Below are 50,501 nucleotides of genomic sequence, written 5' to 3' on the forward strand. Positions count from 1 at the left end.
GTGGCTTGGTTACGTATAACCCCACCGCTTTTAGGAACGCCCGCCCCCACCCCGGAAGGGGCCCGCCCGCCGGGGCCGATGGGCACCCTACCGCACACTTTTGACAGGAAGGTTCCCATGCTCCACGTCAGGGCGATCGCAACGTCAGGCGAACCAGCCCATCACGCGATCCCAGAAAGACGCAGTCTGCTCAGGAGTGTGGGCGTCGTGATGGTGCGTGGTGGCTGAAGTCGTGGCCGCAGGCCGCTGCGCCTCAAGGGCGCTGGTCTGGGCGGTTCCCTGCTGGCCGAAGACCACGTCGGAGCAGGAGTAGAAGGCCTCGGGGCTGTCAGTGCGCTGCCAGATCGTGTGGAGCACGTGCTGACCTGTCTTGCCCTCGGGGATCTTCGCGGCGATCGAGTACCCTTCCGCGGTTTCCGGCGGGTTGTCGACATCGGCGACCTTCACCAGATCGCCCCAAGCCATCGGCTTCGACGAATCCCAGCCGTCCTTGGTGATGAAGACCTGGAACCCGCCCTGGTGCTTGGCAGTGGCCTTGAAGTTGAGGTCGACGTCGCCGGTCTGCAGCTGAGTGGTCGGCCATGCCGTGGCCGGGGCGTCGAAACCCGAGTACATCGGATTGTTGGCGCTGCAGAGCTTCCCATCCGGGATCAGTTCCTGGTGCCGGCCGTTGGCGTCGCCGATCCGGTTGCTCATCCAGTCGTAGATCGGGGCGGAACCGTTCTCGGCAACGACTCCCTTACATCCCTCCGAGTCGGGGCTCTCGGCTCCTTCTAGAAAGCAGGTGTAGGCGCGGCCGGCAGGTGCCTGCATGTCGCCGTGGGCAAAGGCGGCCTGCGGGGCAAGCAGGGAGCCGATGACGGACACGCCACCAAGAGCAGTGGCTGCGGCTAGCTTGGGGCACACGTTCACGTCGAGTCTCCTCGTTGTCCGCCGGTGCCGACGTCGGCCGTGAACGGCGCGCATCGATCACCGGTGCATCGTTTCGGGGCGAACAGATGCTGACTCGGCAGACGAGGGGACGTCCACTGTGAAAATTCTATTCGTGCTTATTGAAAACTATTGGTTCGCCGATCGTTTTTGCAGGTGGGGGGTAGTGTACTGCCGTCTGAAATGAATGCGTAAAGGAATCTGACGCGGGCGATAAACGAGTCTTAATCGGGACTTCGGGGAATCTGTTGGTCGAATTTTTGATATTGACCTTTTTTGATTCTTAATTTCCCTGAAGTGAAACGGTGCCGCGAGTCGCCCGATGGCGGCAAGTGTGCCTGCCGGGGGTTGCGGCAGAAAGGTTCCCATGCAGCGGCCTGTTAGCTCGTTGGCTCCAGGGGGCCTGGGGGTTGGAGCATGGGAACCTTCCTGTCACTGACGCGGCAGTCCTCGGGTCGCTTCAGTGCGGGATCGGGATCTCGAAGTGGACGGACTGGCTGTGCTGCTCGTCGCCACGCGCGTCGTAGATCTCCTTCGCCACCGCGCGCCAGAAAGGCTCGGCGCCTTCGATCTCCGGGTTGGTGTGCAGGTAGATCGCGGAGTAACCCGCCGTGTCGGCGACGAAGTCGCAAGCCATTGCCACCAAAGCGCGTGCAAGACCGTGCCGGCGGTGTGCCCTGGCAACGTAAACCCTGAACAGCTGAGCGGTCTCGCCGCTCGGGTAGCGGTCGGCGATCCACTGTGGATGCGGCGGACTGCTGGGGCCGTTGGCTCGCACCGCCGTTGTTGCCGCGACCTCGCCGTCGCGGACCGCGACGAACAGGGCGTGCCGAGGATTCTGCAGATACGTGGGCTCGATGTTGACGACGTCCGAGTGCCATTTCGAGTCGTAACCGTGCCCGAACTCGTTGTAGAAGGTGTCGAGCATGACCTTCCGTGCGCCATCAACGTCGGATGGCCTGGCGGCGCGGACGGTGTACTCGCTGATGCGGTGTTCGATGTTGTGCTGCATCGCGTCCTCTCCGGGCGATCGGTGATGCATGTTCGTTCCTGGGCGGCAGGAAGGCTCCCTTGCTGTGGATCTGGGTCACTCAGGGCTGCGCCAGTAGAGCAATGATAATCATTTTCAATCTGACCGCAGGTGGTAGCCCTCGTTTGAGCTGGGATGTCGGGGTCGAATGACAGGAAAGTTCCCATGCTCTCGCCCGTCACGGCGGGTTGACGGTGGGTGGGGGCGAGATTACGTTGGACGGCTGTTGTGGTCAGACCGTATGTCCAGTGAGGGGTTTGATGAATCTCCACGCGTTGCTGGGCGAACGAACGCGGGATCGTGGGCCGGTCCGAGTCGGCGTGATCGGGGCGGGGAAGTTCGCCTCGATGTTTCTCACCCAGGCGTTGAGCCTCGAAACCATGCACGTCGTCGGCATCGCAGACCTCTCGCCGGAGCGAGCTCGGGCCGCGTTGCAGCGCACCGGCTGGCCCGCCGAGCGTTACGCGGCCGCTAGCTTCGGCGAGGCATTGCGCAGCGGTAGCACGCATGTCACCGACGATGCCGATACGTTGATCGATGCTCCGGGGCTGGAGGTGGTCCTGGAGATCACCGGCGACCCCATGGCAGGTGTGCGCCACGCGGTTCGCGCGATCGACGCCGGCCGGCACGTCGTCATGGTCAACGTCGAGGCCGACTGCATGGTGGGGCCGCTGCTCGCGGAGCGGGCTCGCGCGGCAGGGGTGGTCTACTCGATGGCCTACGGCGACCAGCCCGCCCTGATCTGCGAGCTCGTCGATTGGGCTCGCACAGCGGGTTTCGACGTGGTGGCCGCTGGCAAGGGAACGAAGTACCTGCCCGAGTACCACGCATCCACTCCGGACACGGTGTGGGAGCACTACGGCTTCACGCGGGAACAGCTGGATCGCGGGGACTTCAACCCGAAGATGTTCAACTCGTTCCTGGACGGGACGAAATCGGCCATCGAGATGGCGGCCGTCGCCAACGGCACCGGATTGGTGCCGCAGGACGAAGGTCTGCTCTTCCCGCCCTGCGGAGCCGACGACCTGTCAACGGTGTTCCGGCCCGCCGAGATCGGGGGCCGGCTGACCCGCCGGGGCACCGTCGAGATCGCCTCCAGCCTCCACCGCGACGGCACCGACGTCGCGCGAGACCTGCGCTGGGGCGTCTACGTCAGCTTCGAAGCGCGCACCGACTATGCGGTCCAGTGCTTCGCCGAATACGGCGTGCGCACGGATGAGACCGGGCGCTACGGCTCGCTCTACCGGCCGTACCACATGATCGGACTGGAACTGGGCATCAGCATCGCTTCGGCCCCGTGCGCGGAGAGGCGACCGGGTGCCCGACGGCCTTCCGCGGAGACGTCGTCTCCGTTGCAAAACGTGCGCTGAAGGCCGGGGAAGTCCTCGACGGCGAGGGTGGCTACATGGTTCACGGCAAGCTCGCCCCGGCAGAGATGTCGATGAAGCTTGGTGCGTTGCCGATGGGATTGGCCAGCGGCGTCAAGCTGCGCAACGACATTCCCCAGGGCGGTGTCGTCGGCTGGGAGGACGTCGAAGTGGATGACTCGGCGCTGGCGGTGCAGTTGCGGCGTGAGCTGGAACGAACGATGCGCGGATGACGGCGGGCAGGGGCGAGCTACGCCCGTAGAGTGGGGCGGTCTCCGGGAGCATCGCAGGAGAATCGAGGAGGAGCGTGAGTTCCGCAAGCCAGAGCTCGTGGGAACCGGTGCGCAAGGTGCGCACCTACGAGCAGGTCATGGCGCAGATCGAGCAGCGCATGCTGGACGGGTTGCTCGCACCCGGTGACAGGCTGCCCAGCGAACGCGAACTTTCGCAGCTCCTCGGCGTCAGCCGCCCGTCGCTGCGTGAGGCGCTGCGCGTGCTTGAGGCGCTAGGCATCGTCGAAGTTCGGCCCGGCCGCGGGCCCGAAGGCGGGACAGTGTTCGTCGGGCACCCCGGTGAAGGCTTCGCCATCCTGCTGAAGATGCAGTTGGCGCTCGGGCACTTCGGCGGCACCGATGTGCTCCGGACTCGACTGATGCTGGAGGAGTGGGCGGTCGCCGACGCGGCGCGCAACGCCACCGGCGAGGACTACGACGCGCTGCGGAGCATCCTGGACCAGATGGACGCGGCCGATCTGACCGCCCGCGACTTCAACCGCCTGGACACCGAGTTCCACGTGCGGATCGCCGAATCGACCGGAAACTCGCTGGCTTCCTACCTGATGAGTTCGCTGCGCACCGCGATCCAGCGCCAGATGATCGACGCTTACGAGCAGCTGGCCGATTGGCGAGCGACTGCGAAGACGGTGCGCAGCGAGCACCGGAACATCTTGCGGGCCATTGAGGAGCACGACGCCCCGCGGGCCGTCGAACTCGTTCGCGATCACATCAACGACTTCTACGAGACCGGATCTTTTACCGGCGGTCGCTGATCGCCAGCTTGAACCTGCTGAAGCGGGCGACGTCTCTCAATCCGTGAACTTCGGTGTCACTTGCCGCAGCAGCAGCGCGTCGGCGTTCATCGTCGCCAGCAGCAGCTCGGTCTCGGAGATCTCGGGAAGCGGTTCGCGGTCGGCGAGGTCGCTGGAGGTGCTGGAGCATGGGAACCTTCCTGTCACTTCTGGCAGGAAAGTTCCCATGCTGCCGTCGTCGAGCAGGCGAAGCGTGTCGTCGATGGCGGTTGCGGTCGACTTGTCAGGCGGGAGCATGACCAGGGCCGTTGCCTGGTGGAACAGGCCTCGCAGGCTGTCGTAGGCGGTGTCGAGCGCTTCCTGCTGGTCGGGCTGCGGTTGCCTGCTGCCGGGCGTGGCCGTGACCAGCTCCTGCTGGGTTCGGACGGCTGTGTGGAAGCTCCGGGCGAGATCGTGCGGGTTGGGACCAGCCCCTCGGTGGACATCCGCCACCTGGCCCAGCAGGTTCCGGATCGCGCCGCAGGCGTTGGCGAAGCGCTCGTTGATGCCGGGCTTGGGCACACCTGGTATCGCGGCGAACCCGAAGACCAATCCGATCAACAGGGCGAGCAGGATCAGCACCACGTACTCCACGAGGACCGACACCGGGTCCAGGTGGCGCGTGGTGGCGTTCAGCCCAACGCTCATCAGCACGATGCACCCGTTGAACACCACGGGCTGCGTTCGCATGAACCAGAAGCCGATCAGCAGCGCGATCAACGCCACCGGTGCCAGCGCGGCCTGCGGAAGCAGCCAGATCACCAGCGCCAGCACCACGGATCCGGCCAGCGCACCGATGACCCTTTCGCGGGCTTTTGCCAGGCTGTCGTGCCACTCCGGCTGCATGATCGCGAAGATCGTCATCAGGAACGCGACGGTGAGCGGATCTCCGGGCCGGAAGCTCGCGATCACGAGCGCGATCAGCACGCCCAGCGCGCACCGCACCGCATGCCGGAGTTGGGGCGATCGCCAGGACAGCGTGCCGCGCGAGGTCTTCACCAGCACCTGGCGGACCGTCGCGGGGACCGTGACCCGAGTGGCGTCCCGGACCGCAGCCGCAGCGCGGATCTCGGCTAGCTCCTCCCACAAGCGGGAGACCAGGCGGCTGGTGCCGCCGGGAAGTTCGGGGACTGCCGGTCTGTCTTTGTCAGGCAGCTCGGGTGAGGCGGGAGCGCGCACGGCGTCGGCCAGCCTGGTTGCTTCTTCGCGTGCGGCGTCCAGCGCGGCATCCAGTTCTTCGGCGTCGTGGGACGGCAGATACCGACGACGGTCGCCGAGGACACCGAGGATGGTGCGGTAGCGCATGGTCGTGAACAGCACTTGCCCGGTCCAGCGCGTCGGCCGGTCGGAGTGCCATTTGCGCAGTGCTTCCCCCGGGTCGGGTGGCTGCGCGTCGGCCAATGCACTGGCCAGGACGGCTCTCGTCGGCCCGCTCGGGTCCCTGGCGCCGAGCCACAGGCGGAGCAGGAAGACCCAGATCACGGCCAGCATCGGAGCCGCGACGATCTGGATGTGCGTGGCGGTCCCGGTGAGCTGGAATCCGTAGCTGAACAGGGCCGCCATGCCCAAACCGAGCCCAACCTGGACGAAGCGTTGGCCCAACGCCGGCAGGAGACCGGCGACGAACACGACGACCACGACCAGTGCGATCGAGACCCAGCTCGACACCTCGGCCATCAGGCGCGGCACCGCGACGGCCAGCACCATCGTCGGCGCGAGTACCGCGAGCAGTCGCAAATCGGGGCGCAACGCGCCGCCGGATGCCGCCATGAAGCAGAACATGGCGGTGAGCGCGGCCAACGTCGTCGCCGCGCCGAGCCCCGCCACCGCGCCCATCCCGGCCGCTCCGCCGACGATGACCGCCATCATCAGCAGCAACCCGAGCCGCTTGCCTGCACTCACCGAGGCCTCGCAACCGCCATGGCCCCACCTTATCGACGGCGGCCACAGTGGACAGCTTCAGCAGCGGACGCCACGTCGCGCATCAGGCATTGCCGAGGTGCAGCATGGGAACCTTCCTGTCACCTGGGCGAAAAATGTCCTGTTTCGGCTGGAGTATGGGAACCTTCCTGTCAGGCATGGAACCTGGATGGTCTCGTCGACCGTCCGATCCATCCGAAGTGGACCAATTCAGTCGGCCGACTCGTCCTGGGATGGTTCGACGAGCGAATGTTCCAGCTTGGCGAGAAAGCCGGTCAGGGATGAGCGTTCGGTCGCGGTGAGCGCGCTGATCAACTGCGACTCGTGTTCGAGCAGTTCGCGCACGGTGGTTTCGATGAGGCGGTGGCCAGCGTCGGTCAGCCGGACGGCGACCGCTCGGCGCGAGGCCGTGGACGGTGATCGCGAGACCAGCCCGGCTTGTTCTGCCCGGGCGATTCGCTGGGAGACCGCACCCGGAGTGACCAGTGTCCGGCGGGTGATCTCGCGGGTCGTGAGCTCGTACGGCGGGCCTGCGCGGCGGATCACGCTGAGGAGGTCGAGTGTGGACGGATCGATCCCGAGCCTGCTCAGGGTGCGCCGCCGTTCGTCGGCGAGGACTTTGGCGATGCGCCAGATCGGCGTGATGACCCCGATGGAATCGGTGTCCACACCGGGGAGTTCGCGTTGCCATGCCGCTGCGATGTCCGCCGTGGGCCACGTGGCGGCCTGGTTGAGCGGATAGTCACCGGCTCCTGGGGTGTTGGACATCTGCCGCCTTCCGAGTTACGTTTAGCGTTAAACGTATCAGTTGAGGAGCTTTCAGTGAAGCGCATCGTGCTCGTAACCGGAGGTAGTACGGGAATCGGCAAGGCGGTTGCGGCCAGATTCCGTGCCGAAGGTGACACCGTGATCATCACCGGCCGCAACGCGGAGCGGCTGGCAGCCACCGCGGCCGAGATCGACGTCCGGTCGATCGCCTGCGACGCGACCGATCCCCGGCAGGTGGCCGACCTGGCCGACCGGCTCGGAGAGCATCTCGACGTGCTGGTCAACATGGCCGGCGGCAACACCGACCTGCAGCGGTCCGGGGAGCCGGAAGGTCTCGAGGAGGTGATGGCCGCGTGGCGGGAGAACCTGGATGCCAACCTGCTCAGCGCCGTCGCGACCACGACGGCCGTGCTCGACAAACTCCGGCCGGGCGGCGCCATCATCAACATCGGTTCCATCGGCGCCGAATACGCCTCTACGTCTTACGGGGCGGCGAAGGCGGCACTGGCGGCCTGGAACGCGGGTCTGTCCGCGCAGGTGGGGCCGAAGGGGCTGACGGCAAATCTGATCGCGCCCGGCTACATCGAGGAAACCGAGTTCTTCCACGGGCAACTCGGCGAGCAGAAGCGAGCCGCCCTGATCGACGCCACCCACAACGGCCGTGCGGGACGTCCGAGCGACATCGCCGAAACGGTGCACTTCCTGGCGTCCGAAGGCGCGGGCCACATCACCGGGCAGACCCTGCACGTGAACGGCGGCGCTTACACCACCAGATGAGCGCCGCGTCGATGTTGCTTGCCGCATAACGAAATCGGGTCCTGGTGAGTGAAACTCGCCAGGACCCGATTTCGGTGCGCCCTCGACAGGACTCGAACCTGTGACACCTGCCTCCGGAGGGCAGTGCTCTATCCGCTGAGCTACGAGGGCTTGTCGCTGCGGACGATCGTTAGCTTAGCGCACCCGGCGGGCACCCTTCGACGGGGGTCGGTTTGCCGCTGTCCCGCAGTTCACCGCGTCTTCGTGGCGAGGTTGGAGCATGGGAGCTTTCCTGTCGCCGGTGACAGGAAAGCTCCCATGCTCGCATCCCGGCAAGCGGGGGCCTGACTTGACGCGTGCACTCATGCATACTTCACTATGTATTGGAGAGACGACTGAGGAGGACGGTCGATGGGTCAGGGGCATGGGCACGGCTCCGCCGCCGATGCGGTCAGCGCATCCGGTCGCTACGTGCGGCGGTTGGCCGCATCGTTCGCGATCTTGCTCGCGTTCTTCGTCCTGGAAGCGGTGGTCGGGTTTCTCACGTCATCGCTGGCGCTGCTCTCCGACGCCGGGCACATGCTCACCGACGTGCTCGGCGTCGGCATGGCGCTGGCCGCGATCACCGCCGCCCGGCGACCGGTCGAGGGCAAGCGGACCTTCGGCCTCTACCGCATGGAAGTGCTCGCCGCGCTCGCCAACGCCGTGCTGCTGTTCGGCGTCGCGGGTTACATCCTCTACGAGTCCATCGCCCGGTTCCAGGAGCCGCCGGAGGTCGCCGGCGTGCCGATGATGCTGACCGCTGCCGCAGGGCTGGCCGCCAACCTCGTCGTCTTCGCGCTGCTGCGGCGCGGCGCGAACGAGAGCCTGAACGTGCGCGGCGCCTACCTCGAGGTGCTCGCGGACACCATCGGCTCCGTCGGCGTGTTGATCGGTGGCGCGGTGACCTGGGCGTTCGGTTGGTACCTGGCCGACCCGATCGTCGCGGTCGCTGTCGGCCTGTTCGTGCTGCCGCGCACCTGGAAGCTGGCGCGGCAGGCGCTGCGGATCCTCGTCCAGCAGGCGCCGGAAGGGGTGGACCTGCAGGAGCTGCGGGCCGATCTCGCCGCGCTGCCGTCGGTCACCGAGGTGCACGACCTGCACGTGTGGACCCTCACCTCGGGCATGGAGGTCGCCTCCGCCCACCTCACCACCGGAGCCGGCGCCGACCACGGCGGCGTGCTGGTGGCGGCCCAGCGAGTCCTGGCCGAGCGCTACCAGATCGACCACGCGACCCTGCAGGTCGAGCCCGCCGAATGCGCTCAGCGCTGCCGGGCTTTGACCTGGTGAGGGCCGCCGGGTGACAGGAAGGTTCCCATGCTCGCGCCTCAGCGCAGCGGCTGGGCGCCTCGTTCGGCGAGCATCGAGCGCATGAGGTCGCTCTCGCTGCGCTGGGAGCCGAGCATGTTCTTCCCCAGCTCGCGGACCGCCGGGACCGCCGCGTGCGTCGCCCCGTAGTCCGCCATCGGCGCGCCGCCCTCGTGGTGGCGGAGCATCAGCTGCAGGAAGTAGACGTCGAACTCCGGCCCGCGCAGCGACTGCAGCCGCGACATCTCCGCACTGGTCGCCATGCCGGGCATCAGCCCGCCGGACTCCGACTGCGCGGCCGCCGGGGCGCTGTGCTGGTGGCCGCCGTCCTCCGTCATCCACGTCATCAGCGGGCCGACGGCCTGCGCGGACTGGCCCCACAGGCTGAGCCAGCCCTGCATGCGGCCGATCTGGTCGCGCTGGTTGGTCTCGATGTCGAACGCCAGCTGGCGCACGGCGACGTCGGCGGCGTGCTCCCGCGCGAGCGTCGCCATCGTCACCGCCTGCTGGTGGTGCACGGACATGTCCTGCGCGAAGCCGACGTCCACCGCCGTCGGCTGCGGTTCGGCGCTGTCGAAGGACGGCACCCGGATCAGCAGCCCGAGCGCCGCCCCCAGCAGCAGGAGGACGACCGCCGCCGCGACGGCCACGAAGATGCGGACCGGCAGCGGCCGCCGTGCCTCAGCCGACACGGGTCACTGGCCCATCTCGCCGGTGGCGGCGCTGGCGCCGCGGCCGTCCATCGGGATCGCGTCCGGGCCGGGCGGGGTCGGGTCGAACTTCGGCGGGTTGTTCGTGTCGAACGCGCCCGGGTAGGCCTGGCAGGAGCCGCCGATCTCCGGGTAGACGCCGTTGTTGTTCAGCCGCAGCGCGGTGATGAACTGGTCGATGCGCTGGTCGTCGGCGTTGTCGACCTTGAGCTGGTGGCCCCAGGACTGCAGCGAGATCGCGCTGTCCAGGCCCGGGTACGGCGACATCATCGTGTAGGGCTTGCCGTCGACGCGGGCCTTGAGCCGCTCCAGGCCGGGCTCGTTGACCCGATCCGGGTTGTAGGCGATCCACACCGCGCCGTGCTCCAGCGAGTGCACCATGTTCTCGGTGCGCACCGCCTCCGGGTAGACCACGCCGGTGCAGTCGGCCCAGATGCCGTCGTGCGGGCCGCCGAACGACGGCGCGTGGTCGTAGGCCACCCGCTGGTCCGGACGGACGTGGATCTGCCCCGGGTAGTCGACGACGGTGATGCCGGGGATGGTCTTCGACGGGTCCGGGTTCTGCGGCGACGGCTTGAACGCCTCGGTGGCCTTCTCCGCTTCGGCCTGGGCCTGCCGGATCGACTCCTGTCCCGACCACCGGCTGTACGCGTACCCGAAGATCACGGCCGCGAAAACCACCACGACGGTGACGCCGGAGATCAGCATCCAGGGGATCGACCGCTGGTGCACCACGGCGCCGCGCACCGCTTTGCTCTTCCTGTTCGCCATGCTCTTCGCAAACCTCGTCTCGCCGAGAACCGCCGGGGGATCCGGCCCGTCAGTGTAGAGATTCCGGGCGCCGCGGGTGGCCGTGCGTCCAATGCTCGCCACCACGTTCTCACACCAGAGTGACGAGTCGATCACGCGGCGTGTTATCTCCTGCTCGCTCGTCCCCAACCCGTTGGCTGAGCAGCGCGGACGCTTCCTTAGACTGCATAAGGTGACTCCCGCCGCGCTCGCAGAACTGGTCCGCAACACCGCCGTCGAGGTCCTCTCCGCCAGGGACCTGGACACTTCCGTGCTGCCCGAGGCGGTGACGGTCGAGCGACCCCGCAACCCCGAGCACGGTGACTACGCCACGAACGTGGCCATGCAGGTCGCCAAGAAGGTCGGCGTGTCGCCGCGCGATCTCGCGGGCTGGCTCGCCGACGCGCTGACCGGGCTGGACGCCATCGACTCCGTCGACGTCGCCGGGCCCGGCTTCCTGAACCTCCGGCTCGCCGCCGACGCGCAGGGCCAGATCGTGCGCGAGGTGCTCACCAAGTCCGCCGGTTACGGCCGCGGCGAGCTCTACACGGCGCTGAAGGTCAACCTCGAGTTCGTCTCCGCCAACCCGACCGGCCCGATCCACCTGGGCGGCACCCGGTGGGCCGCGGTCGGCGACGCGCTCGGCCGGGTGCTGGCAGCGCAGGGCGCCGAGGTGACCCGCGAGTACTACTTCAACGACGCGGGCGCGCAGATCGACCGGTTCGTGCGGTCGATGATCGCCGCTGCGAAGGGCGAGCCCGCGCCGGAGGACGGCTACGGCGGCGACTACATCGCCGACATCGCCGCGGCCGTGCTCAAGGCCGAGCCGAACGCCCTGGAGCTGCCCGAGGCGGAGGGGCACGAGGCGTTCCGCCGCATCGGCGTCGCGCTGATGTTCGACGAGATCAAGCAGAGCCTGCACGAGTTCGGCACCGACTTCGACGTGTTCTTCCACGAGGACTCGCTGCACACCTCCGGCGCGGTCGCCGCGTGCGTCGAGGAGATGAAGCAGTCCGGCCACGTGTACTTCGCCGACGGCGCCTGGTGGCTGCGCTCCACCGAGTACGGCGACGACAAGGACCGGGTGCTGATCAAGAGCGACGGCGCGCCCGCCTACATCGCCGGCGACGTCGCCTACCTTCGGGACAAGCGCGCCCGCGGCTTCGACCTGTGCATCTACATGCTGGGCGCCGACCACCACGGCTACATCGCCCGGCTGAAGGCCGCCGCCGCGGCGCTGGGCGACGACCCGGCCGTCGTCGAGGTGCTCATCGGGCAGATGGTGAACCTGGTGCGCGACGGCAAGCCGGTGCGGATGAGCAAGCGCGCGGGCACCGTCGTGAGAATGGAGGACCTCGTCGACGCCGTGGGCGTGGACGCGGCCCGCTACTCGCTGATCCGGTCCTCCGCGGACTCCGCGGTGGACATCGACCTGGATCTGATCAGCAAGCGCACCAACGAGAACCCGGTCTTCTACGTGCAGTACGCGCACGCCCGGCTGTCCTCGTTGCAGCGCAACGCCGCCTCGCTCGGCATCGAGCGCGGACCGGTGGACGAAGCCGACCTGTCGCTGCTCACCCACGAACGTGAGGGCGACCTGATCCGCACCCTGGGCGAGTTCCCGCGCGTGGTGCTGTCGGCCGCCCAGCTGCGGGAACCGCACCGGGTGGCCCGCTACCTGGAGGACGTGGCCGCCGCGTACCACAAGTTCTACGACGCGTGCCGCGTTCTGCAGCCCGGTGACGACCAGGCGAGCCCGTTGACCATCGCCCGGCTGCAGCTGTGCGAGGCGACCCGCCAGGTCCTCTCCAACGGCCTCGGCCTGCTCGGGGTCAGCGCCCCGGACAAGATGTAGGGCGCACGCGAGCAGATGAATGCAACAACGGCCTGCCCATCGGCAGGTCGCGCGAAGGAGCTGTAAATGCGCGCCCATCCCGCCGGGCCGCGGCACGCCGATGTCGTGCTGCCCGGTAACACCGCGGGACCCCTCCCGGTGACCGCGGACGAAGTCGACCTGCTGCACCCGAACGTCTGGCCGCGCAACTGCGAGCGCGGCGCCGATGGCGTCGTCCGGCTCGCCGGCATCGACGTCCGTGAGCTCGTCGAACGCTTCGGCACGCCGCTGTTCGTGCTCGACGAGGACGATTTCCGGTCGCGTTGCCGCGACTACGCCGAGGCGTTCGGCGACCCGGCCGCCGTGCACTACGCGTCCAAGGCGTTCCTGTGCACCGAGGTCGCCAAGTGGGTCGCCGAGGAGGGCTTGAGCCTGGACGTGTGCAGCGGCGGCGAGCTGGCCGTGGCGCTGCGCGCCGGGTTCCCCGCCGAGCGGATCACGTTCCACGGCAACAACAAGTCCGTCGCCGAGCTGGCCGCCGCCGTCGAGGCCGGGGTCGGCTCCGTGGTGCTGGACTCGTTCCACGAGATCGCCCGGCTGGACCACATCGCCACGGAGCGCGGCGTCCGCCAGCACGTGCTGGTGCGCATCACGGTCGGCGTTGAAGCGCACACCCACGAGTTCATCGCGACCGCGCACGAGGACCAGAAGTTCGGCTTCTCGCTGGCCAACGGGCAGGCCGCCGAGGCGGTGCACCGGGTGCTCAAGGCCGATTCGCTGGTGCTGGCCGGCCTGCACAGCCACATCGGTTCGCAGATCTTCGACGTGGACGGCTTCGAGCTGGCCGCGCACCGGGTGGTCCGGCTGCTCGCCGAGCTGCGCGAGGAGCACGGTGCCGAGGCGCTGGCCAGCGCGTCCACTGTGGATCTCGGTGGCGGGCTGGGTATCGCCTACACCGCCGACGACGACCCGCTGCCGCCCGCGCAGCTGGCGATCCGGCTGCACGAGATCGTCGGCAAGGAAGCCGACAACGCGGGCATCCCCGTGCCCAAGATCGCCGTCGAGCCCGGCCGCGCGATCGTCGGCCCCGGCATGGTGACCGTCTACGAGGTCGGCACCATCAAGGACGTGGCGCTCGGCGGCGACGCGCACCGCAAGTACGTCAGCGTGGACGGCGGCATGAGCGACAACATCCGCACCTCGCTCTACGACGCCGTCTACGACTGCCGACTGGTGTCCCGCACCGCCGAGGCGCCCGCCGTGCTGTCCCGCATCGTGGGCAAACACTGTGAGTCCGGTGACGTAGTGGTGCGCGACTGCTGGTTGCCGGAGGACATTGCTCCAGGAGACCTGTTGGCAGTCGCCGCCACCGGCGCCTACTGCTACGTGATGGCCAGCAACTACAACCGCCTGCCCAAGCCGCCCGTCGTTGCGGTTCGAGATGGTCAGGCGCGGTTGCTGCTGCGCAGGGAGACCGAGGACGACCTGCTCCGGCTGGAGGTGTGAGTGAGCCAGGACCGTGAACCGATCAGGGTCGCACTCTTGGGGTGCGGGACCGTCGGGACCGAGGTGCTGCGCCTGTTGCAGGACCAACCGGATGAATTCGCCGCGCGGACCGGCGCGCCGATGCTGGTCACCGGGGTGGCGGTGCGCCGCCCGCACAAGCACCCCGACGTGCCCCAGCACCTGCTGACCACCGACGCGCACGCGTTGGTCGAGGGCGACGTCGACGTCATCGTGGAGCTGATCGGCGGTATCGAGCCCGCGCGCTCGCTGCTGCTGACCGCGCTGAAGTCCGGCAAGTCGGTGGTGACCGCGAACAAGGCGCTGCTCGCCGAGCACGGCTCCGAGCTGTACGCGGCGGCGGACGCCTCGGGTGCCGACATCTACTTCGAGGCGGCCGTGGCGGGCGCGATCCCGCTGCTGCGCCCGCTGCGCGAGTCGCTGGCCGGGGACCGGATCAACCGGGTCATGGGCATCGTCAACGGCACCACGAACTACATCCTGTCCGCGATGGACTCCACCGGCGCCGGCTACTCCGAGACGCTGGACGAGGCCGGGCGGCTGGGTTATGCCGAGGCGGATCCGACCGCGGACGTGGACGGCTTCGACGCGGCGGCGAAGGCCGCGATCCTGGCGTCGCTGGCCTTCCACACCCGGGTGACCGCCAGCGACGTCCATCGGGAGGGCATCTCGGCGGTGACGCCCGGTGACATCGCCGCCGCCCGCACGCTGGACCGCACGGTGAAGCTGCTGGCGATCTGCGAGCGGGTGGTCGACGAGGACGGCACCGAGTCGGTGTCCGCTCGCGTGCACCCGGCGATGATCCCGCGCAGCCACCCGCTGGCCGGCGTCGGCGACGCCTTCAACGCGGTGTTCGTCGAGGCGGAGGCCGCGGGGCAGCTGATGTTCTACGGTCAGGGCGCGGGGGGAGCGCCGACCGCCAGCGCGGTGCTCGGCGATCTCGTCGCGGTCGCGCGCAACCTGGTCGTGGCGGGCCGGGGGCCCCGGGAGTCGGCGCACGCGCAGCTGCCGATGCGCCCGATGGGCAAGACCCCCACCCGTTACCACATCAGCCTCGACGTGGCCGACAAACCGGGCGTGCTCTCGCAGGTCGCGGCCATGTTCAACGAGCACGATGTGAGCATTTCGGTGGTGCGTCAGCAGGGCCGGGGTGCGGAGGCCAGCCTCGTGGTGGTCACCCACACGGCCCCCGACGCGGCACTGAGGTCCACAGTGGACAAGATCGCGCAGCTACCGGTGGTGCGCGAGGTGGTCAGCGTGATGCGCGTGGAAGGTGAATCGTCGTGACGAACATCCAGGGTGCGCCGGTGCGGTCCGGCGCCGGATGGCCCGGCCTGATCGAGGCGTACCGGGACCGGGTTCCGGTCCCGGACGGGGCGCGCATCGTGACCCTCCAGGAGGGCAACACCCCGCTGGTGCCCGCCCACCACCTCTCCGAGCTCACCGGCTGCACCGTCTACCTGAAGGTGGAGGGCGCCAACCCCACCGGGTCGTTCAAGGACCGCGGCATGACCGTGGCCATCACGCACGCCCTGGCCGAGGGCAGCAAGGCCGTCATCTGCGCCTCCACCGGCAACACCTCGGCGTCGGCCGCGGCCTACGCCGCCCGCGCCGGGCTGACCTCGGCGGTGCTCGTGCCGCAGGGCAAGATCGCGCTGGGCAAGCTCGCCCAGGCGGTCGTGCACGGCGCGAAGATCCTGCAGGTCCAGGGCAACTTCGACGACTGCCTGGAGCTGGCCCGCAAGACCTCCGCCGAGCACCCGGTGACCCTGGTCAACTCGGTGAACCCGGTCCGGCTGGAGGGCCAGAAGACCGCGTCGTTCGAGATCTGCGACGTGCTCGGCCAGGCGCCCGACGTGCACTGCCTGCCGGTCGGCAACGCCGGCAACATCACGGCTTACTGGAAGGGCTACACCGAGTACGCCGGTGACGGCGTCATCGAGCGGACGCCCCGCATGTTCGGCTTCCAGGCCGCCGGTGCCGCGCCGCTGGTGCACGGCCAGCCGATCGCGCAGCCGGAGACCATCGCGACCGCCATCCGGGTCGGCAGCCCGGCGTCGTGGGCGGGCGCGGTGCGCGCGAAGGACGAGTCCGGCGGGCTGTTCGACGCGGTGACCGACGAGCAGATCCTCGCCGCCTACCGGACGCTGGCCTCGCGGGAAGGCGTTTTCGTCGAGCCCGCCTCGGCGTCCAGCGTCGCCGGGCTGCTCGTCACCGCCGCCGACGGCCGCCTCCCGGCGGGCTCGGTCGTGGTGTGCACGGTCACCGGCCACGGCCTGAAGGACCCGGACACCGCGTTGTCCGGCATGGTCGAGGTGGAGCCGCTGCCGGTGGACCCGGGCGCGGTCGCCACCGCGCTGGAACTGGCATGACCGCATTGCCGGTGTCGGCCGTTCGGGTGACGGTGCCCGCTTCGACCGCGAACCTCGGCTCCGGGTTCGACGCCCTGGGCATGGCCTTGTCGTTGTACGACAAGGTTTCCGTCCAGGTCGTCGACGGCGCCGCGGGCACCGCCGAGGTGTCGGTGGAGGGGCAGGGCGCCGCCGCCCTGCCCACCGACGAGCGTCACCTCGTGGTGCGGGTCATCCACAAGGCGTTGGCCGAACTGGGTTTCCCGGCGCCCGCGCTGCGGTTGCACTGCCAGAACGCGATTCCGCACTCCCGCGGGCTGGGTTCCTCGGCGGCGGCCATCGTCGCCGGGGCCGCCGCCGCCTTCGGGCTCGCCGGATTCGACTTGCGGGACAAGGAAAACGCCGACCGCGCGCTGCAGATGGCCGCGGTCCGCGAGGGGCACGCGGACAACGCCGCGGCGAGCCTGCTCGGCGGTTTCGTCGTCGCCTGGCAGGATTCCGGGCGCTTCCACGCGGTCCGGATGGATCCGCATCCGGACGTGTCACCGATCGTCCTTGTCCCCCAAGCGGAGTCGTCGACGCACACCACCCGAGGCCTGCTGCCCGAGCGGGTTCCGCACGCCGACGCCGCGTTCGCGGCCGGGCGTGCGGCGCTGGCGGTGCACGCCGTCACCAGCGATCCCGCGTTGCTGCTGGCCGCCACCGACGACCGGCTGCACCAGGACTACCGCGAGCCGGCGTGGCCGGAGACCATCGCGCTGGTCCGCCGGTTGCGCTCGGCCGGCGTCGCCGCCGCCGTGTCCGGTGCGGGACCGACCGTACTGGCGTTCCCGCCGGGCGGGGAGCTTCCCGCCGGTATTGCGCCGAACGGCTTCGACGAGCTGCGCCTTCCGGTCGATCGGGCCGGCGTGCGGGTCGAGCCGCAGGCGTGACCCGAGGCCGTGAACGGGGCCGGAAAAGCCCTGTTCACGGCCCCGGAGCAAGCGCATTCGCGGCGAGTGGTACAAAGGAAGTGTCACCGGTCGCCAACAGCGACAGCAGCTGGCCGGCTATCGATGACGTGATCGGAGCGGGCGTGCCACACGCCCAGGGGGGTTGTTGCACCCGAACTACGGGGCGTCTACCCTCAAGGTCAATCAGTCACCGCGCCCAGGGCGCCGGTGCCGTGCCCGGGACATCGTTTTCCGGGACGCATCTCCCGCTGTGAATTGAACTCCACCCGCCACGGGTGAAGATCAACTTAGCGGGTTCGGCGATCGCGGTGACCGAGGCAGGAGTTCTCAACTCAATCGAGTTCGCTTCGGGACGATCGGCGGTGCGCATCCGTTGCCGATGTCGGGGTGGGGGCCTTAAGTTCCACGGTGTGGCCCCCGAGGTGACCATGACGCCGACTCGATGTCCCGTAGCTTCCCGGTTCACCACCGGGGCACGAAGTTGAGCCGGGGGTTCCTGGAATGAGGCGGCAGCAGGGCGTGCATCGGCACGTGTGGATCGGAGTGGATGCGTCGCACATGGACCACGCGAGCCGGGTACCTCCCACCGCCCGGTGCTGCTGGTTCCCGAGCCATCGCCGAAATAGGTCGCGCCGCGCGCGGAGCTGACCACGCCGGCGAGAGGGCTGGTAGCACACACCGGCCGTCCGCACTCCAGAGCGGGCGGGCAATCCGCTGGGTCGCGTAGGAGGCGCGGTCCGGTCAGGAAGGACATTCGTGAGCAACACCGAACTGTTGAGCAGCGAGGCGACCAACGCCTCTTCGGCTGGCCAGCAGGAATCCGAGGCCAACGGAACCCCGCGGCGACGCGGCGGACTCTCCGGCATGGTCCTTGCCGAACTGCGCCAACTCGCGGGGGAACTGGGGATCGAGACTGGTGGCCTGCGCAAGGGCGACTTGATCGCCGCCATCAAGGAGAAGCAGGGCGGCACCACGGCGCCGAAGACCCGCTCCACCAAGAAGAGCCAGGCTCGCGCCGAGGAAGCTCCGGCCGCCAAGGCCCACCAGCCGGCGCTGGACGAGACCGAGACCGAGGCCGCCCCGCGCGAGACCGCGGCCGAGTCCGGCACCAACGGGGCTCCCACCCGCGGCCGCGGCCGCCGCGCGCAGGCCGCCGAGCCGGCCGCCGGCGGCGAGGACGACGGCCGTCGCGGTGGCAACCGCCGGCGCCGCTCGTCCGGGCGGGCCGGTGCGGCTGCCGAATCGGGCGGCGACGAGCAGCGCGAGCGCAAGTCGGACGGCCGTGACAACCGTCAGGAGCGCCAGGAGCGGGACAACCGCCAGGAGCAGCGCGGCAACCGGCAGGACCGGGACAACCGGCAGGACCGGGACAACCGGCAGGACCGGGACCGCGACAACCGGCAGCAGGACGACGATGACGACGAGGGTGGTCGTCGGGGTCGTGGCCGCCGGTTCCGCGACCGCCGCCGCAACCGCGGCCGCGGCGAGGGTGGCGGCGGCGAGCCGGAGGTCCGCGAGGACGACGTGCTGCTGCCGGTGGCCGGCATCCTGGACGTGCTGGAGAACTACGCCTTCGTGCGCACCTCCGGCTACCTGGCGGGCCCGAACGACGTCTACGTGTCGCTGTCGCTGGTCCGCAAGTACGGGCTGCGCCGCGGCGACGCCATCAAGGGCGTCATCCGGCAGCCGCGGGAGGGCGAGCAGCAGCGGCAGAAGTTCAACCCGCTCGTGCGGGTCGACTCCATCAACGGCCTGGAGCCGGACGCGTCGAAGAACCGCCCCGAGTTCCACAAGCTGACCCCGCTCTACCCGAACGAGCGGTTGCGCCTCGAAACCGAGCCGCACAACCTGACCGGCCGGATCATCGACCTGGTGATGCCCGTCGGCAAGGGGCAGCGCGCGCTGATCGTCTCGCCGCCGAAGGCCGGTAAGACGATGGTGCTGCAGGCGATCGCCAACGCGATCACCACCAACAACCCCGAGTGCCACCTGATGGTCGTCCTCGCCGACGAGCGTCCGGAAGAGGTCACCGACATGCAGCGCTCGGTGAAGGGTGAGGTCATCGCCTCCACCTTCGACCGGCCGCCGTCGGACCACACCACGGTCGCCGAGCTGTCCATCGAGCGGGCCAAGCGGCTCGTCGAGATGGGCCACGACGTGGTCGTCCTGCTGGACTCGATCACCCGGCTGGGCCGCGCCTACAACCTGGCGGCCCCGGCATCCGGGCGAATCCTGTCCGGTGGTGTGGACTCCACGGCGCTGTACCCGCCGAAGCGGTTCCTCGGCGCGGCCCGCAACATCGAGAACGGCGGCTCGCTGACCATCTTCGCCACGGCGCTGGTGGAGACCGGATCCACGATGGACACGGTCATCTTCGAGGAGTTCAAGGGCACCGGTAACGCGGAGCTGAAGCTGGACCGCAAGCTCGCGGACAAGCGGCTGTTCCCGGCGGTGGACGTGGACTCCTCCAGCACCCGCAAGGACGAGATCCTGCTCTCGCCCGACGAGCTGGCCGTCACCCACAAGCTGCGCCGGGTGCTCGCCGCGCTCGACGCGCAGCAGGCACTGGAACTCCTGCAGGACCGGCTGCGCAAGACGCGCACCAACATCGAGTTCCTGATGCAGGTCGCCAAGACCACCCCGGGCAAGGACGACGACTGACGGTTCCGACCGCCAGCCCGGTTCCTCGACCGACGGCAGGGCCCGCACCGACCCCGGTGCGGGCCCTGCCGCATTTCCGGGCGCGGAACGCGAGCATGGGAACTTTCCTGCCACCGCGGTGACAGGAAAGTTCCCATGCTCGCACCGGCGGAGCGTCAGGCCCGGGCGCACTCGGGGGCGTCGCGGTCGCGGTGGGCGCGGACCAGCAGGGTGGCCAGCAGCGCGGCGGCGACCGGGCCGATGGCGAGCGCGGCGAAGACCGGCATCCGCAGGCCGTCCATGGCGAGGGCGCAGGCCACCATCAGCAGCGGGTAGCCGAACCGCAGGCGGCGCTGCCACCCGGAGGTCCAGCGGACGTGGTTGGCGCTGAGCACGGTCAGCCCGGCTGCGAAGCCGAACAGCAGCGGGGCGGAGAGGTCCAGGTCCTGTTCGAAGCTCACGTGCCGCACGAGCAGCACGTTGAGCAGGGCGGCGACGCCGGCTGCGCTGCAGAGGAAGAGCAGGGGGAGGGAAACCCACGACCGCACCGTGAGCTTTCCCAGGACCGAACAGAGCAGCACGCGTAGAGGATGAACGGCGGACCACCCCGGATGCACCCTCGGCCCGGGGCCGCTCGGCAGGCGGTCCCTCTGGTGCGTTGGACGGTTGCCCAGGGCCCTCCGGAATACCGGACGGGCACCCTGCGTTGCAGGTCACGAGCCCTGGTCTGGCAGAATGCAGGGTTGATCCGGCACCGGTTCACCGCGCGGCAGGGGCCGCGTGGACCCGGCGGCCAAGTAGAGAGGACAAGCCGTTGAAGAGTGGCATCCACCCCGAGTACGTGGTGACGCAGGTCAACTGCGGTTGCGGCAACAGCTTCACGACTCGTAGCACCCGCAAGACCGGCCAGATCACCGTCGAGGTCTGCTCGAACTGCCACCCGTTCTACACGGGCAAGCAGAAGATCCTGGACACCGGCGGCCGCGTGGCCCGCTTCGAGGCCCGCTACGGCAAGCGCCAGAAGTAGCTGCACCGACGGCGCCCGTCCCACGCGAACAGCGCGGGACGGGCGCCGTCGCCGTGTTTGGTGTCCGAACGTCCGCAGCAAGTGAAGAGGGTCGCCAGTGGAGACATCGAAGCTCGAAGGGCTGCTCGCCGAGTACGTGGAGCTGGAGCAGCGGCTGGCCGATCCCGGCGTGCACGCCGACCAGGCGAACGCCCGCAAGCTCGGCCGCCGCTACGCCGAGCTCACCCCGGTCGTGCGCACCGCGCGCGAGCTCGACCAGACGCGGTCCGACCTGGACACCGCCCGCGAGTTCGCCGCCGAGGACGCCACCTTCGCGGAGGAGGCCGACCGGCTCGCCGAGGCGATCCCGCCGCTTGAGGCGAAGCTCACCGAACTGCTGCTGCCCCGCGACCCGCACGACGGCTCCGACGTGCTGCTGGAGGTCAAGTCCGGCGAGGGCGGCGAGGAGTCCGCGCTGTTCGCCGGCGACCTGCTGCGCATGTACCTGCGGTTCGCGGAGCGCCAGGGCTGGCGGGCGGAGGTGCTGGACAAGACCGAATCCGACCTCGGCGGCTACAAGGACGCCACGGTCGCGATCAAGGCCAAGGCGGGCGACACCAGCCCCGACGGGGTGTGGTCGCGGCTGAAGTTCGAGGGTGGCGTGCATCGCGTGCAGCGGGTGCCGGTCACCGAGTCGCAGGGCCGGGTGCACACCTCGGCCGCGGGCGTCCTCGTCTACCCCGAGCCGGAGGAGGTCGAGGTCGAGGTCGATGAGAAGGACCTGCGCATCGACGTATACCGGTCGTCCGGGCCTGGCGGGCAGAGCGTGAACACCACCGACTCGGCGGTGCGGATCACCCACCTGCCGACCGGCATCGTGGTGTCCTGCCAGAACGAGAAGTCGCAGCTGCAGAACAAGCACCGCGCCATCCAGGTCCTCAAGGCCCGGCTGCAGGCCCACGCCGAGGAGGAGGCCGAGCGGGAGGCCGCGGAGGCCCGGCGCAGCCAGGTGCGCACAGTGGACCGTTCGGAGCGCATCCGCACCTACAACTTCCCGGAGAACCGCATCTCCGACCACCGGGTGAACTACAAGGCCTACAACCTGGACCAGGTCCTGGACGGCGATCTGGAAGCGGTCGTCGCCGCCCTGCTCGCCGCCGACAGGAAAGAACGTCTAGCGCTCTAAGCTGAACGCGTGACGCGACAGCCCCTGCGCCTGGCCATCCTCGAGGCGGAACGCATCCTCGCCGCTGCGGGCGTGGCGAGCCCGCGCACCGATGCGGAGCTGCTGGCCGCGCACCTGCTCGGCGTCGAACGCACCAAGCTGATGATGGTGCCGCTGGTGGATCCGCCGGTGGTCCAGGCGTTGCACGAGCTGGTGCGCCGCCGGGCCGCGCGGGTGCCGCTGCAGCACCTCACCGGCAACGCCTCGCTCGGCAACGTGACGCTCAGCGTCGGGCCCGGGGTGTTCGTGCCCCGCCCGGAGACGGAGCTGCTGCTCGCGTGGGGCCTGGCGACGCTGGAGGGCGTGGACCGGCCGGTCGTGGTGGACCTCTGCACCGGGTCCGGGGCGCTGGCGCTGGCGATGGCCAACGCCCGCCCGGACGCCACCGTGCACGCGGTGGAGAAGGAACCCGCCGCGCTGGCCTGGGCGCGCCGCAACGCCGACCAGCAGGCGCAGGCCGGGGACAACCCGATCCACCTGTACGCGGGCGATGTCACCGACCCGATGGTGTTCATGGAGCTGGAGGGCCTGGTCGACCTGGTCCTCTGCAACCCGCCCTACGTGCCGGAAGGCACCCCGGTGCCGCCGGAGGTCCGCAACCACGATCCGCACGAGGCGGTGTTCGGCGGCCGCGACGGGCTCGACGTGGTCCGGCACGTCATCAGCTGCGCGGCGCGGCTGCTGCGTCCCGGCGGCGGGGTGGCCATCGAGCACGACGACACCCACGGCGGTTCGGTGCCCGCCCTGCTGCGCGCCCGCCGCGTCCTCGAAGACGTGCAGGAGCACACCGATCTGGCCGGCCGCCCCCGCTTCGCCACCGCCCGCCGCACCCCGCCGCCGACGCCCTGACCTGCGGTTTGACAGGAAGGTTCCCATGCTCCCACTACCCCGAAGGGGTCAGTGGGCGTTGACGAATTCGCGGAGCAGGGCGTTGAACTCGTTGGGCTTCTCGCGGTTCGGCCAGTGGCCGGCGCCGGAGATCACCCGCAGCGTCGCGCCCGGGATCGCGTCCGCGGCGTCGCGGGCCGCCGACACCGGCACGATGGCGTCGCGTTCGCCGTGGATCACCATCACCGGGCAGTGGATGCGGTCCAGGTGCGGGAGGTGGTTGATCCGCATCGCCCGCCGGTCGACGGCGTCGGCGTGCCAGTCGGCGAACACCGAGCCCCGCGCGCCCGCCTCGGCGACGACTTCGTCGACAATGGACTCCAGGTCCGGCACGGTCTGCGCGCCCGCGAAGAAGCCCCGCGTCAGCACCAGGCGGGCGAAGGACCGGTTGAGCCGCAACAACTTCGCGGCCAGCGGGCCGGCGAAGCGGGTGCGCAGCAGCGCGTAGGTCAGGAAGTGGTGCGGCATCTTGTGCTGCATGCCGGTGCTGTCCACGAGCACCAGTCCGCGCACCCGCTGCGGATTGCGCAGCGCGAAACCGGCCGCGATGCTGCCGCCCATCGACAGGCCGACCAGGACGGCGTCCGGCACCCGCCAGGCGTCCAGCAGCCAGCGCAGCACCTCTTCGAAGGTGCGCTGGTTCGCGCTGCCGTGCCACGGCATGCTGCCGCCCTGGCCGGGCAGATCCGGCGCGAACACCCGGTGGTCGGCGGCCAGCACGCCGATCGCGTGCCGCCAGGCCAGCATCGCGTTGTCCGGTCCGCCGCCGTGCAGCAGGACGATCGCCGGACCGCTGGATCCCGCCCGGTAGAAGCGGATCTTCCCGGCCGGGAACTCGATCTGGTCGACCTCGACACCCTGGGGTGGGGCGGTCATTCGCTCTCCTCGCATTTCGTCGCAGTTCCGTGCCCGCTTCCGGCAGACGCCCGAGCGCCACCGGCGTTGCCCGGCGCGGGCACACCCAACGGATCTCGGTCGAGCGCCCGGGTGTTACTCGGGACGAATATTCCCGGACGGGGATCGACGGCACCACTCGAACGGGTCGAACGGGGGGCGTGCCAGGATTCGGGTGTGAGCACCGTCTATGACTGCACCAGTCCGGACAGCCGCGAAGAGGGCCTGGCCGCCGCGGCCAACACGGTTCGCGCGGGCGGGCTGGTCGTGCTGCCCACCGACACCGTCTACGGCATCGGCGCGGACGCCTTCGACGCCAACGCAGTGCACGCCCTGCTCGCCGCCAAGGGGCGCGGCCCGGACATGCCGGTGCCGGTGCTGGTCGGCTCCTGGTCCACTGTGGATGGGCTGGTGATGTCGGTCCCGCAGCAGGCGCGGGCGCTGATCGAGGCGTTCTGGCCCGGCGGGCTGTCGCTGGTGCTGCCGCAGGCGCCGTCGCTGTCCTGGGACCTCGGCAACACCCGGGGCACGGTGAACCTGCGGATGCCGCTGCACCCGGTGGCACTGGACCTGCTGCGCGAGGTCGGCCCGATGGCCGTCTCCAGCGCCAACCGCACCGGCCGGCCGCCGGCCGCCAGCGCCGGCGAGGCGCGCGAGCAGCTCGGCGACTCGGTGCAGATCTACCTGGACGGCGGCCCGTCCGGGGAGCCGGTGGCCTCCACCATCGTCGACCTCACCCAGGGCACGCCCCGGGTGCTGCGGGAGGGCGCGGTGAGCCTCGCCGACCTGTCCGAGGTGCTCGGTGAGGACCTCGAAGCGGACCGGTGAAACCAGTCCGGGCGCGGGCCGATAGCGTTGGCTCCGCCAGCCGCAACGTGAACAGCGATGAGGAGCGCCGGGTTTGAGCAATCCGTTCTGGGGGCTGAAGTTCGAATTCACGCGGGCCTCGGCCCCGCGCGGGTGAGCCACCGGTATGGACAACGCGTCATGGGCTCCGAACGGGCTTCCTGCCCGTGAGTACCTGCTCGTCATGTTCACCGCCGCGGCGGCGACCTTCCTGCTGACCGGGCTGGTCCGGCTGCTGGCCTTCCGGGTCGGCGCCGTCGCATATCCGCGGCAGCGCGATGTGCACGTCAAGCCGATGCCGCGGATGGGCGGGGTCGCGATGTTCGGCGGGGTGCTGGTGGCCATGTTCCTGGCCGCCAACCTGCCCACGCTGTCGCGCGGGTTCACCTACTCCAACGACATCCTGGCGGTGGTCATCGCCGGCGGGCTGATCGTCCTCGTCGGCGCGCTGGACGACCGCTTCGAGCTGGATTCCCTGACGAAGCTCGCCGGGCAGGTCACCGCGGCCGGGATCCTGGTGCTCTTCGGCGTCCAGTGGTTCGTGTTCTGGGTGCCGTGGGGCGGCACCGAGGGCAACCTGGGGCAGCTCATGGTGCTGGGCAGCAACCAGGGGCAGCTGCTGACGGTGCTGCTGGTCGTGGCGATGATCAACGCGATGAACTTCGTGGACGGGCTGGACGGCCTGGCCTCCGGCATCGGCCTGGTGTCGGCCACCGCGACGTTCGTGTTCTGCCTCGCGGTGCTGGACCGGCAGAACGGCGACGTCAACGCCTACCCGCCGGCGCTGATCGCGGCCGCGATCGCCGGCGCCTGCCTGGGCTTCCTGCCGCACAACTTCCAGCCGGCCAAGATCTTCATGGGCGACTCGGGTTCGATGCTGATCGGCCTGATGCTGGCCTCCGCGACCACGTCCGCGTCCGGCCGGATGGACTACGCGCACCTGAACCCGACCGACACCATCGCGCTGCTGTCGCCGCTGCTGGTCGTCGCGGCGGTGCTGTTCGTGCCGCTGCTGGACCTCATCATGGCCGTGGTGCGCCGCACCCGGGCGGGCAAGAGCCCGTTCCACGCCGACAAGATGCACCTGCACCACCGGCTGCTGGAAATCGGGCATTCGCAGCGCCGCGCGGTGCTGCTGATCTACCTGTGGGCGGCGGTCATCGCCTTCGGCGCGGTGTCGTTGACGCTGTTCAACGCGGTGGTTGTGGCGTGGGTCGTAGGCTTGGGGGTGTTGCTGGCGGCTATCATTTCGGTGATTCCGCGTATGCGCACCCGAGCCGATCGAGAGTCCCGATGAGCGAAGCGACCGACACGCCGAACCCCGCCGAGCCGGCCGAGCCCGCTGTGAACCCGCACGCCGAAATCGTGCGCCGGCTCGCCGCGGCGATGCTGCGCACCGCCTTGTGGCCGGGTGTGGCGACGGTGGCCATCGGGGCAGTCGTGGCGACCGTGCTGGTCGGCGTGCCCGGCCTGGTCGGGGCGCTGATCGGCGGCGTTGTGGCGTTCGCCTCGTCGCTGCTGACGATCTGGCTGATGCGGTTCACCGGCGGCATGAGCCCGCACTTCGTGATGGTCGCCGCGCTCGGCGGCTACGTCGGGAAGATGATCGTGCTGCTGGTGGTGATGACGCTGCTCGGCGGCGTCGACGCGATCCACCGGGAATCGTTGGCGTTCACCATGCTGGCCACCGTGATGGTGTGGGCGGGCGCCGAGGTGGTGGCGTTCAAGCGCACCAAGATTCCCACGATCGTGCCGGGAAGCTGATTCCTCTCGACGCGGTTTCCAGGCGCCCGGCCGCTGCGCTGGACGGGTGGAAGCGGACCACATGTCGGGAGACTACTTACCCGCTGGTATCGTCCCGCCGCAGAAGCCTTCCCTGCACAGCGCGGGTCCAAGGGGCGCACGGAGGCCCCTCGATCCCACCGGGTGGGGAGGGCCCCTCCGCGTGCCAGATCGCGTATCAGGTACGTTAAGTGCAAAACGTGACGATTCCCCCGGCAGAGTGAAGTTCACCGGGAGAACCGGAAGGAGCCCAGTTGGGCGCGCTGATGCTGGCCGAGGGCGGAACATTCCAACCGCCGGGTGCCGATAGCTTTATCCTTCCGCCGATCTTCGGCGGAGTCACCAAGCCGATGGTCCTCGTCGTTCTCTCGGCGATCATCGTGGCCGCGTACTTCGTGATCGCCACCCGGAACCTGAAGCTCGTTCCGGGCAAGGGGCAGTTCGTCGCGGAGTTCGTCTACGAGTTCAGCCGCAACAAGATCGCGCGGGAACACATCGGGGCCAAGGATTTCCGTCCGTTCGTGCCGCTGATCTTCGCGCTGTTCACGTTCATCCTGGTGAACAACATCTTCGGCATCATCCCGATCATCCAGTTCCCCACGATGTCGCGCATCGGCTTCCCGCTCGCGCTGGCCGCCGTGGTGTACCTGGTGTTCCACGGTGTCGGTTTCGCGCGGCACGGATTCCTGGGCTACTTCAAGCACATCATGTTCCCGCCCGGGGTGCCGAAGCCGATCTACATCCTGCTGTCGCCGATCGAGCTCTTCCAGAAGTTCATCGCGCAGCCGGCCGCGCTGGCGATCCGAGTGTTCGCAGCGATGTTCGCCGGTCACCTGATCCTGCTGGTGTTCACGCTCGGCGGCGAGTTCCTGCTGCTCGAGGCCGGGGCCGCGCTGAAGCCGGTCTCGCTCGTCGGGTTCGCCTTCGCCGTCGCGCTGACCTTCGTCGAGGCCCTGATCCAGGTGCTGCAGGCGTACATCTTCGCGCTGCTGACCGCGAGCTTCATCGGCGCGGCGTTGTCCGAAGGCCACTGAACAAGAGACTTCGTTCCCAACAAAGGACCTGTCGATCCGCGCCGAGAAGCGGACCGAGTGAAAGGTAGTGACAGTGAGCAACATCGTTCTCGCGCAGGCCGCCGAAGCCGCGGGCAGCATCAACCCCGGTCTGGCCGCGATCGGTTACGGCCTGGGCGCCATCGGCCCCGGTATCGGTGTCGGCCTGATCTGGGCCGCCGTCATCAACGGCACCGCCCGCCAGCCGGAGGCCCAGGGCCAGCTGCAGGGCATCGCCTGGATCTCCTTCGTTCTGGTCGAGGTGCTGGCGCTGATCGGCCTGGTCGTCTACTTCATCGCGTCGGCTGCTCAGTAACGGCTCAACGCGTTGGGAGACGTTGTGGTGAAGACGCAGATGCTGCTGGCCGCGGAAGGCGAGCACAACCCGATCATTCCGGAACCCTCGGAGATCGTGGTCGGTCTGATCGCGTTCCTGCTGCTGCTGTTCGTGCTGTGGAAGTACGCGGTCCCGCGCTTCGAGAAGGTCTACGCGGAGCGCAGCGAGCGGATCGAGGGCGGTATCCGCAAGGCCGAGGCCGCGCAGGCCGAGGCCCAGCGGACGCTGGAGCAGTACAAGTCGCAGCTGGCCGAGGCCCGCGCGGAAGCGGCCCGGATCCGCGATGACGCCCGCGCCGAAGGCCAGCAGATCCTGGAAGAGATGCGCGCCCAGGCGCAGACCGAGTCCGAGCGGATCATCAACCAGGGCCAGACCCAGTTGGCGCACCAGCGGGCTCAGATCGTCGCCGAGCTGCGGTCGGACCTCGGCCGCCAGGCGGTCGAGCTGGCCGGCCGGATCGTCGGCGAGTCCCTGGAGGACGAGGCCCGTCGGCGGGGCACCGTCGACCGGTTCCTCGACGAGCTGGAGGCCGCCTCGGCCCCGGCGTCGTCCGAATCGGCCAAGGCCTAACCGAGTGAAAGGCGCTGAGAGTTGAGCACCCTCGTGAACGCCGCGAGCCGTGAGGCGCTGGCAGCCACCGAGCTGCAGCTGCTGCAGGCCACCGATGGGGCCCAGGCCGCGGAGATCACCGGGCTCGCCGACGAGCTGTTCGGCGTGGCCGCCCTGCTGGGCCGCGAGTCCACGCTGCGGCGGGCGCTCGCCGACGCCTCCACCGACCCGCGGTCCAGGGAAGACCTGGCCCGCGGGCTGTTGGCGGACAAGCTCGGCGCGCGGGCGCTGCCCGTGGTCGTCGAGGCCGTCCGGGCCCGTTGGTCCGGCCCGAAGGACCTGGTCGACGGGCTGGAGCGGTTGGGCCGCACCGCGCTGCTGGTGCAGGCCGAGCGGGCCGGCCGGCTCGACGCAGTCGAGGACGAGCTGTTCCGGCTGGGTCGCATCATCGGCTCCCAGGTGGACCTGGAGCGGTTGCTGTCGGACCCGACCGGCGACGAGGCGGGCAAGTACGCCGTCGTCGACCAGCTCATCGAGGGCAAGGTCGAGCCGGTGACCCTGGACCTGGTCCGTCAGCTGGTGGCCCGGCCGCGCGGCCGGCGGGTCAGCGAGGGGCTGGAAGAGCTGGCCGAGCTGTCGGCGAAGCGCCGCGAGCGCTCGGTGGCGCACGTCCGGTCCGCGATCCCGCTCAGCGATGAGCAGCAGCAGCGGCTGTCGCGCACGCTGCAGCGGATCTACTCGCGGCCGATCGCCCTGCACCTGGAGGTCGACTCCGCGGTCGAGGGCGGGCTGCTGATCCGGATCGGCGACGAGGTCATCGACGGCAGCATCACGGGACGCCTGCAGTCCCTGCGGCGCGACCTCGCCGACTAAGACCACGGGCCGTAGGCCCGGGAAACCGGTGCGGCGCCCAAACCAACTCCCTTCCAAGAACTAACCGAGGGCAGGAACGAGACATGGCGGAGCTGACGATCTCGTCGGACGAGATCCGCAGTGCGATCGAGAAGTACGTCTCCAGCTACTCCCCGGAGGTCAGCCGCGAGGAGGTCGGGGTCGTCACTGATACCGGTGACGGCATCGCCCATGTCGAGGGTCTGCCTTCGGTGATGACCGAGGAGCTGCTGGAGTTCCCGGGCGGCATCTACGGTGTCGCGATGAACCTGGAAGCTCAGGAGATCGGTGCGGTCATCCTGGGTGAGTCCGAGAAGATCGAGGAAGGCCAGGAGGTCAAGCGGACCGGCAAGGTCATGTCGGTGCCGGTCGGCGACGGCTTCCTCGGCCGCGTGGTCGACCCGCTGGGCGCCCCGATCGACGGGCTCGGCGACATCGTCGCCGAGGAGCAGCGTCCCCTGGAGCTGCAGGCCGCGACGGTCGTGCAGCGGCAGGGCGTGGGCGAGCCGCTGCAGACCGGTATCAAGGCCATCGACTCGATGACCCCGATCGGCCGCGGCCAGCGCCAGCTGATCATCGGCGACCGCAAGACCGGCAAGACCACGGTCGCGGTCGACACGATCATCAACCAGAAGGGCAACTGGGACAGCGGCGACCCGAAGAAGCAGGTCCGCTGCATCTACGTCGCGATCGGCCAGAAGGGCTCCACGATCGCCGGCGTGAAGCGGTCCCTCGAGGACGCCGGGGCGATGGAGTACACCACCATCGTCGCCGCGCCGGCCTCCGACTCGCCGGGTCTGAAGTGGCTGGCCCCGTACGCCGGTTCGGCCATCGGCCAGCACTGGATGTACCAGGGCAAGCACGTCCTGATCGTCTTCGACGACCTGACCAAGCAGGCCGAGGCCTACCGCGCGATCTCGCTGCTGCTGCGCCGCCCGCCGGGCCGCGAGGCCTACCCGGGCGACGTGTTCTACCTGCACTCGCGTCTGCTGGAGCGCTGCGCGAAGCTCTCCGACGAGATGGGCGCCGGTTCGATGACGGGTCTGCCGATCATCGAGACCAAGGCCAACGACGTGTCGGCTTACATCCCGACCAACGTCATCTCCATCACCGACGGCCAGTGCTTCCTGCAGTCCGACCTGTTCAACTCGGGTCAGCGCCCGGCCATCGACGTCGGTATCTCGGTGTCGCGCGTCGGTGGTTCCGCGCAGATCAAGGCGATGCGGAAGGTCACCGGGTCGCTGAAGATCGACCTGGCGCAGTTCCGCGAGCTGGAGGCGTTCTCCGCGTTCGCCTCCGACCTGGACGCCGCGTCGAAGGCGCAGCTGGAGCGCGGTGCCCGCCTGATGGAGATCCTCAAGCAGGGTCAGGGCGCGCCGCTGCCGGTCGAGGAAGAGGTCGTGTCGCTGTTCCTGGGCACCCAGGGGCACCTCGACTCGGTTCCGGTCGCCGACGTGCGCCGCTTCGAGTCCGAGTTCCTGGGGCACCTGCGGCGCACCCACGAGTCCGTGCTGAAGGACATCGTCGAGACCAAGCAGCTCTCCGACGACGGTGTCAAGTTCATCGTGGAGTCGGTGGAGGACTTCAAGAAGCAGTTCACCTCGTCCGACGGTTCCTCGGTCGCACCGGGAGAGCAGCCGGAAGCCGAGGCGCTGGCGGCCGACGAGGTGGGCCAGGAGACCGTCAAGGTCAACCGCCCCGCCCCGAAGAAGTGACCGGATAGCCATGGCTCAACTTCGGGAACTGCGAAACCGCATCCGGTCGGTCAAATCGACCCGGAAGATCACCAAGGCGCAGGAGCTGATCGCTACCTCGCGCATCATGAAGGCGCAGGCCAGGGTCGAGGCGTCCCGTCCGTACGCGGACGAGATCACCAACGTCCTGACCGCGCTGGCCGACGTGAGCACGCTGGACCACCCGCTGCTGACCGAACGCTCCAACCCGAAGCGCGCCGGCGTGCTGATCGTGACCAGCGACCGGGGTTTCTGCGGCGGCTACAACGCCAACGTGATCAAGGCGGCGGAGGAGCTGCAGTCGCTGCTGCGCGAGCAGGGCAAGACCCCCGTGCTGTACGTCATCGGCCGCAAGGGCGAGGCGTACTACCGCTTCCGGCAGCGCAAGGTCGAGGCGAGCTGGACCGGTTTCACCGACCGGCCCGCCTACACCGACGCCGCCGAGGTGGGCGAGACGCTGGTCAAGGCATTCCTGGCGGGTGCCGACGACTACCTCGACGACGGGGGCACGGACGGTACGCTGGGTGTGGATGAGCTGCACTTGGTGCACACCGAGTTCGTCTCCATGCTCACCCAGAAGCCGACGGTCAGGCGGATCGCGCCGCTTGAGGTCGAGTACGCCGAAGAGCCTACGAAGACCCTCAAGTCGACGTACGAGTTCGAACCGGACGCGGAGGCCCTGCTCCGGGCCCTGCTGCCGAAGTACATCAAGACCCGCCTGTTCGCCGGTCTGCTGGATGCAGCGGCGTCCGAGCACGCTGCCCGCCGGACGGCTATGAAGTCGGCGACGGACAACGCGGACGAATTGATCCGCAACCTCAGCCGTGAGGCCAACCAGGCTCGCCAGGCCCAGATCACCCAAGAAATCAGCGAGATCGTCGGTGGTGTCGAGGCGCTCTCGTCAGCAGGAAGTGAGTGACATGACCGCTACTGCCACTAGCACTGCTACGGGCACTGGCCGCGTCGTCCGGGTTCTCGGCCCGGTCGTGGACGTCGAGTTTCCGCGAGACCAGGTGCCGGACCTCTACAACGCGCTCTCCGTGGACATCACCGCGGAAGGCATGGCCAAGACGCTGACGCTGGAGGTCGCCCAGCACCTGGGTGACAGCGTCGTGCGGACGATCTCGATGCAGCCGACCCAGGGCCTGGTGCGCGGCGTGGCCGTGACCGACTCCGGCGCGGGCATCTCGGTGCCGGTCGGCGACGTCGTCAAGGGCCACGTGTTCAACGCCTTGGGCCACTGCCTCGACGAGCCGGGCTACGGCTCGGACGCCGAGCGCTGGACGATCCACCGCAAGGCACCGGCCTTCGACAAGCTCGAGGGCCGGACCGAGATGCTGGAGACCGGCATCAAGGTGATCGACCTGCTCACCCCGTACGTGCAGGGTGGCAAGATCGGTCTGTTCGGTGGCGCGGGTGTCGGCAAGACCGTTCTGATCCAGGAGATGATCCGACGGGTCGCCAAGAACTTCGGTGGCACCTCGGTGTTCGCCGGTGTCGGTGAGCGCACCCGTGAGGGCAACGACCTCTGGGTGGAGATGGCGGAGTCCGGCGTGCTCGCCGACACCGCGCTGGTCTTCGGTCAGATGGACGAGCCGCCGGGCACCCGTATGCGGGTCGCGCTGTCCGCGCTGACGATGGCGGAGTACTTCCGCGACGTGCAGAACCAGGACGTGCTGCTGTTCATCGACAACATCTTCCGGTTCACCCAGGCCGGCCAGGAGGTTTCGACCCTGCTGGGCCGGATGCCGTCCGCGGTGGGTTACCAGCCGACGCTGGCCGACGAGATGGGTGAGCTGCAGGAGCGGATCACCTCGACGCAGGGTCGCTCGATCACCTCGATGCAGGCGATCTACGTGCCCGCGGACGACTACACCGACCCGGCCCCGGCGACGACCTTCGCCCACCTGGACGCGACGACCGAGCTTTCCCGGCCGATCTCGCAGAAGGGCATCTACCCGGCGGTGGACCCGCTGTCGTCCAGCTCCACCATCCTCGACCCGGCCATCGTCGGCGAGGAGCACTACCGGGTGGCGCAGGAGGTCAAGCGGATCCTGCAGAAGTACAAGGAACTGCAGGACATCATCGCCATCCTCGGTATGGACGAACTGTCCGAAGAGGACAAGGTGACGGTGCAGCGGGCGCGTCGCATCGAGCGCTACCTGTCGCAGAACTTCTTCGTGGCCAAGCAGTTCACCGGCCAGGAGGGCTCCTTCGTTCCGCTGAAGGAGACCATCGAGGCGTTCGACAAGCTCTGCAAGGGCGACTTCGACCACTACCCGGAGCAGGCGTTCCTGTCCATCGGTGGTCTTGACGACCTGGAGCAGGCGTACAAGAAGCTCACCGAGAAGTGAGCGCCGGGCCCCGCTGAAGGGGCCGGCAGACCGGCAACGGGGTCGGGGTCCGCGCGGACCCCGACCCCGCTTGCGAAAGCACCACCACAAGGCATTCTCAGCCCGGCCAGTCACGATCGCCCTGGTGGCACCGGATAGACTGCGGGCACACACCCGACAAAGGAGACGCGCGTGGCCAACATGTCCGTCCAACTGGTCGCCGTCGAGCGCCGCCTGTGGTCCGGGGAGGCGACCGCGGTGGTCGCGCAGACCACCGAGGGAGAGATCGGCATCCTGCCCGGGCACGAGCCGCTGCTCGGAGAGCTGATCGAGGGTGGTGTGGTGCGCATCACCACCACCGAGAAGGAGACCGTCACGGCCGCGGTGCACGGTGGTTTCCTGTCGGTCACCGCGGACGGGGTGAGCGTGCTGGCGGAGTCTGCGGAGCTCGCCTCCGAGATCGACGTGGAGCAGGCCCGCGTGGACGTCAAGAGCGCCGACGAACAGGCCCGAGCACGGGCCTTGAGCCGATTGCGAGCGGCCGGCCACTCGGCCTGATCCGGGCCGCGCATGGGTTCCCCGGTCTTGTTGCTGGCAGTGGCCTTCGGGCTGCTGGTGATCGCTGCCCTGGTAATCGGGGCGCTCGCGTGGCGGCGGCTGCGGGAACTGCGCGTCGGGGGCATCGACGTGGCGTTGCGCGCCAGCAAGGACGGCGGTGGCCGCGGCTGGCACCTGGGTGTCGCGCACTACCGGGGCGAGGAGTTCGCCTGGTACCGCGTGCTCAGCCTGCGGTCCGGGCCGAACTGGGTGATCAACCGCCGGGACGTGGAGATCGCGCGGCGCCGCGAGCCGTCGATGGCCGAGGCCTATGCGATGCCGTCCGGATCGACGGTCCTCGACCTGACCGGCCCGGAGCTGGAGCTGGCGATGAACACCGACGCCCTGACCGGCTTCCTGTCCTGGCTCGAATCGGCCCCACCGGGCCGGTCGGTGCCCTGGGCATCCTGAAACGACCAGCGGGGTCCGCTACCGGGCCCCGCTTTTTCGTGCGCTGACAGCATGGGAACTTTCCTGTCACCCGGGTGGCAGGAAGGTTCCCATGCTCACATCCGGCGACCGAGCTCGGCGCAGATGTCGTGCAGGAGCTGCTGGAAGACGTCGGTGAGCGGGGCGTGCCGGGTGCTGGTGGGCACGGCGGCGTGGATGCGGCGGTGCAGCCCGGACGCGAGCGGCCGGTGCACGGTGCCGGCGGCCTCGCCGATGGCGAGACGGGGGATGAACGAGACCGCGACACCGGCCGAGACCACCGCTTCGGCGACGGCGTAGGACTCGAACTCGAAAGCCATCTTCGGGGTGACGCCCTCGGCTCGGGCGGCGGCTTCCAGCTGCCGCCGGTTCGGCAGGCTGCGCGGGGCGCAGGCCCAGGTGTCGTCGCGGAAGTCGTGGAGCTGCGGCTCGGCCCGCTCGGCGAGCGGGTGGTCGCTGGGCAGCACGGCGTGGACGGGATCGTCCAGGAGGTGCACGAGGCGCACGCCCGGCGGGACGTCGAGCGGCTCGTCGTACTCGCCGACCAGCGCCAGGTCGAGCTGGTGCGCGGCGACCCGATCGATGCCTTCGGCAGGGCCCAGGTCCACCACGGAGAGTTCCGCCGCCGGGTGCCGGTGGCGGAGCGCGGCGAGCGTCTCCGGCAGCAGTGCGAGCCCGGCGGTGGGGAAGGCGCCGAGGCGCAGCCGGTTGCGATGCTCGTCGCGGAATCGTGCGGCGTCGGCAGTTGCGTCGTCGAGCGCAGCGGCGATGCGCTCGGCCTGTTCGGCGAGCCGGATTCCCAGCGGGGTCAGGCGCACGCCGTGAGCGTGCCGCTCGACGAGCTGGGCGCCGACCTCGTTCTCCAGCCGGGCCAGCTGCTGAGACACGGCCGGGGGAGTCCGGCGGAGCTGTTCGGCGGCGCGGGTGACGCTGCCCTGTTCCCGGAGGGCCAGCAGCACCAGCAGGCGTGACGGGTCGAGCATGAAGTTTTACTTTACGCTTCCCGAAGTTCCGTAACTGGAAGTGAATCAGCGCGCGGAGAAGACTTGGCGCTGTGACCGAGCAAGCCAGTTTCACGATCGAACCCGAACCCATCGACAGCCCCGAGGCCCAGCTGGCCCTGGGCCGCTACATCGAGGAGCTCAACGGCCGGTTCCCGGACGGGTTCGACACCAGTCGCGCCGCCCCGCCGGCGAAGGACGACTTCACGCCGCCGGTGGGGGACTTCCTGGTGGTTCGCGCCGAGGGCCGGGTGCTCGGGTGCGGCGCGGTGCGCACCGGGGGTGGCATCGCCGAGATCCGGCGGATGTGGATCGCGCCGGAGCTGCGCGGCAGGGGCGCGGGGCGGGCCTTGCTCGCGGCGCTGGAGGAGCGCGCGCGACGTCTTGGATGCTCGCTGATCCGCCTGGACACCGCTGCCGAGCTGCACGAAGCCCGCGCGCTCTACGACTCGGCCGGCTACCAAGAGGTTCCGGCGTACAACGACAACCAGTACGCCAAGCACTGGTTCGCGAAACCGGTGTCCTGAGCAGGGCTCTAAGCTGCGGGAATGCGCATCGAGCCGGTCGAGTACGACCACCCCGACGCCAAGAGGTTGATCGACGAGCTCCAGCGGGAGTACGTCGTGCGCTACGGCGAGGAAGACCTGACGCCGGTGGACCCCGTCGAGTTCCGGTCGCCCGGTGGCCTGTTCCTGCTCGGCTACGTCGACGCCCGCGCGGTCGCCTCCGGCGGGTGGCGGGTCCAGGCCGGCGACGGGCCCGGTTTCCGGGACGGCGACGCCGAGCTCAAGCGGATGTACATCGCTCCCGATGCGCGCGGGAACGGGTTGGCGCGGCGGATGCTCGCCGAACTGGAGAACACCGCCGCGCTGGCCGGCCGCAAGCGCATCGTGCTGGAGACCGGCATCCGGCAGCCGGAGGCGATCGGCCTCTACACCTCCTCCGGCTACACCGAGATCGAGAAGTTCGGGGTGTACCGCGACGACCCGCTGAGCAGGTGCTTCGGCAAGGATCTCTAGGCGTTGCCGCCCGGGCGCCAGAGCACGTCGCCGTCCGGGTTCGCCACCCGGGCGAGGATGAACAGCAGATCCGAGAGCCGGTTCAGGTACTTGGCGGGCAGCGGCGAGGTGCGCTCGCCGTCGGCTTCCTGCAGCGCCCACGCGGACCGCTCGGCGCGCCGGGCCACGCACCGGGCCTGGTGCAGCAGCGCGCCGCCGGGGGTGCCGCCGGGGAGGATGAAGGAGTCCAGTTTGCCCAGGCGCGCGTTGAACTCGTCGCACCAGCCTTCGAGGCGGTCGACGTAGGCCTGGGTGATGCGCAGCGGCGGGTACTTCGGGCTTTCGGCGACCGGGGTGGAGAGGTCCGCGCCCACGTCGAAGAGGTCGTTCTGCACCGCCCGCAGCACCTCGACGACGTCGTCGGAGAGCTGCGCGGTGGCCAACGCCACGCCGAGCACGGAGTTCGTCTCGTCCACGTCCGCGTAGGCGATGAGCCGCGGATCGGTCTTGTGCACCTTGGAGTTGTCCGACAACCGCGTCGTGCCCGAGTCGCCGGCCCGCGTGTAGATCTTCGTCAGGTGGACAGCCATGCCGTCAGCCTAGGCGGAGGCGGCCGTGCCCCGTCGGGCGTGACAGGAAGGTTCCCATGCTCCAGTCCTGCGGGGCTGGAGTGACAGGAAGGTTCCCATGCTCGCTCGATGCAACCCGCTCCGATGGCGGTGGGGGGTGGGCCGTAACCTCGATGCTCGTGAGTGAGCACTTCCGGGTACACGGCGGGGCCCGCCTCGTCGGCGAGGTCGACGTCGTCGGGGCGAAGAACAGCGTGCTGAAGCTGATGGCCGCGGCACTGCTGGCGGAGGGCACGACGACGATCGTCAACTGCCCGGAGATCCTCGACGTTCCGCTGATGGCCGACGTGCTGCGCAGCCTCGGTTGCGAGGTGTCGATCGACGGCGGCACCGTGCACATCACGACTCCGGCGGCGATCAGCCACGAGGCCATTTCCCCGTCGATGGGCAAGCTGCGCGCGTCGGTGTGCGTGCTGGGGCCGCTGGTCGCCCGGTGCCGCCGTGCCGTCGTGACGCTGCCCGGCGGCGACGCGATCGGTTCCCGCCCGCTGGACATGCACCAGAACGGGCTGCGGCAGCTCGGTGCGACCAGCCACATCGAGCACGGCGCGGTGGTGGCCGAGGCGGAGAACCTGCGCGGCGCGCAGATCTGGCTGGACTTCCCCAGCGTGGGCGCGACCGAGAACATCCTGATGGCCGCCGTGCTGGCCGAAGGCACCACCGTGATCGACAACGCGGCGCGGGAGCCGGAGATCGTCGACCTCTGCGTGATGCTGCAGCAGATGGGCGCAAAGATCGAAGGCGCCGGCACCTCCACGCTGACGGTGCACGGGGTTTCCTCGCTCAAGGCGGTCGAGCACCGCGTGATCGGGGACCGGATCGTCGGCGCGACCTGGGCGTTCGCCGCCGCTGCGACCCGCGGCGACATCATGGTGCGCGGTGTCGATCCGCGGCACGTGAACCTGGTGCTGGAGAAGCTGCGCAGCGCAGGGGCGGAGGTCACCACGTCCGAGGAGAGCTTCCGCGTGGTGATGCACGGCCGTCCGCACGCGGTGGACTTCGTGACGCTGCCGTACCCGGGTTTCCCGACGGACCTGCAGCCGATGGCGCTGGCGTTGTCGGCGGTCGCCGACGGCACCTCGATGATCACCGAGAACCTGTTCGAGTCCAGGTTCCGCTTCATCGAGGAGCTGGTCCGGATGGGCGCCGACGCCCGAACCGACGGGCACCACGCGGTGGTGCGCGGCTTGGAGCGGCTGTCCAGCGCCCCGGTGTGGGCGACCGACATCCGCGCCGGGGTGGGCCTGGTGCTCGCCGGGCTGTGCGCGGACGGTTCGACCGAGGTGTGGGACGTGTTCCACATCGACCGCGGCTACCCGAACTTCGTGGAGAACCTGCGCGGCCTCGGCGCTGAGATCGAACGCGTGACCGACTGAGCTGCGGTTCACCCCTTCGGGCGTGACCATGGGCGAGGACCCTGCTCCCGCGTTGAAGGGGCGATGGTCATGGCGAGCAGCGGGTGGACGCGAAGAGATTTCCTGAAGGGCTCCTGCGCCGCGGCGGGCGCACTCGTGCTGGGCGGGTGTGCGCGCACCGGCGGGGGCGGGGCAGGCGGTGATCCGCTCGAAGCGGCCCGCAGCTCCGGCACCATCCAGGTCGGCATCGCGGGCGAGGCGCCCTACGGCTTCACCGACGCGGCCGGCCGGGTCACCGGCGAGGCGCCGGAGGTGGCGCGCGCGGTGTTCCGCGGCTTGGGCGTCAACGAGGTGCAGGCGTCGCAGGTCGACTTCAACCAGTTGATCCCGGCGCTGAACGCGGGCAAGTTCAGCGTGGTCGCGGCGGGCATGTTCATCACCCCGGAACGCTGCAAGAACGCGGCGTTCTCGATCCCGGACTACCTGGCGCCGACCGCGTTCCTGGTGCCCAGGGGTAACCCGGAGGGCGTTGCCACGTTCGAAGACGTGACGAGGAAGAAGCTGCAGCTCGCGGTGCTCAGCGGGGCGGTGGAGAAGGACTACGCGCAGCGGCTGGGCGTGCCCGACTCGCAGGTGCAGGTCTTCGACACGCAGAACGCGCTGCTGCAGGCGGTCCTCAACAAGCGCGCCTACTGCGCCGCGTTGACCAACATCTCGCTCAACGACGTGGTGAAGAAGAACCCGGGCGCGCAGGTCGAGGTCACCAAGGGCTTCACGCCGGTGATCAACGGCAAGGCCGAGGTGCAGGCGGGCGCGTTCGTGTTCCGCTCGCCGGACACCGCGCTGCGCGACGCGTTCAACATCGAGCTGAAGAAGCTGCACGACAGCGGCGAATGGGTGCGCATCACCGAGCCGTTCGGCTTCACCAGCGACAACCTGCCGCCGGCCGACGTGACCACGGAGGCGTTGTGCGCCGGTAGCTGATCCCGGCGACGGGAGGCGACATGTCCGGGAACGTCTCGCACTTCCTCTCGGTCCTGCTGCAAGGTGTGCCTGCGACGGTGATCGCGACGCTGTGCGGCATCGCGCTGTGCGTCGTGCTGTCGTTCGCGGCCGGCCTCGGCATGCTGTCGCCGTGGCGGTGGGTGCGCGTCATCGCCCGCAGTTACGTCGAAGTCTGGCGCGGCACATCCGAAGTGGTGCAGCTGTTCTGGATCTTCTTCGCGCTGCCGCTGCTGGTCGGCTTCGAGCTGCTGCCCCTGTGGGCGGGCATCCTCGTGCTCGGCCTGAACCACGGTGCGTACGGCGGCGAGATCGTGCGGGGCGCGGTGCGGGCGGTGCCGAAGGAACAGCACGAGTGCGCGGTCGCGCTGAGCTTCGGCCCGGCTCAGCGGATGTGGCGGGTGATCCTGCCGCAGGCGGTGGTGGAGATGATCCCGCCGTTCAACAACCTGTTCATCCAGCTGCTGAAGAGCAGCGCGCTGCTGTCGCTGATCTTCGTGCACGACATCACCTACCAGGGCCGGGACGTCCTCGAACCGAACTTCACCGGCCAGACCGCGCTGATCTACCTGCTGATGCTGGCGCTGTACCTGGTGCTGGCGCTGCTGATCACGGCGGTGATGCGGGCGCTGGAGAAGCGGGCCGCGGCGGCCGTCGGCCGCGAGCCCGTCGCACCGTCGAAGGCGCTCGGCCGAGCCGAAGGCGGGGCGGTCTAGTTGATCTGGGACTGGGAGTTCACCGGACGGATCATCCCGGACATCCTGCGCGGCCTGGTGGTGACGTTCGAGGCGACGCTGCTGGGTTCGATCGTGGCCTTCGCGCTCGGCCTCGTCCTGGCGCTGCTGCGGCGATCCCGGATCCGGCTGGTCAGCGGGGCGGTCTGGGTGCTCATCGAGTTCGTCCGAAGCACGCCGCTGCTGGTGCAGCTGTACTTCCTGTTCAACGTGCTGCCCGGAATCGGCGTGAGGTTCTCCTCGCTGACCACAGGCGTGATCGGCCTCGGCGTGCACTACGCCTGCTACACCGCGGAGGTCTACCGAGCCGGGATCGAGGGCGTACCGCGAGGCCAATGGGAGGCGGCGACGGCGTTGAGCCTGCCCACTCGCCGGGTGTGGACGAGCGTGATCCTGCCGCAAGCGATCCCGCGGGTGCTGCCGGCGCTGGGCAACTACACGATCTCGATGTTCAAGGAAACGCCGCTGCTGCTGGCGATCGGGGTGCTCGACCTGGTGGGAGCGGCGCAGGAAGCCGGGGCGGAGGCCTACCGGTACGTCGAGCCGCTGACCTTGGCGGGCATCTGCTTCCTGCTGCTCAGCTACCCGTCGTCGCTGCTGGTGCGGAGGTTGGAGAGCCGTGTCGGGATCTGATGCGGGCCACGACATGATCCGGTTCGACCGCGTGGTCAAGCGGTTCGGCGACAACGTGGTGCTGGACGAGCTGGACTTCGCGGTGCGGCCGGGCGAGCGGGTCACGCTGATCGGGCCCAGCGGATCGGGCAAGACGACGATCCTGCGGCTGCTGATGACGCTGGAACGGGTCGACGGCGGCACCATCCACGTCGGCGAGGACTGCCTGACCCACGTGCCGCGGGGAGGGCGGCTGGTGCCCGCCGACGAGAAGCACCTGAGGAAGGTGCGCAGGCGGATCGGCATGGTGTTCCAGCAGTTCAACCTGTTCCCGAACATGCGGGTGCTGCGCAACATCACCGAAGCACCGGTCCACGTGCTCGGCCGGTCCACTGAGGACGCCGAGCGCCGGGCGCGGGAACTGCTGGACGTGGTGGGCCTGGCGGACAAGATCGACGCCTATCCCACGCAGCTTTCCGGCGGCCAGCAGCAGCGGGTGGCGATCGCGCGAGCGCTGGCGATGAGCCCGGACGTGCTGCTGCTGGACGAGATCACCTCGGCCCTGGACCCGGAGCTGGCCGCCGAGGTGCTGGACGTGCTGCGAGATCTGGCGCGCACCAGCGACATCACGATGCTGTGCGTGACGCACGCGATGAAGTTCGCCCGCGACGTCTCGCACCGGGTGCTGATGTTCGACGCGGGCAAGATCGTCGAGGACAAGCCGCCCGCCGAGCTGTTCGAGAATCCGGAGCAGGAGCGCACCCGGGCGTTCCTGCGATCGGTGCTCGACGAGGCCTGACCGGTACCTGTCGGAACCGGCGGTTAAGGTCCGCAGCAGGTTCCGGAGCAGTCGGGAGGACGCGGATGACCACGTCGACGAAGGTCGGCCGATTGATGGCCTTCACCGCGAAGCCGGGCAAAGGCGGTGACCTCGCGGCTGCGATGCTGCAGGTCGCGGAGGGTCTCCGGCAGGTGCCCGGCTGCGAGCTCTACGTCATCAGCCAGGATTCCGGCCACCCGGACACGGTCCGGGTGGTCGAGGCGTGGGCGGACGAGGCGAGCGCGGACGCCGCGCTGGCGGCAGCGGCCAACACCACCGGCCCGGTCAGCATCGAAGCGGTGCTGGGAATGCTGGCGAAGCCACCGGAACGCATCGACCTGACCACGCTCGGCGGCGTGGGGCTGTGACGCCCGACCGGCGGCAGGTCAGGCCGGGGTCCGGCGTTCGTGCAGGAGAAGCAGGGTGTAGGCGGCGATCGACTGCGCATCGGTGATCTCGCCTGCGGCGATCATCGCCTCGAACTCGGTCCGGGAGAACCAGGCGGCACGCATGTCCTGCTCCTCCAGCTCGCGCTCGTGCTCGCCGGAGGTGAGCCCGGTGGCCAGGAACGCCCGGCCTCGCTGGCTGGTGAGCCCGGGAGCCACATCGAGGACGCCGATGTCGACGAGCTTCTCGGCCCGCAGACCGGTTTCCTCGCGCAGCTCCCGCGCGGCCAGTTCGGTGGGCGCGACATCGAGCCGGTCCGGAGCGGTGCCCTGCGGGAATTCCCAACGCCGCAAGCCCAACGGGTAGCGGAACTGCTCCACGAGGTGGAGCCGATCGCCGTCGAGCGGGATCACCAAGGCGTAGTTGGGCTTGTCGATCACGCCGTAGATCCCGTCCGAGCCATCGGCCCGGCGAATGCCGTCCTCGCGGACGGTCATCCACGAGTTGGCGTAAACCTCGCGGCTGCTCGTCTGCTGCATGAGCCCATGATGCCGCACGCAGGACCCCAGCGGCCCGGATCAACCAGAGGGCGCGCTCGTCTGACCACGCGACGACGCCAGGTGCCGGTCAACGATCGCGCGGTGTTGGGCGGGCAGTGCTCTGCCGCCTGGTCTGGGTGTTCGTCTGGGGTCCACTGTGGATGGTGGGATGAACTCGGGCCTCCCGTCGCGCATGGTGATGTCCCAGCGTTGGTTGTGGAGCGTGCGGTGGTGGTGTGCGCAGAGCATCACCATGTTGTCCACGTCGGTCGCACCACCGTCGACCCAGTGCTGGACGTGGTGCGCTTCGGGTGTCCCCGGCGGCCGGTCGCATCCGGGGAAGGCGCACACGCCATCGCGCCGGAGCAACGCGGTTCGAATGTGGGTGGGTGCGGTTCGTTTCGCCCTGCCGACATCCAACGGCAGACTGTCACCACCAAGCACGATCGGCAGGATTTCGGCGTCACAGGCGATGCGGCGGGCGTTGTGGGCGGTGATAGCACGCTCGGTGTTCAGCGTGCCGGGCATACCGTCCTCACCGATGACCTCCAAGCCCCGCTTCAAATCATCGAAGTCGATCGCAATCGTCATCTGCGGCCGCTGCCCACCGGTGCGCGGCATCCCGTCATGGTCCAGCGCCAGATCCAGCAACGCCGCGAACCCATCGGCATTCCGCTGCCCGGCCGTGCGGGGGTCTTTCTCCCCGTCGATCTCGGGTCGAGGTGCGGCGAGGGGCTCGATCAACGCGGCGAATTTCGCCCCTATCTCCCGGTCCAGTTTCGCTTTGATGACGGTCATGCCGTCCCGGGTGGTGCCGTAGTACAACTCCCGTGCTTCGTGCTGGGCTTCCTCGTCGCGGTAGGCGCCGTCCTGGTCCAACAGGTAGCGGATGCGTTCGGCGAGTTTCTCCAGTTCCCTCGGCGGCATCGTCCGCGCATACCCGGCAAGCGTTGATTCGACCTCGGCGACCTGGTGGCAGCGCGCGTACTCGGGCAAACGGCGGATGCCGTTGGCGATGACGCGCGCGTGTTCCAGTCCGATCGCGCCTTCGGCCAGGGCGGCGGCGGTGTCAGGGAGGTCAGGTGACATGAGCTCGCCGTGGAAGGTTTGCCGGTCTTCGACGTTGCGGGCGACTGTGACGCGGGTTTTCGCGTCGCGAGGGTCGATGTTGAGCAGTCCCTGCAACCAGACTTGCAGCGATCGGGCGGTGGTCTCGGCGTGAATGGCCCGATGGTCGGCCTCGGCAATGTACTGCAGCTGTTCCCACATCAGCACCCGCATCTCCTTCTCCAGTTCTTGGATGCGGGTGGCGAGTTCGGTGTCGGTGCAGGACACCGCCGACCACGGACCAGCAAGGTCCCTGGTCGCATCAGGGGTGTTCAGCAGCGGTGTCATGCCACAATTGTCCCGCACTCGAACACGCGTTCGCACGTTTTTTATGGTCGCTTGATCAGGTGAAACGCCCCGCCACAGGTCGCGAAAACGGTTCCATGTCAAGGGAAACGGTCACGACACGCCGAAGGCGACCCCATCCACCACCAAGCCCGCGCCGCCATCGGCCGTGCGTGCCATGGCGCCCGGTTCCTGAAGGGTCGATATCCGCGAAATCGCCTCATCCTCACAACGGCCGGACCCCTGTAACGGAACCCCCGAAACCAACCCCCACCAGCCCCAACAATCCACCCATCGCGGGGATGGCCCCAAAACGCACCGAACCTCCAAAAGCCCCAACCTCAAACCCGGCGAACCGAACCTCAAGCTGAGAACCTCGAACCACGAACCGAGCCAAGAGGAGCGAGCCCGAGTGCCCCACCCCTGGTGGCGAAGCGCGGTGACGTACCAGATCTACCCCCGCAGCTTCGCCGACTCGAACGCCGACGGGATCGGCGATCTCCCGGGGCTGACGTCCAAGTTGGACCACCTCGCCTGGCTGGGCGTGGATGCGCTCTGGTTGACGCCCTGCTACCCGTCGAGGTGGGTCGACGGCGGCTACGACATCACCGACCACCGCGGCATCGACCCGAGCCTGGGCACCCTGCGGGACTTCGACCGGATGGTGGCCACCGCGCACGGGCTCGGCATCCGGGTGCTGATCGACCTCGTGCCGAACCACACCTCGGACCGGCACGAGTGGTTCCGGCAGGCCCTGGCGGCCGGGCCCGGTTCGCCGGAGCGCGACCGGTACGTCTTCCGCGACGGCAGGGGGCCGGGCGGGACGCGTCCGCCGAGCGGCTGGGAGTCGCGGTTCGGCGGCAGCGCCTGGACGCGTGTGGCGGACGGCCAGTGGTACCTGCACCTGTTCGCCCCCGAGCAGCCCGACCTCAACTGGTCGAATCCGGAGGTGCGCGCCGAGTTCCTGGACATCCTGCGGTTCTGGGGGCGCCGCGGTGTCGACGGTTTCCGGGTGGACGTGGCCGCGGCGCTGGTCAAGGACCTGCGCGAGCCGTTGCGGGAGGTCGTCGGCGGGGAGGGCAGCACCGGGCTGGACGACTTCGCCGCCAACCCCGACCACCCGTTCCTGGACCGGCCCGAGGTGCACGACGTGTACCGCGAGTGGAACCGGGTGTTCCACGAGTTCGACCCGCCGCTGGTAGGGGTGGCCGAGGTGTGGGCGCGCAGCGACCGGCGGGTCCGCTACATCAGGCCTGGCGAGCTGCAGCAGGCCTTCGACTTCGAGTTCCTGCGGGTGCGCTGGCGGGCGTCGGAGTACCGGCGGATCGTGGCGGGGTCGATCGCGGGAGCATCGTCGGTGGGAACCGTGGCGACCTGGGTGCTGGCCAACCACGACGTGGTGCGGCAGGTGTCCGCGCTGGGACTGCCCGCCGACGTCGACCTGCGGGTCTGGCTGGCGTCGGGCGGAACCGAGCCGCCCGCGGACCTGGAGTTGGGCACCAGGCGGGCGCGCGCGGCGATCATGTTCGCGCTGGCGTTGCCCGGCTCCGCGTACCTGTACCAGGGCGAGGAGCTCGGGCTGCCGGAGGTCGCGGACTTGCCCGCGGAGGTCCTGCGGGACCCGAAGTGGGTGCGTTCCCGGCACAAGGTGAGGGGGCGCGACGGCTGCCGGGTGCCGCTGCCGTGGACCCGAGGCGGGGTGTCCTTCGGGTTCGGCGACGCGCCGCCGTGGCTCCCGCAACCCGCCGGCTGGGGCGGCTACTCGGTGGAGGCGCAGCGCGGTGACCCCGGCTCGATGCTGGAGCTATACCGCGCCGCGCTGCGGCTTCGGCGCGGGTTCAGCGGCGATGAGAGGTTCGGCTGGGACGACCGCCACGACGCCGGTGACGTCCTGGCGTTCCGGCGAGGCAGCGACGTCCTGGTCCTGGTCAACACCGGCCCTGCGGCCGTCCCGCTCCCGCCGGGGGAGGTCCTGCTGGCCAGCGCCCCGCTCGAAGCGGGTTTCCTCCCCGCCGACACCACCGCGTGGCTACGCCAGCCCTGACGAAAGCATGGGAACTTTCCTGTCACCGCAGGGCCGGGGCTGGTGCATGGGAACCTTCCTGTCACCCGAACCACGGCTTCGGCGCGCCGGGAGTGACAGGAAGGTTCCCATGCTCACTTCGCGGCTTCGGTGTTGCGCTCGTTGAGCCGGGACCTGCGGCGGCCGTAGCCGAAGTACACCACCAGGCCGATCGCCGACCAGATCGCGAAGGTCACCCAGGTGACCGCGTCGAGGCCGAAGATCAGGTACACGCACAGGGCGAGGCCGAGCAGCGGCACCACCGGCATCAGCGGGGTGCGGAAGCTGCGCGGCAGGTCGGGCCGGGTGCGGCGGAGCACCAGGACACCGATGTTGACCAGGCCGAACGCGACCAGGGTGCCGATGCTGGTGGCCTCGGCGAGCTGGTTGAGCGGCACGACGGCGGCGAGCAGCGCCACCACGGTGCCGACCACCACGGTGTTCCGGGCGGGCACCGCGCGCCGGTTCACCTTGGACAGCATTCCCGGCATCAGGCCGTCGCGGGACATCGACACCAGGATCCGGGTCTGCCCGTACAGCACGGTCAGCACGACCGAGGCGATGGCGACGACCGCGCCGAACGCGAGCACCACCGAGGGCCAGCCCTGGCCGGTCACGATGCGCAGTGCGGCGGCCAGCGAGGCGTCGGATTCGCCGAGCGCGCCGACGCCCACCGCGCCGACGGCGGCGAAGGCGACCAGCACGTAGATGGCGGTGACGATGGCCAGCGACAGGATGATCGCGCGGGGCAGGTCGCGGGCCGGGTTGCGGGCTTCCTCGCCGGCGGTGGACGCCGCGTCGAAGCCGATGAACGAGAAGAACACCGCCGAGGCGCCCACGGAGATGCCGGCGAATCCGGCCGGGGCGAACGGCGTCATGTTCTCGGAGCGGAACGCCGTGATCGCCACGGCGAAGAAGAACACCAGCACCGCGATCTTGAGCAGGGTGGTGATCGTGGTGGCTCGGGCGCTCTCCCGCACGCCCAGCAGCAGGACGCCCATGGCGAGCAGGACGATCAGCGCGGCCGGGAAGTTGAACACGCCGCCGTCGCCGGGCGGCGCGGCGAAGATCTCGGGGATGGTGACGCCGATGGTGCCCTGCAGGAACTCGTTCAGGTAGCCGCCCCAGCCGACCGCGACCGCGGCGACCGATACCCCGTACTCCAGCAGCAAGCACCAGCCGCAGATCCAGGCGACGAGCTCGCCGAGCGTGGCGTAGGTGTAGGAGTAGGCCGAGCCGGACACCGGCACGCTGCCCGCGAGTTCGGCGTAGGACAGCGCGGAGCAGAGCGCGGCCACGCCGGCCAGTACGAACGAGACGACCACGGCGGGACCGGCGGCGGGCGCGGCTTCGGCGAGCACCACGAAGATCCCGGTGCCGAGGGTCGCGCCGACCGACAGCGCCACGAGCGGTACCAGGCCGAGGGTCCGGCGCAGCTGGGAGTGCGAGCCGTCGTCGGCGAGTTGCTCGGCGGGTTTGACGCGCAGCAGGGTTCGGGCGAAGGACACGGGGCGTAACGGTATCTCGCTCAGCGGGAAGAACGAGGTCCGGCCCGGTGTGCCCCGGGGGTGCTCGACTTCTGGATCGACGCCCGTACTCTGTGCCGGGTGCGACTTGTCATTGCCCGCTGCCAGGTGGATTACGTCGGCCGGCTCACCGCGCACCTGCCCATGGCGCAGCGCCTGCTGCTGGTCAAGGCCGATGGGTCGGTGTCGGTCCACTCCGACGACCGCGCCTACAAGCCGTTGAACTGGATGAGCCCGCCGTGCTGGCTGATCGAGGATCCCGGCGTGTGGACCGTGCAGAACAAGGCCGGCGAGAAGCTGGTGATCAGCATCGAAGAGGTGCTGCACGACTCCAAGCACGAGCTGGGGGTGGAGCCGGGACTGGTCAAGGACGGCGTCGAGGCGCACCTGCAGGAGTTGCTCGCCGCGCACGTCACGACCCTCGGCGACGGCTGGTCGCTGGTGCGCCGCGAGTACCCGACCGCGATCGGCCCGGTGGACCTGATGTGCCGGGACGCCGCCGGGGCGAGCGTGGCGGTCGAGATCAAGCGGCGCGGCGAGATCGACGGCGTCGAGCAGCTGACCCGCTACCTGGAGCTGCTGAACCGGGATCCCCTGCTGGCGCCGGTGGCCGGGGTGTTCGCGGCGCAGCAGATCAAGCCGCAGGCCCGCACCCTGGCCGAGGACCGCGGGATCCGCTGCGTGGTGCTGGACTACGACCAGCTGCGCGGCATCGAACCGGACGAGTACCGGCTGTTCTGATCAACCTTTCCGGGGCACCCGCGGGCGTTGTCGGCCCGCGGGTGACAGGAAGGTTCCCATGCTCGCCAGGAGCGAAGCGGCCTTGATCAGGCGGTTTTGATCGCGTTGCCGTCGACGAGGTGGTCGGCGCCCGCGGTGCTCGCCGCGTGCGGGGACGCCAGGAAGGCGACCAGCGCGGCGACCTCCGCCGGTTCGACGAGCCGGCCGGTGGTCATGCCCGCTTCGGCGGGGAGCTGGGCGAGCAGGTGGTCGAGGGGGACTCCCATCGCTTAGGCCATCGCCGCGCCGTGCCCGTCCGCCGCTTCCCACATCGCCGTGCGCACCGGGCCGGGGGAGACGGTGTTGACCCGCACGCCCTGCGGTCCGACCTCCGCGGCGAGCGCCTTGCCGAAGGCGGTCAGCGCCGCCTTTGCGATGGTGTAGGGCATCGGTCCGGAGTGCGGCACCCGGGCGCCGATCGACGAGATGTTGATGATCGAGCCGCGGCGGCGCAGCAGGCTCGGCAGTGCCGCGCGGGTGGTGCGGACCGCGCTGAAGAAGTTCAGGTCGAAGGTCTGCTGCCACTCGTCTTCGGTCAGGTCGGCGAGGCCGCCGAGCAGCCCGCCGTCGCCGCCTCCGACGTTGTTGACGAGCAGGTCCAGTTCGCCCACGTCGGAGAGGGCCTGTTCGACGAGGTTCGCCGGGCCGTCCGGTGTGGACAGGTCGGCGGTGCGGCCGATCGCGCCGGTCGCGGCGAGTTCCGGCGTGATCGTGCGCGCCGCGGCGACGACCCGCACGCCTTCGGAGGCGAGCGCGGACACGACCGCCAGCCCGATGCCGCGGCTGGCGCCCGTCACGAGCGCGGTCTTCCCGGTCAACTTCAGGTCCATGCTCCGACTCCCTGTTGCATCAATGGTGATGCGGCAGACGATATAGATGCGACATAGATGTCGCAAGTAACTGGCGAACTAGTACTCCCGTGTAGTGTTTCGGTGGTTCTGGGAGGTGGTTGTGGCGCGAGCGATGCGTGCGGACTCCGAGCGGACCGCGCTGGGGATCCTGGAGGCGGCCGAACGCGTGCTCCGCGAGGACCCGGCGGCGTCGATGGGGCAGATCGCCGAGGCGGCCGGGGTCGCGCGCACGACGGTGCACCGGCGCTTCGCCAGCCGGGAGGCGCTGGTGGAGGCGATGACCACCTGGGCGGCCGAGCAGTTCCGCGACGCGGTCGAGGCCGCGCGCCCGGCCGGTGCGCCGCCGCTGGTCGCGCTGCACCAGGTCACCGCGAACGTGTTGCGGGTGAAGGTCGACTGGGGCTTCGCGATGAGCCGGGCGGTCGCCGGCGAGGTCGCGCGCATCCACGACGAGGTGCGGCGGGCCTGCATCGGGCTGATGGAACGCGCCAGGGACGCCGGCGTGCTGCGCGCGGACGTCGACCTGGAGTGGGTGCGGCGGGTTTACTACGCGCTGATCCACGAGGCCGCCGAGCAGGGCAAGGCGGGCGCCGACACCGACGAGATGGCCGCGCTCGTCGTGGATACCCTGCTGAAAGGCGTTGGCGCGTAGCGGATTCGCGTCAGCTGCGGTCCGACTTGCCGTGGCAGCACGGCCGCAGCCGCGTGGTGGTCCACGGGGTCAGCAGCCGGGCGAGGTTCCGCCAGAACTGCTCCGGCCGGTCGCGGACGCGTTGTGCGTCGTTCGCGGGCCGGTCGTTCGGGTCCGTCGCCAGTCCGTCGATGATCGCCAGATCGATCCGGGCGTTCACAGCTCCACCCCCGTCGCTGCGCATGTGCCAACAGTGACGGTACCGGTCACATTCCGTTGCGGGGAGCGGATTTTCGCATATCACTCGCATGGCCGTGCCGGGTCGCGCGGCTCGTCACGCCCCGTGTGCCACGAGGCGCGCGAACGGGCCGCCCGTCCGGCGGGAATCGCCTGATCGATTTAGTGTCGAGTTCCAACGAAATGATATCGGAGCGATGTGATCCGCCCCACTGTGCGGTACTGTCCGGCTGCTGTCGCAAGTGTGGTGGTTGTCGTTCGACTTTGTTGGGTCTGGAGGTGGCGTGGCGGTGTTCCTAGCCAAGGGTCAGCTGCTGGATGCCAACGCGGTGGATTTCGCGTTGTTGGCGTTGTACTTCGTTTTCGTGCTGGGTATCGGGTATCTGGCGCGGCGTGCG

General features: G+C 69.4%; 51 protein-coding genes, 1 tRNA gene and 1 pseudogene. 37 read left to right on the plus strand and 16 right to left on the minus strand.

Features of this window, described 5'->3' with window-relative positions; genetic code table 11:
• Positions 1-144: 144 nt before the first annotated feature.
• The gene (locus ACWEV3_RS36050) at positions 145-867 is read right to left on the minus strand and encodes a lytic polysaccharide monooxygenase auxiliary activity family 9 protein (RefSeq protein ID WP_452618197.1); all 723 of its coding nucleotides are present in this window, start codon (positions 865-867) and stop codon (positions 145-147) included.
• A gap of 523 nt (positions 868-1,390) precedes the next feature.
• Positions 1,391-1,972, minus strand: coding sequence for a GNAT family N-acetyltransferase (locus ACWEV3_RS36055; protein ID WP_452618198.1), 582 nt, complete (start codon positions 1,970-1,972; stop codon positions 1,391-1,393).
• Positions 1,973-2,307: 335 nt separating this feature from the next.
• On the opposite strand from ACWEV3_RS36055, the gene ACWEV3_RS36060 reads away from it, so the two are divergent.
• The 3 genes from ACWEV3_RS36060 to ACWEV3_RS36070 all read left to right on the plus strand — a co-directional run bounded on the left by ACWEV3_RS36060 (position 2,308) and on the right by ACWEV3_RS36070 (position 4,375).
• A complete protein-coding gene (locus ACWEV3_RS36060; protein WP_452618199.1) occupies positions 2,308-3,330 on the plus strand; it encodes an NAD(P)H-dependent oxidoreductase in 1,023 nt (340 codons plus the stop codon).
• Positions 3,331-3,365: 35 nt separating this feature from the next.
• Positions 3,366-3,560: a hypothetical protein gene (locus ACWEV3_RS36065; protein ID WP_452618200.1), complete on the plus strand. Its 195-nt coding sequence runs from the start codon at positions 3,366-3,368 to the stop codon at positions 3,558-3,560.
• Between the two features lie 74 nt (positions 3,561-3,634).
• Positions 3,635-4,375: a FadR/GntR family transcriptional regulator gene (locus ACWEV3_RS36070; protein ID WP_452618201.1), complete on the plus strand. Its 741-nt coding sequence runs from the start codon at positions 3,635-3,637 to the stop codon at positions 4,373-4,375.
• A 36-nt stretch (positions 4,376-4,411) separates the two neighbouring features.
• Here ACWEV3_RS36070 and ACWEV3_RS36075 read toward each other — a convergent pair whose 3' ends face one another.
• Together ACWEV3_RS36075 and ACWEV3_RS36080 are read right to left on the minus strand one after the other, a co-directional pair.
• Positions 4,412-6,295: an FUSC family protein gene (locus ACWEV3_RS36075; protein ID WP_452618202.1), complete on the minus strand. Its 1,884-nt coding sequence runs from the start codon at positions 6,293-6,295 to the stop codon at positions 4,412-4,414.
• Between the two features lie 228 nt (positions 6,296-6,523).
• A complete protein-coding gene (locus tag ACWEV3_RS36080; protein WP_452618203.1) occupies positions 6,524-7,081 on the minus strand; it encodes a MarR family winged helix-turn-helix transcriptional regulator in 558 nt (185 codons plus the stop codon).
• Positions 7,082-7,135: 54 nt separating this feature from the next.
• On the opposite strand from ACWEV3_RS36080, the gene ACWEV3_RS36085 reads away from it, so the two are divergent.
• Complete coding sequence (locus tag ACWEV3_RS36085; RefSeq protein WP_452618204.1) at positions 7,136-7,858, plus strand: SDR family NAD(P)-dependent oxidoreductase; 723 nt, start codon at positions 7,136-7,138, stop codon at positions 7,856-7,858.
• A 77-nt stretch (positions 7,859-7,935) separates the two neighbouring features.
• On the opposite strand, the gene ACWEV3_RS36090 is transcribed toward ACWEV3_RS36085, so the two are convergent.
• Positions 7,936-8,008, minus strand: a tRNA-Arg gene (locus tag ACWEV3_RS36090).
• 240 nt (positions 8,009-8,248) lie between these two features.
• Between ACWEV3_RS36090 and ACWEV3_RS36095 the strand changes: the two genes are divergently transcribed.
• Positions 8,249-9,166 carry a cation diffusion facilitator family transporter gene (locus ACWEV3_RS36095; protein WP_452618205.1) on the plus strand — a complete coding sequence of 306 codons (918 nt, stop codon included), beginning with the start codon at positions 8,249-8,251 and terminating at the stop codon, positions 9,164-9,166.
• A 38-nt stretch (positions 9,167-9,204) separates the two neighbouring features.
• On the opposite strand, the gene ACWEV3_RS36100 is transcribed toward ACWEV3_RS36095, so the two are convergent.
• Together ACWEV3_RS36100 and ACWEV3_RS36105 are read right to left on the minus strand one after the other, a co-directional pair.
• Positions 9,205-9,876, minus strand: a complete 672-nt coding sequence (locus tag ACWEV3_RS36100; protein WP_358574582.1) for a DUF305 domain-containing protein — start codon at positions 9,874-9,876, stop codon at positions 9,205-9,207.
• A 3-nt stretch (positions 9,877-9,879) separates the two neighbouring features.
• Entirely contained in the window at positions 9,880-10,665 is a 786-nt protein-coding gene (locus tag ACWEV3_RS36105) for a DUF3105 domain-containing protein (protein WP_452618206.1), read from the minus strand.
• A gap of 211 nt (positions 10,666-10,876) precedes the next feature.
• Here ACWEV3_RS36105 and argS point away from each other — a divergent pair, with 211 nt between their 5' ends.
• From argS to rho, 6 genes are all read left to right on the plus strand, one after another.
• Positions 10,877-12,538: an arginine--tRNA ligase gene (gene argS, locus ACWEV3_RS36110; protein WP_452618207.1), complete on the plus strand. Its 1,662-nt coding sequence runs from the start codon at positions 10,877-10,879 to the stop codon at positions 12,536-12,538.
• Between the two features lie 66 nt (positions 12,539-12,604).
• Complete coding sequence (lysA, locus tag ACWEV3_RS36115) at positions 12,605-14,023, plus strand: diaminopimelate decarboxylase (RefSeq protein ID WP_452618208.1); 1,419 nt, start codon at positions 12,605-12,607, stop codon at positions 14,021-14,023.
• Positions 14,024-15,328, plus strand: a complete 1,305-nt coding sequence (locus ACWEV3_RS36120; RefSeq protein ID WP_452618209.1) for a homoserine dehydrogenase — start codon at positions 14,024-14,026, stop codon at positions 15,326-15,328.
• 20 nt (positions 15,329-15,348) lie between these two features.
• Positions 15,349-16,413: a threonine synthase gene (thrC, locus tag ACWEV3_RS36125; RefSeq protein WP_452618235.1), complete on the plus strand. Its 1,065-nt coding sequence runs from the start codon at positions 15,349-15,351 to the stop codon at positions 16,411-16,413.
• Positions 16,410-17,324 (plus strand): homoserine kinase, encoded by a 915-nt coding sequence (thrB, locus tag ACWEV3_RS36130; RefSeq protein WP_452618210.1) that lies wholly within the window; start codon positions 16,410-16,412, stop codon positions 17,322-17,324. Before thrC ends, thrB begins: the two co-directional genes overlap by 4 nt.
• Positions 17,325-18,101: 777 nt before the next feature.
• On the plus strand, positions 18,102-20,006 hold the full coding sequence (rho, locus tag ACWEV3_RS36135; protein WP_452618211.1) for a transcription termination factor Rho: 1,905 nt from the start codon (positions 18,102-18,104) through the stop codon (positions 20,004-20,006).
• Positions 20,007-20,161: 155 nt separating this feature from the next.
• Here rho and ACWEV3_RS36140 read toward each other — a convergent pair whose 3' ends face one another.
• Complete coding sequence (locus tag ACWEV3_RS36140; protein ID WP_452618212.1) at positions 20,162-20,566, minus strand: hypothetical protein; 405 nt, start codon at positions 20,564-20,566, stop codon at positions 20,162-20,164.
• A gap of 233 nt (positions 20,567-20,799) precedes the next feature.
• Here ACWEV3_RS36140 and rpmE point away from each other — a divergent pair, with 233 nt between their 5' ends.
• From rpmE to prmC, 3 genes are all read left to right on the plus strand, one after another.
• A complete protein-coding gene (gene rpmE / locus ACWEV3_RS36145; RefSeq protein WP_358615895.1) occupies positions 20,800-21,012 on the plus strand; it encodes a 50S ribosomal protein L31 in 213 nt (70 codons plus the stop codon).
• Between the two features lie 97 nt (positions 21,013-21,109).
• On the plus strand, positions 21,110-22,177 hold the full coding sequence (gene prfA, locus ACWEV3_RS36150; RefSeq protein ID WP_452618213.1) for a peptide chain release factor 1: 1,068 nt from the start codon (positions 21,110-21,112) through the stop codon (positions 22,175-22,177).
• Between the two features lie 9 nt (positions 22,178-22,186).
• Positions 22,187-23,065 carry a peptide chain release factor N(5)-glutamine methyltransferase gene (prmC, locus tag ACWEV3_RS36155; RefSeq protein ID WP_452618214.1) on the plus strand — a complete coding sequence of 293 codons (879 nt, stop codon included), beginning with the start codon at positions 22,187-22,189 and terminating at the stop codon, positions 23,063-23,065.
• 48 nt (positions 23,066-23,113) lie between these two features.
• Here the strand turns inward: prmC and ACWEV3_RS36160 are convergent, their stop codons facing one another.
• Entirely contained in the window at positions 23,114-23,980 is an 867-nt protein-coding gene (locus tag ACWEV3_RS36160; RefSeq protein WP_452618215.1) for an alpha/beta fold hydrolase, read from the minus strand.
• 195 nt (positions 23,981-24,175) lie between these two features.
• Here ACWEV3_RS36160 and ACWEV3_RS36165 point away from each other — a divergent pair, with 195 nt between their 5' ends.
• From ACWEV3_RS36165 to ACWEV3_RS36220, 12 genes are all read left to right on the plus strand, one after another.
• A complete protein-coding gene (locus ACWEV3_RS36165) occupies positions 24,176-24,826 on the plus strand; it encodes an L-threonylcarbamoyladenylate synthase (protein WP_452618216.1) in 651 nt (216 codons plus the stop codon).
• Positions 24,827-24,971: 145 nt separating this feature from the next.
• Positions 24,972-26,141, plus strand: a complete 1,170-nt coding sequence (locus ACWEV3_RS36170) for a glycosyltransferase family 4 protein (RefSeq protein ID WP_452618217.1) — start codon at positions 24,972-24,974, stop codon at positions 26,139-26,141.
• Positions 26,138-26,608, plus strand: coding sequence for a hypothetical protein (locus ACWEV3_RS36175; RefSeq protein WP_452618218.1), 471 nt, complete (start codon positions 26,138-26,140; stop codon positions 26,606-26,608). Before ACWEV3_RS36170 ends, ACWEV3_RS36175 begins: the two co-directional genes overlap by 4 nt.
• Positions 26,609-26,880: 272 nt before the next feature.
• Positions 26,881-27,660, plus strand: a complete 780-nt coding sequence (atpB, locus tag ACWEV3_RS36180) for a F0F1 ATP synthase subunit A (protein WP_358574598.1) — start codon at positions 26,881-26,883, stop codon at positions 27,658-27,660.
• Positions 27,661-27,733: 73 nt separating this feature from the next.
• Entirely contained in the window at positions 27,734-27,994 is a 261-nt protein-coding gene (locus ACWEV3_RS36185; protein WP_093271082.1) for an ATP synthase subunit c family protein, read from the plus strand.
• A gap of 27 nt (positions 27,995-28,021) precedes the next feature.
• Positions 28,022-28,585: a F0F1 ATP synthase subunit B gene (locus tag ACWEV3_RS36190; RefSeq protein ID WP_452618236.1), complete on the plus strand. Its 564-nt coding sequence runs from the start codon at positions 28,022-28,024 to the stop codon at positions 28,583-28,585.
• A 21-nt stretch (positions 28,586-28,606) separates the two neighbouring features.
• Positions 28,607-29,437 carry a F0F1 ATP synthase subunit delta gene (locus ACWEV3_RS36195; RefSeq protein ID WP_452618219.1) on the plus strand — a complete coding sequence of 277 codons (831 nt, stop codon included), beginning with the start codon at positions 28,607-28,609 and terminating at the stop codon, positions 29,435-29,437.
• Positions 29,438-29,520: 83 nt separating this feature from the next.
• Complete coding sequence (gene atpA, locus ACWEV3_RS36200; RefSeq protein WP_452618220.1) at positions 29,521-31,170, plus strand: F0F1 ATP synthase subunit alpha; 1,650 nt, start codon at positions 29,521-29,523, stop codon at positions 31,168-31,170.
• A 10-nt stretch (positions 31,171-31,180) separates the two neighbouring features.
• Positions 31,181-32,107 carry a F0F1 ATP synthase subunit gamma gene (locus ACWEV3_RS36205; protein ID WP_132493170.1) on the plus strand — a complete coding sequence of 309 codons (927 nt, stop codon included), beginning with the start codon at positions 31,181-31,183 and terminating at the stop codon, positions 32,105-32,107.
• Position 32,108: 1 nt separating this feature from the next.
• A complete protein-coding gene (gene atpD, locus ACWEV3_RS36210; RefSeq protein ID WP_132493171.1) occupies positions 32,109-33,542 on the plus strand; it encodes a F0F1 ATP synthase subunit beta in 1,434 nt (477 codons plus the stop codon).
• Positions 33,543-33,713: 171 nt separating this feature from the next.
• Positions 33,714-34,079 carry a F0F1 ATP synthase subunit epsilon gene (locus tag ACWEV3_RS36215; RefSeq protein ID WP_452618221.1) on the plus strand — a complete coding sequence of 122 codons (366 nt, stop codon included), beginning with the start codon at positions 33,714-33,716 and terminating at the stop codon, positions 34,077-34,079.
• 12 nt (positions 34,080-34,091) lie between these two features.
• Entirely contained in the window at positions 34,092-34,529 is a 438-nt protein-coding gene (locus ACWEV3_RS36220; protein ID WP_452618222.1) for a DUF2550 domain-containing protein, read from the plus strand.
• A gap of 95 nt (positions 34,530-34,624) precedes the next feature.
• Here the strand turns inward: ACWEV3_RS36220 and ACWEV3_RS36225 are convergent, their stop codons facing one another.
• On the minus strand, positions 34,625-35,530 hold the full coding sequence (locus ACWEV3_RS36225) for a LysR family transcriptional regulator (RefSeq protein WP_452618223.1): 906 nt from the start codon (positions 35,528-35,530) through the stop codon (positions 34,625-34,627).
• A 71-nt stretch (positions 35,531-35,601) separates the two neighbouring features.
• Here ACWEV3_RS36225 and ACWEV3_RS36230 point away from each other — a divergent pair, with 71 nt between their 5' ends.
• Both ACWEV3_RS36230 and ACWEV3_RS36235 read left to right on the plus strand, forming a co-directional pair.
• Entirely contained in the window at positions 35,602-36,075 is a 474-nt protein-coding gene (locus ACWEV3_RS36230; protein WP_452618224.1) for a GNAT family N-acetyltransferase, read from the plus strand.
• A gap of 21 nt (positions 36,076-36,096) precedes the next feature.
• A complete protein-coding gene (locus ACWEV3_RS36235; protein WP_452618225.1) occupies positions 36,097-36,567 on the plus strand; it encodes a GNAT family N-acetyltransferase in 471 nt (156 codons plus the stop codon).
• On the opposite strand, the gene ACWEV3_RS36240 is transcribed toward ACWEV3_RS36235, so the two are convergent.
• Positions 36,564-37,136: a cob(I)yrinic acid a,c-diamide adenosyltransferase gene (locus ACWEV3_RS36240; protein WP_452618226.1), complete on the minus strand. Its 573-nt coding sequence runs from the start codon at positions 37,134-37,136 to the stop codon at positions 36,564-36,566. The genes ACWEV3_RS36235 and ACWEV3_RS36240 overlap by 4 nt on opposite strands.
• A 158-nt stretch (positions 37,137-37,294) precedes the next feature.
• Between ACWEV3_RS36240 and murA the strand changes: the two genes are divergently transcribed.
• From murA to ACWEV3_RS36270, 6 genes are all read left to right on the plus strand, one after another.
• Entirely contained in the window at positions 37,295-38,551 is a 1,257-nt protein-coding gene (murA, locus tag ACWEV3_RS36245) for a UDP-N-acetylglucosamine 1-carboxyvinyltransferase (protein WP_132493176.1), read from the plus strand.
• Positions 38,552-38,620: 69 nt separating this feature from the next.
• Positions 38,621-39,514 carry an ectoine/hydroxyectoine ABC transporter substrate-binding protein EhuB gene (ehuB, locus tag ACWEV3_RS36250; protein WP_452618227.1) on the plus strand — a complete coding sequence of 298 codons (894 nt, stop codon included), beginning with the start codon at positions 38,621-38,623 and terminating at the stop codon, positions 39,512-39,514.
• A 20-nt stretch (positions 39,515-39,534) separates the two neighbouring features.
• Entirely contained in the window at positions 39,535-40,248 is a 714-nt protein-coding gene (gene ehuC, locus ACWEV3_RS36255; RefSeq protein ID WP_132493178.1) for an ectoine/hydroxyectoine ABC transporter permease subunit EhuC, read from the plus strand.
• Positions 40,249-40,899: an ectoine/hydroxyectoine ABC transporter permease subunit EhuD gene (ehuD, locus tag ACWEV3_RS36260; RefSeq protein ID WP_132493179.1), complete on the plus strand. Its 651-nt coding sequence runs from the start codon at positions 40,249-40,251 to the stop codon at positions 40,897-40,899. It begins immediately after the preceding gene.
• Between the two features lie 13 nt (positions 40,900-40,912).
• A complete protein-coding gene (gene ehuA / locus ACWEV3_RS36265; protein WP_452618237.1) occupies positions 40,913-41,677 on the plus strand; it encodes an ectoine/hydroxyectoine ABC transporter ATP-binding protein EhuA in 765 nt (254 codons plus the stop codon).
• Between the two features lie 65 nt (positions 41,678-41,742).
• Positions 41,743-42,066 carry a putative quinol monooxygenase gene (locus tag ACWEV3_RS36270; RefSeq protein WP_452618228.1) on the plus strand — a complete coding sequence of 108 codons (324 nt, stop codon included), beginning with the start codon at positions 41,743-41,745 and terminating at the stop codon, positions 42,064-42,066.
• A gap of 18 nt (positions 42,067-42,084) precedes the next feature.
• On the opposite strand, the gene ACWEV3_RS36275 is transcribed toward ACWEV3_RS36270, so the two are convergent.
• Together ACWEV3_RS36275 and ACWEV3_RS36280 are read right to left on the minus strand one after the other, a co-directional pair.
• Positions 42,085-42,624 (minus strand): NUDIX domain-containing protein, encoded by a 540-nt coding sequence (locus ACWEV3_RS36275; protein ID WP_452618229.1) that lies wholly within the window; start codon positions 42,622-42,624, stop codon positions 42,085-42,087.
• A gap of 39 nt (positions 42,625-42,663) precedes the next feature.
• On the minus strand, positions 42,664-44,019 hold the full coding sequence (locus tag ACWEV3_RS36280) for a DUF222 domain-containing protein (RefSeq protein ID WP_452618230.1): 1,356 nt from the start codon (positions 44,017-44,019) through the stop codon (positions 42,664-42,666).
• 409 nt (positions 44,020-44,428) lie between these two features.
• Here ACWEV3_RS36280 and ACWEV3_RS36285 point away from each other — a divergent pair, with 409 nt between their 5' ends.
• Entirely contained in the window at positions 44,429-46,060 is a 1,632-nt protein-coding gene (locus ACWEV3_RS36285; RefSeq protein ID WP_452618231.1) for a glycoside hydrolase family 13 protein, read from the plus strand.
• 113 nt (positions 46,061-46,173) lie between these two features.
• On the opposite strand, the gene ACWEV3_RS36290 is transcribed toward ACWEV3_RS36285, so the two are convergent.
• Positions 46,174-47,586, minus strand: a complete 1,413-nt coding sequence (locus tag ACWEV3_RS36290; RefSeq protein ID WP_452618232.1) for an amino acid permease — start codon at positions 47,584-47,586, stop codon at positions 46,174-46,176.
• Between the two features lie 99 nt (positions 47,587-47,685).
• Between ACWEV3_RS36290 and nucS the strand changes: the two genes are divergently transcribed.
• Positions 47,686-48,345: an endonuclease NucS gene (gene nucS / locus ACWEV3_RS36295; protein WP_132493184.1), complete on the plus strand. Its 660-nt coding sequence runs from the start codon at positions 47,686-47,688 to the stop codon at positions 48,343-48,345.
• A gap of 86 nt (positions 48,346-48,431) precedes the next feature.
• On the opposite strand, the pseudogene ACWEV3_RS36300 reads toward nucS, so the two are convergent.
• Positions 48,432-49,214, minus strand: a pseudogene (locus ACWEV3_RS36300) (SDR family oxidoreductase).
• 133 nt (positions 49,215-49,347) lie between these two features.
• Here ACWEV3_RS36300 and ACWEV3_RS36305 point away from each other — a divergent pair.
• Complete coding sequence (locus tag ACWEV3_RS36305; protein WP_452618233.1) at positions 49,348-49,887, plus strand: TetR/AcrR family transcriptional regulator; 540 nt, start codon at positions 49,348-49,350, stop codon at positions 49,885-49,887.
• Positions 49,888-49,897: 10 nt separating this feature from the next.
• Here ACWEV3_RS36305 and ACWEV3_RS36310 read toward each other — a convergent pair whose 3' ends face one another.
• Complete coding sequence (locus ACWEV3_RS36310; protein WP_452618234.1) at positions 49,898-50,086, minus strand: hypothetical protein; 189 nt, start codon at positions 50,084-50,086, stop codon at positions 49,898-49,900.
• Positions 50,087-50,501 lie beyond the last annotated feature (415 nt).

The sequence above is a fragment of the Saccharopolyspora sp. NPDC003752 genome, assembly GCF_053605825.1.

What these genes read in the sequence shown, in the direction of transcription:
- ACWEV3_RS36055 (WP_452618198.1), bottom strand. Translation starts at nt 1,972, where the DNA reads ATGCATCACCGATCGCCCGGAGAGGACGCGATGCAGCACAACATCGAA.
- ACWEV3_RS36060 (WP_452618199.1), top strand. Translation starts at nt 2,308, where the DNA reads ATGTTTCTCACCCAGGCGTTGAGCCTCGAAACCATGCACGTCGTCGGC.
- ACWEV3_RS36065 (WP_452618200.1), top strand. Translation starts at nt 3,366, where the DNA reads ATGGTTCACGGCAAGCTCGCCCCGGCAGAGATGTCGATGAAGCTTGGT.
- ACWEV3_RS36080 (WP_452618203.1), bottom strand. Translation starts at nt 7,081, where the DNA reads ATGTCCAACACCCCAGGAGCCGGTGACTATCCGCTCAACCAGGCCGCC.
- ACWEV3_RS36095 (WP_452618205.1), top strand. Translation starts at nt 8,249, where the DNA reads ATGGGTCAGGGGCATGGGCACGGCTCCGCCGCCGATGCGGTCAGCGCA.
- ACWEV3_RS36105 (WP_452618206.1), bottom strand. Translation starts at nt 10,665, where the DNA reads ATGGCGAACAGGAAGAGCAAAGCGGTGCGCGGCGCCGTGGTGCACCAG.
- lysA (WP_452618208.1), top strand. Translation starts at nt 12,605, where the DNA reads ATGCGCGCCCATCCCGCCGGGCCGCGGCACGCCGATGTCGTGCTGCCC.
- thrB (WP_452618210.1), top strand. Translation starts at nt 16,410, where the DNA reads ATGACCGCATTGCCGGTGTCGGCCGTTCGGGTGACGGTGCCCGCTTCG.
- ACWEV3_RS36160 (WP_452618215.1), bottom strand. Translation starts at nt 23,980, where the DNA reads ATGACCGCCCCACCCCAGGGTGTCGAGGTCGACCAGATCGAGTTCCCG.
- ACWEV3_RS36170 (WP_452618217.1), top strand. Translation starts at nt 24,972, where the DNA reads ATGGACAACGCGTCATGGGCTCCGAACGGGCTTCCTGCCCGTGAGTAC.
- ACWEV3_RS36175 (WP_452618218.1), top strand. Translation starts at nt 26,138, where the DNA reads ATGAGCGAAGCGACCGACACGCCGAACCCCGCCGAGCCGGCCGAGCCC.
- atpA (WP_452618220.1), top strand. Translation starts at nt 29,521, where the DNA reads ATGGCGGAGCTGACGATCTCGTCGGACGAGATCCGCAGTGCGATCGAG.
- ACWEV3_RS36205 (WP_132493170.1), top strand. Translation starts at nt 31,181, where the DNA reads ATGGCTCAACTTCGGGAACTGCGAAACCGCATCCGGTCGGTCAAATCG.
- atpD (WP_132493171.1), top strand. Translation starts at nt 32,109, where the DNA reads ATGACCGCTACTGCCACTAGCACTGCTACGGGCACTGGCCGCGTCGTC.
- ACWEV3_RS36220 (WP_452618222.1), top strand. Translation starts at nt 34,092, where the DNA reads ATGGGTTCCCCGGTCTTGTTGCTGGCAGTGGCCTTCGGGCTGCTGGTG.
- ACWEV3_RS36225 (WP_452618223.1), bottom strand. Translation starts at nt 35,530, where the DNA reads ATGCTCGACCCGTCACGCCTGCTGGTGCTGCTGGCCCTCCGGGAACAG.
- ACWEV3_RS36235 (WP_452618225.1), top strand. Translation starts at nt 36,097, where the DNA reads ATGCGCATCGAGCCGGTCGAGTACGACCACCCCGACGCCAAGAGGTTG.
- ACWEV3_RS36240 (WP_452618226.1), bottom strand. Translation starts at nt 37,136, where the DNA reads ATGGCTGTCCACCTGACGAAGATCTACACGCGGGCCGGCGACTCGGGC.
- ehuB (WP_452618227.1), top strand. Translation starts at nt 38,621, where the DNA reads ATGGCGAGCAGCGGGTGGACGCGAAGAGATTTCCTGAAGGGCTCCTGC.
- ehuC (WP_132493178.1), top strand. Translation starts at nt 39,535, where the DNA reads ATGTCCGGGAACGTCTCGCACTTCCTCTCGGTCCTGCTGCAAGGTGTG.
- ehuA (WP_452618237.1), top strand. Translation starts at nt 40,913, where the DNA reads ATGATCCGGTTCGACCGCGTGGTCAAGCGGTTCGGCGACAACGTGGTG.
- ACWEV3_RS36270 (WP_452618228.1), top strand. Translation starts at nt 41,743, where the DNA reads ATGACCACGTCGACGAAGGTCGGCCGATTGATGGCCTTCACCGCGAAG.
- ACWEV3_RS36275 (WP_452618229.1), bottom strand. Translation starts at nt 42,624, where the DNA reads ATGCAGCAGACGAGCAGCCGCGAGGTTTACGCCAACTCGTGGATGACC.
- ACWEV3_RS36280 (WP_452618230.1), bottom strand. Translation starts at nt 44,019, where the DNA reads ATGACACCGCTGCTGAACACCCCTGATGCGACCAGGGACCTTGCTGGT.
- ACWEV3_RS36305 (WP_452618233.1), top strand. Translation starts at nt 49,348, where the DNA reads ATGCGTGCGGACTCCGAGCGGACCGCGCTGGGGATCCTGGAGGCGGCC.